This window comes from Rhodoferax sp. GT1R46 (assembly GCF_056521285.1).
Genome location: NZ_JBWMBC010000006.1, coordinates 1 through 55626, shown reverse-complemented (window position 1 = coordinate 55626; position 55626 = coordinate 1). Strand labels below are relative to the sequence as shown.

The window sequence follows — 55626 nt, the reverse complement described above, 5'->3', positions numbered from 1 at the left end:
GGCGGCCGCTGGGTGCGTGTCACCCTGTACTACCAGGAGCTGGATGCGCTGCAGACCTTTGTGGAGCTGCATGCCTTTCAGGTCCGCCAGCTCGGCCGCGCCGAGTTCCTTGCCGCGATCGACGCGGCCCAAAAAGACACCATTGCCAAGGGCCACACGGCCACTCTGGCGCACGATCTGGAAAGGATGGCGGCATGAGCACCACCGCACCCGTACCCTGCGATTGCCTCAATGCTTGCGGCGACGATCCGTGGCTACAGGATGGCCGTAGCCTGCCGTGCGCTGAACTTTTGGAACGGCAGGCCGAGGCGCGGGAGTTGGCCAGGCAAAGCGCCGAACTCTTTGAGCTGCGCAAAACCTATGGCGCTGCAACCTTTTACGAGATGGCCGTCAAGATGCATGCAGAGCTGAAGCAGCTACGCGCTGGAGCCCGACCATGAGCACCGTCACGATCAACGTCAAGGTGGTCGAGCGCACCGATCTAGCCTTGCTGGTGTCCGATGGCCATAAAGAGGCCTGGGTGCCGCTCAGCCAGATCGAGGACACCGTCGAGGAGGAGGATGGCATGTTCGGCGTCAACATCACCGCCATCGTTATCCCCGAGTGGCTGGCCACCGACAAGGGCCTGCAGCAGCTCAACCAGGACGAAGACACCATGGATCTATTCGGAGGTGAATCATGATCGGCACACAACCCGAAGGCACCATCAGCGGTGTCGTGATTAGCGCGGTGTCGCATGAGGGCCTCAGCGTCACCGTGAACGGCAAGCCCGCCAGGCTGGCCATCCTCACCGATGACGGGCAGATCATCGCGGCCGGTGACAACGTGGCCAAGGAAGCCGAAGCGGTGGCGTTGAACTGCTACCGAAACTTCCTCAAGGGCCAGGGCTATCTGCGCGTGAACAGCGAGCCCATCCCCACCAGGTAGACCGCAGCCACCAATGAAAAAGCCCGCATCACGCGGGCTTTTTTACGCCTATGCGGGCGATTTATATTAACTATGCTTCGCGCAACCCAAACTGACAAAACCGACCTTGGGGATAGGGGTATTGGGGGAAATTACATCGCTCATGGGTCGATTGTCCCAGCTTTTCCACCCGGGCCCACAAACCGCCTAGCGTTTGAGGCCAAAGGTGCCCAGGAGTTGCTCGGTTTGTTTCTGCATTTGTTCCTGCATCTGCTGAAACAGGTTATTGCCCATAGCCCCCTGAACCAAAGGTGCCTGCATGTCCATCAGGGCTTGCATGTTCTTTTCAAGATAGCCACCCATCATTCCTTGCATGGTGTGCCCATAGAAGCGAATGATGTTGGCAAGCACGGGGGCAGTGAACATGGGTGTTCCGTTGGCCTCTTCCTCCAAAATAATCTGGAGGAGGATGCTGCGCGTCAAATCCTCACCCGTCTTGGCGTCCATCACCATGCATGGCTCGCTCTCCATCACCAGCTGTTTGATTTCAGACAACGTGATGTAGCTTGACGTATCCGTGTCGTACAAGCGACGATTGGGATACTTTTTGATAATCCGCTGGTGGGCCTTGCGGTCTTTGGGTGATTTGTTTTGCATAGCGGACGGATCGGCTTCCATTGAGGAAAGTGTATTGCAGTGCAACACATTCTAGGCAGTGCCCCGCCAACAGTGGCCTAGGATTACCCTAAGCGTCGGTACCAACTAAAAAGCCCTGCCCTCCACAACGGAGAACAGGGCTGTCTATTTGGTAGGCGCGATTGGACTCGAACCAACGACCCCCACCATGTCAAGGTGGTGCTCTAACCAGCTGAGCTACGCGCCTACAGTATTCAAGCCTCAAATTATAGCAGCAATAAATGCCCGTGGGTTTATATCCGCACGCGCTGAGCGCCTGAGTCATAATTGACGTTAACGTAAACGTCAATCAATCCCCTTTTATCAACAGGAGTTATTCATGGAAATTGCAGGCAAGGTATTTATCGTGACCGGTGGCGCTTCAGGTTTGGGCGAAGGCACTGCACGCATGTTGACGGCCAAAGGCGGGAAAGTCGTCATTGCAGACATGCAGGTTGAAAAAGGCGAGGCGATTGCCAAGGAGCTCGGCGGCGCTTTTGTAAAGTGCGATGTCAGCCAGGAAGCCGATGGACAAGCCGTGGTTGCCAAAGCGGTGTCCATGGGCAAGCTGATGGGTCTGGTCAACTGCGCAGGCATTGCGCCCGCCGAAAAGACCATTGGCAAAAATGGTGCGCACAGCTTGGCCGTATTCACCAAGACCATCACGGTCAATCTGGTTGGCAGCTTCAACATGATTCGACTGGCGGCTGAGGCTATGGCCAAGAACGAACCCGAATCCACGGGTGAACGCGGCGCAATTGTCTCGACCGCATCGGTGGCAGCGTATGACGGCCAGATGGGCCAGGCGGCTTACAGCGCGTCCAAGGGTGGTGTGGTCGGGATGACCTTGCCGATCGCGCGTGACCTGGCTCGCAACGGCATTCGCAACATGACCATTGCACCAGGCATCTTTGGCACTCCCATGATGTTTGGCATGCCCCAGGAAGTACAGGACTCCCTGGCTGCAGCGGTGCCTTTTCCCTCCCGTCTGGGAACGCCGCAGGACTATGCCAAGCTGGCCCTGCACATTTTCGAGAATGACATGCTCAACGGTGAAGTGATTCGCCTGGATGGCGCCATTCGCCTGGCACCTCGCTAAATGGGCATTCCACCGCTGAACCCTGACCGGGCTTCAGCGGTGCGCGCGGACCGACGCCAGTATGCCCAGCAAGAAAAGCGCGCTGGCCATCAACTGCGTCGACTGGGGCCATTGCCCCGTCCAGAGGAATACATAGGCCAGAGCAAACAGGGTTTCGCTCACGATCAGTTGGCCACAGAGGCTGGCACTCAGACGACGGCTGGCAATGTTCCAGAGAACCGTGGCCAGCCATGCCGAACCCACTCCAGCCGCTATACAAAGCATAGCTGCTTGCGCAATATCCGCGCGGGCTAGCAGCACATTTGCGTCCGATCCCAGGACCAGCCAGACCGCAAGCGCTGCCAGACCGGCGCCCACCCCCAACCAGTTAGCCCAGTCGGTCGTATCAATGTCGCTGTGCTTTTGAAGCCAGGCAGAATTGAGTACCGCAAACGCCGTCCAACTAGCCATCGCAAGCAGGGCAAACGCCAGACCGCGCCAATAGATCCAGCCCGAAGCGGTTCGTATGGGCTCGCCCGCCACCGATACGTGCGCGCTTTCTGCATTCATCATCAGCAACACGCCTGCTACCGTGAGCACCAAGCCGGGCAGCAGGCTTCGCCACAGCAAACCCTGCGGCTTGCCCAGCAACATGACCCACAGAGGAATGGTTCCGATGACCAGTGTTGGAACCTCTGCACCGATATCGTGAATCGCAAGAACCAGCAGCAGGTAATAGCCGGAAAAACCCACCACGCTCAATCCCAAGGCGACCCATGCCTGGCGGGCCGTTGGCAAAGGCCGCGAACCGCGTCGCTGTGCAATCACGATCAACGCGACCGCTCCGAAGCTGACAAAACGGCCCGCTGCAAGATCCACTGCTGAAAGACCGGGGGCCATAGCAGGCAATACAAACACCAGCCCCCAAAGGGCGCCGGCGGCTAACCCCGCCAGCACGCCGCCTAGCACTTAAACGCCGAAACCATCGTCCGCTGCAATGATCGCTCCGTTGATGAAGTGGCTTTGGTCAGAACACAAGGTCACCAGCAAGGCATCCAGATCCTTGGGTTGGCCCACACGTTTGCGGGGCAACATTTGCACCAGCTTCTGACCGGCTTCCGTTTGCCAGTGGTGGTGGTTGATCTCGGTGTCGATATAGCCAGGACAAATGGCATTCACATTGATGCCAAATTTGCCCCACTCCAGCGCCATCGCCTTGGTCATCTGGATCACGGCCGATTTGCTCATGCAATACACGCCGATTTGCGGCAGCACGCGCAGCCCGGCCATCGAAGCGATGTTGATGATGCGACCACCCGTGTAGTTGCCGGGCGCGGACCCTTTGGCGCGCGCCAGCATGCGTTTGCCTATCTCCTGCGCGACAAAGAACGCACCCTTGACATTGGTATCAAACATGAAATCGTAGTCATCGGGCGACACATCCTGAATACGCTGGGTGGTGCTCACACCCGAGTTGTTGACCAGGATATCGATGGAGCCCACTTCGGTTTCAGCATGGGCTACGGCCGATTTAATGGAATCGTGGTCGGTAACATCCATCTCGATCACATGGGCATCACCCCCCTCGCCCACTATGGTGGAGCGCAAATCCTTGAGCTTGTCCACTCGGCGACTGGCCAGAATAACCGCCGCTCCAGCCGATGCAAGCGTCCGTGCGAACTGCGCACCCAAACCGCTGGATGCGCCGGTGATGAAGGCCACGCGGCCTGAAAGATCAATGGTATATGCCACTTAGAGAGTCTCCCCGAATAAAAAAGAACGACCGTGCTATTTGAAATAGTTCCGCGCATAAAATCTATCTCGAATCCGGCCAGCACAGTATGGTTGTTGGCAGAATCCACTAGGTTCCCATTATCAAGCGAGACACTTCATGACAAACCAGGAAATACTGGCGCAATTCGGCCCACGTGAATCAATGGAATACGACGTAGTGGTCGTTGGCGGTGGCCCTGGTGGTCTGGCAACAGCCATTCGCCTCAAGCAACTTGCCGCGGAAAAAGGCACCGAGGTGTCGGTGGTTGTGCTGGAAAAAGGCTCCGAGCCGGGCGCGCACATTCTGTCGGGTGCCATCATGGACCCCAAGGCCCTGACCGAACTCATCCCCAACTGGAAAGAACTGGGCGCCCCACTGAATCAGCCCGTCACCGACGACGCTTATATTTTCCTGGGTGAGAAATCGGGTGTTCGGGTGCCCAACGCATTGCTGCCGCCGTTTGCGCACAACCATGGCAACTACATTGTCAGTCTGGGTGCCGTTACCAAATGGCTCGCCGAGCAGGCCGAAGGCTTGGGCGTTGAGATCTTCCCCGGTTTTGCCGCAGCGGAAGTGCTTTACAACGAAGATGGCTCTGTCAAAGGCGTGGCCACCGGCAACCTGGGCGTGGGCAAGGATGGTGAACCGACTGATAACTTCCAGCTGGGCATGGAATTGCTGGGCAAGTACACGGTATTTGCCGAAGGTGCACGAGGCCACTTGGGCAAGCAGCTGATTGCCAAATACAAACTGGATGAAGGCCGCGATCCCCAAAGCTTTGGCATCGGCATCAAGGAGCTGTGGGAGATTGACCCGGCCCGCCACCAGCCCGGCTTTGTCATGCACACCGCTGGCTGGCCCATGGATGAAAAAACCTACGGCGGCGCCTTCCTGTACCACATGGAAGGCAACAAAGTCGCCCTGGGCTTTGTGACGGGACTGGGGTACACCAACCCTTACCTGAGCCCGTTTGAAGAATTTCAGCGCTGGAAGCTGCACCCCAACGTGCGCTACTACCTGGAAAACGCCAAGGGCGAAGTGACGGGCAAGCGCCTGTCTTATGGTGCGCGAGCGATTAACGCCAGCGGTCTGTCGGCCCTGCCCAAGACGGTATTCCCCGGTGGTGCACTGGTAGGCTGCAATGCGGGTTATCTCAACGTAGGTCGCATCAAGGGCAGTCATGCCGCCATCAAGACCGGCATGCAGGCCGCAGAAGCCGCCTACGACGCAGTCGTGGCGGGTCGTCAGCACGACGAACTCTCGGCCTACCCGGAGGCATTCAACGCCAGCTGGTTGCACACCGAACTCAATAAGGACCGCAATTTCAAGAACTGGTTCAAGTACGGCCTGACCGTCGCCACGCTCATGAACGGATTTGAGCAGTTCGTTTTACGCGGCCATATCCCCTGGACCCTGCGCCGCGACAAACCTGACCACCTGTATTTGAAGCCTGCGGCCGAGTGCGAGCCCATCGTCTACCCCAAGCCCGATGGCAAGTTGACGTTTGACCGACTCTCCAGCGTCTTCATCAGCAATACCAACCATGAAGAGCAGCAACCCTCGCACCTGACGCTCAAAGACGCGTCCATACCGGTGAGCATCAACCTGGCAAAGTACGCCGGTCCTGAGGCGCGCTACTGCCCGGCCGGCGTATATGAGTTTGTGAAGAACGCCGACAACACCGACCGCCTGCAGATCAATGCGCAGAACTGTGTGCATTGCAAGACCTGTGACATCAAGGACCCGACCCAGAACATTGTGTGGGTGACCCCTGAGGGCGGCGGTGGGCCGAATTACGCGGGTATGTAAGCGTAGATTCAGTTGATATAAAAACGAGGCCAACTGGCCTCGTTTTTAATTGAAATGCAGGTTTCCCGATCCAAAGAGTCCCAGCAATCCAATGACAATCAGATAGATTGCCACGATGTAATTGAGCATCCGCGGTACCGTCAAAATCAGGATCCCCGCGATCAACGCGATCAATGGACCGATCGATAAATTGATGTTCATTGTGTTTTCCTAAAGCGGTAGTGGTTTGACGGGGGACCAATGCAGACATTGCCATCTGGAACGCAGTATCGCCATCGTCGTGCGCCGTGTCTGTGCGGTAGCCCCCATAAGCCTAGTTTAGAATTCAACCCGTCAGGAGAGAGTTTCCCCGAGCGGAAACCGCCGAAGGCGCAGGATTGCTGATTGCAGCAGTCTGAACGCTCAGGCAAAAGGACTGACAAACGTGTTGTAGCAGTAATGCCGCAAGACGATCCCCACTGGAGAGAGGTTGCATACGATGCAGCCCACCGAAGGAGCAACCCGCAGTCTTGGCACCCATAAGTGTGCAGGCCCGGCGAATCTCTCAGGTAAAGCGGACAGCGGGGGCAGCCCATGGCGTGAGCGTTTGACGTTCAGGCCGTGGAACTTGACTTGCCCCCACCGGAGTTCGCCCTTGTCCGCATCCACCCCTAGCGCAGCAGCGCTTTTGTCCACACCTCTCAACGCCCTGCACATTGAACTCGGTGCCCGCATGGTGCCCTTTGCTGGCTATTCCATGCCCGTGCAGTACCCGAGTGGCCTGATGGCTGAGCACCACCACACCCGCACGGCAGCTGGCTTGTTTGATGTATCGCACATGGGCCAGTTGCGTCTGGTGGGGCCAGACGCTGCTGCTGCGTTTGAAACCCTGATTCCCGTTGACGTGATCGACCTGCCGGTGGGCAAGCAGCGCTACGGCCTGCTGCTCAACGACGAGGGCGGCATCATTGACGATTTGATGTTCTTCAACAAGGGCAACAACCAGCTTTTTGTGATTGTGAACGGCGCGTGCAAGGTGGGTGACATGGCCCACATCCAAGCCAAAATCGGGCAACGCTGCCAGGTGATCACGATGCCAGAAATGGCGTTGCTGGCATTGCAAGGCCCGCAGGCAGTTACCGCCCTGGCCCGCCTGGCGCCCGGCGTCGAAAAATTGGTGTTCATGACAGGTGGCACCTTCACCGTTCAAACTGGCACACAGGCGATTGAGGTGTTCCTGACCCGCAGCGGCTACACCGGCGAAGACGGTTTTGAGATCTCGGTCCACCAGACCCAAGCTGAAGCGCTCGCCCGCGCCCTGCTCGCCCAACCCGAAGTCAAACCCATTGGCCTGGGCGCACGCAACTCGCTGCGTCTGGAAGCCGGCCTGTGCCTGTACGACAACGACATCGACACCACCACCAACCCGGTAGAAGCCAACCTGCTGTGGGCCATGCAAAAGGTGCGCCGCGCTGGTGGTGCACGCGAAGGCGGCTTTCCAGGTGCTACAAAAATACTAGCAGCTCTTGCAGCATCCACGGGGGCTACAGCCGCAAATGGCACTCAAACTGGCACCCGCAAGCGCGTTGGCTTGATCGCTTTGGAGCGCATTCCTGTGCGTGACCACACGGTGCTGCAAGACGGCCATGGCAATGCGATTGGCGAAGTCACCAGCGGCCTGCTCGGCCCCACCATCGACAAGCCCGTAGCCATGGGCTATGTGGACGCCGCGTTCAGCGCCCTGGGCACCCGCATAGTGGCCATCGTGCGCGGCAAGCCCGTGCCGATGGAGGTGAGTGCCATGCCATTCGTGCCCACCCGCTATTTCCGCGGCTGATTGCCGGGGCCACGCTACCCGGTGACCGGCGCAGCTACAGTTGCGGCTGGCGGTTTCATCTCAAATTTTCAATTTTTATTTCAGGAGTTTTTCATGACGATTCAATACACACCCGACCACGAATGGCTCAACGTGGAAGGCGACATTGCCACCGTTGGCATCACCCACCACGCGCAAGACGCGCTGGGCGATGTGGTGTTTGTAGACCTGCCCGAAGTCGGCAAAACCTTCGCCGCCAAAGAGGTGGCTGGCGTGGTCGAGTCGGTCAAGGCTGCAGCCGATGTCTACATGCCGGTCACCGGCGAAATCACCGAAGTGAATGAAGCCCTGCGCGCCGACCCCGCACTGGCCAACAGCGACCCCATGGGCGCGGGCTGGTTCTTCAAGGTCAAGCTCTCCAACCCAGCCGAACTGGCCGCCTTGATGGACGAAACCAGCTACACCGCCTTCGCGGCCTGAACCCAGAAAGTTCCCACGCCCATGACCACCGCCAGCACCCTCGCCCAGCTCGAAAACCCCAGCGAGTTCATCGCCCGCCACATTGGCATCAGCGCAGCCGATGAAGCACGCATGCTCCAGACTATCGGCTCCAACTCCCGCGCCGAACTGATTGCAGGCATCGTGCCCCCGTCCATCGCCCGCAAAACGGCCATGGACATTCCGGCGGCGATTACCGAGGCGGCGGCGCTGGCAGAACTCAAGGCATTGGCGTCACAAAACCAGGTGCTCACCAGCTACATCGGCCAGGGCTATTACGGCACCCACACACCCGGTGTGATTCTGCGCAACATTCTGGAAAACCCCGCCTGGTACACCGCCTACACGCCCTACCAGGCCGAAATTTCTCAGGGCCGCATGGAGGCGCTGGTCAACTTCCAGACCATGGTCTGCGACCTGACCGGCATGCCCATGGCCAATGCGTCCATGCTGGACGAAGCCACTGCAGCGGCCGAGGCCATGACGCTGGCCAAGCGCATGGGCAAGTCCAAATCCAACGTGTTTTATGTGGACGAGGAAGTGCTGCCGCAAACGCTGGAAGTGATCCAGACCCGCGCCCGCCCACTCGGCATTGAAGTGCTGCCCTGCCACGGACCGCAAGCGCTGGAAAACGACAGCTTTGCCGTGCTGCTGCAATACCCCGGCACCAGCGGCGTGGTGCGTGACGACCGCGCCTGGATTGCGGCCTACAAAGCCCAAGGTGGCGTGGTCATCATGGCCGCCGACCTGCTGGCGCTGACCCTGCTGACGCCCCCGGGCGAGCTGGGTGCCGACATCACCGTGGGCACCACGCAGCGCTTTGGCATGCCCCTGTGCAACGGCGGCCCGCACGCCGCCTATATGGCTTGCCGCGATGAATTCAAACGCTCCATGCCCGGCCGCCTGGTGGGCGTGAGTGTGGACGTGCACGGCAACCCGGCCTACCGGTTGGCGCTGCAAACCCGCGAGCAACATATTCGCCGCGAAAAAGCCACGTCCAACATCTGCACCGCGCAGGTGTTGCCCGCCGTCATTGCCAGCATGTACGCCGTGTACCACGGCCCGGCTGGCCTCAAACGCATTGCCCAGCGCGTGGCCACGCTCACCGCCATTTTGGCGCGTGGTTTGCAGGCCATGGGCTATGCGCTGGTCAACGACAGCGCGTTTGACACGCTCACCGTGCAAACCGGCGACGCTACACATTTGATAGCTGCGCGCGCAGTGTCTGCGGGGGCTAACCTGCGATTTGTCTCTGAAGAATGTCTGGGCATCTCGCTGGACGAAACCACCACGCGCGCCGACGTAGAGGCGCTGTGGGGCTTTTTTGCCAACGCCACCCCAACCACGCGAGCCCTGCCAACCATTGCCGCGCTGGAAGGCGATGTGGCCCTGCTGATCCCCGCGGCCCTGCTGCGCACCAGCGCCTTTTTAACCCACCCGGTCTTCAACACCCACCACAGCGAGACCGGCATGCTGCGCTACATCCGCATGCTCTCGGACAAAGACCTCGCGCTGGACCGCAGCATGATCCCGCTGGGCAGTTGCACCATGAAGCTCAACGCCACCAGCGAGATGATTCCCATCACCTGGCCTGAGTTTGCCAACATCCACCCCTTCTGCCCCGCTGGCCAACGTGCGGGCTACGACCTGCTGGACGCGCAATTGCGCGCCTGGTTGTGCGCCGCCACGGGTTACGCGGGCATCAGCCTGCAGCCCAACGCCGGCAGCCAGGGCGAATACGCAGGGCTGCTGGTTATCAAGGCTTTCCATGAAAGCAAAGGCCAGGGCCACCGCAATATCTGCCTGATTCCCTCCAGCGCCCACGGCACCAACCCCGCCAGCGCGATGATGGTTGGCCTGACGGTGGTGGTCACCCAATGCGACTCCAACGGCAACGTCGACATGGCCGACCTGCAGGCCAAGTGCGAGCAGCACAGCGCCAATCTGGCCGCCGTAATGATTACTTACCCTAGCACGCACGGCGTGTTTGAAACGTCGGTGAAAGAACTGTGCGCCCTGGTGCACCAGCACGGCGGGCGCGTGTATGTGGACGGTGCCAATATGAACGCGCTGGTAGGCACAGCCGCCCCCGGTGAGTTTGGCGGGGACGTGAGCCACCTGAACCTGCACAAAACCTTTTGCATTCCCCACGGCGGTGGCGGACCTGGTGTGGGCCCGGTTTGCGTCGTAGCGGATTTGGTGCCCTTCCTGCCCGGCCATGCCACCGGCGGCATCGCCAGCCAAGGCGTGGGCGCTGTCAGCGCAGCACCTTTGGGCAACGCAGCCGTGCTGCCGATCAGCTGGATGTACTGCCGCATGATGGGCCCGGACGGCCTGCAGCACGCCACCGAGGCGGCCATTCTGGCGGCGAACTACATCAGCGCGCGCTTGGCTGACCACTACCCCACGCTGTACGCCAGCGCCAACGGCCACGTCGCCCATGAGTGCATTCTGGATCTGCGCGGCTTGAAGGAAACCAGCGGCGTCATGGCCGAAGACGTGGCCAAGCGCCTGATGGACTATGGCTTTCACGCGCCCACGCTGTCCTTCCCGGTGGTCAACACCCTGATGGTGGAACCCACCGAGAGTGAAACCCTGGGCGAGCTGGACCGCTTTATCCACGCCATGATCGCCATCCGCGCGGAAGTGGCCAAGGTAGAGAGTGGCGAGTGGCCGCAGGACAACAACCCCCTCAAGCACGCGCCGCACACCGCTGCCAGCCTGATGGGTGCGGATTGGGATCGCCCCTATTCGCGCGAAGTGGCCGCCTTCCCGGTGGCATCGCTGAAGGCCGTGAAGTACTGGCCCACCGTGGGCCGGGTCGACAATGTCTATGGCGACCGCAACCTGTTTTGCAGCTGCGTTCCCATCGCCGAATACGCGTAAGCACACGGAACGACGACTGCGACAAACATTGACCAATGACAAGGAACGAGGGATGACCAAGCGCCAGAATTGCCTCTAGTCCATACGACTGGGGCGGCGATGGACAACGGATTCATAGCGCCGCCTCATTGCTGCAATAAGCTGAAAGGCGATTGAAATGGCCAAGTTTTCGGTTCTGAATTGGGGCTGGCCTGTTGGTCGAATCGACGGGCTCAGTCGTAGCCTGTTGTGGGCTTGCGGGTTCGTGTCGATGCTAGTCTTGTCCGCTTGTACGACGGATGTGGCCGTTGAAGTGCAGAACCGGCAAGCCTCTCAGGAACTCGCGCGCCAATCCCAACCGCCCGGCTCGGTCTACACAGGCTGGCGAACCTTCCAGAACAAATGTGCGGCCTGCCATGGGCCGGCTGCGACCGGGGGGGCAGGCGGCCCCAATCTGCTGCCCAGAGTCAATGACATGGGGCCACGCCAGTTTGTGAGCCTTGTTCTGAAACGCTACGACTGGAACAATTCAATCGACAAGGCAAAGCGTGAAAGTGCCACGCGGGAAGCACTGATTGAAGATATTTTGCAGCGCAAGGAAGCCGCACTCGTCATGCCCGCATGGGAAGGGGAGCCGTCCGTCACGACCCACATCGCCGATCTCTATGCCTACCTCTCAGCACGCGCGCAAGGTACGCAGGGCCCCAATCGCCCGGAGCCCTGATGCCTTTGGGCGCGTAGCGATATAGCCCGGATAATTTGGTGGCCCGGCCTCGTGCTTCAAGGCCACTGATTCACCAAGCAAAGTGGCTGTGCTTTTTGTGATCTCGTCACAAGGCGGGTCAACCGCATTGCGTCAGTTCAAGTGAACAGCGCCTTCACGTCGATGGTTGAGTGCTTGCCTGCGCCCTGCCCATGGGTTACCAGCCATTGCGTGGCACGCTCGTGCCCCTGTGCGCGCAACAATTCCAGAAATGGTGCGTAGGCAATCAGCTTGGTTTCTGAACGCTGCAGGCTTTCAACCTGATCAGAGTCAATCATGTGAAAGCGCATGGCGCGCAGGCGCCGCTCCAGCCGCCCCCCGCGCAGAAATCCGGGGTGGGCAAAGTCAGTGGCTTGCGCAAACATGCGCATCTCACGCATGAAGTTGGCGCTGAATGACAACTCTCCGATCCGCGAGTCGATTTCATCCTTGCTCTGCGGGGTGCGTTCATGCCTGAGGGGATCCAGCAGCACCAGCAATATGTCGCGTGATGTGCAGTCATAAAACAGCGGAAACACGGCAGGATTGGCCGAGTAGCCACCGTCCCAGTAAGGCTCGCCATCAATTTCAACCGAGTGGTGAATTCTGGGAAGGCAGGCCGAGGCCAACAGTACGTCCACTGTCAGCTCGGATTCTCGAAATACCCGTAACTTGCCGGTGTTGGCCTGTGTGGTTCCAATGAACAACTTGAACGGGCTGCGCCGACGCAATCCCTCAAAATCAACCTGCCGGTCAAGCAGGTCCCTGAGCGGATTCAAACCCATCGGGTTCAGTTGCGATGGAGAGAAATAGCTGGCCCAATTGACGAGCAATTTGCTTGCGGAGGAAAGACTGATGGAGTGACCATCACCCTGGGTCATCAGGCCCCACGGCACTTGATTGGCTACTTCAGCCCAAAAGTGGGCCAAGGCCTGACGCGCACCTTCAGGTCCGCCCTTCATCCACCCGTCGGCCATGACCACCGCATTCATGGCCCCCGCACTGCTGCCGCTAACCCCCTCAAAGGCAAGACCAGGACTATCCAGCAGGGCATCGAGCACCCCCCAGGTGAACGCGCCATGGGCACCGCCGCCTTGCAGCGCCAGATTGAGACGAACCACGGAGGGACGCGTCCATCGCCTGAGCAAGCCCGAGACTGACGCTTTTAGGTGAGCTGAGTGTTCGGCTACTGTTGCACTGTCGGTCATCTGAACTCCTTTTGGGCGCCACAAGGCGCCATGCGGGTCCAGATAAGTATAGGGTTTACCCTAGAAAAATCGCTACCAGAGCTATTTCCATCAGCACAGGTACGGTCTACCGATTCACGTTGGCCATGTGGTCCACTTTCTTGTCCAGCAGGACCTCTGGGTCTTGCGCTTCATCCCAGGTTTCGTGATTCAAGCCGGCTTGCATGCGCTTGACGTCGAGGTCGCCCGTCCATTTGGCCACCACGAGTGTCGCCACGCCGTTGCCAACCAGATTGGTCAACGCACGGGCTTCGGACATGAAACGGTCGATGCCCAGGATCAGGGCCAGCCCCGCGACGGGCACGGTACCCACTGCCGACAGGGTTGCAGCCAGCACAATAAACCCGCTGCCAGTAATACCTGCAGCGCCTTTGGAGGTGAGCAACAGCACAGCCAGCAAGGTCACCTCCTGGGTCAGCGTCATCGGCGTGTTGGTTGCCTGGGCTATGAAGACTGCTGCCATCGTCAGGTAGATGGAGGTGCCGTCCAGGTTGAAGGAATAGCCGGTCGGAATGACCAAGCCCACCACCGATTTGCGCGCACCGAGGTTTTCCATCTTTTCCATCATCCGCGGCAACACGGACTCGGAAGACGACGTTCCCAAAACAATCAGCAGTTCTTCTTTGATGTACTTGATAAATTTCCAGATACTGAAGCCGTGCATCCGGGCAATTGTGCCCAGCACCCCAAAGATGAAGATCAGGCAAGTCAGATAAAACGTACCCATCAGCAAGCCCAGTGAAAGCAGTGAGCCAACACCATATTTGCCAATGGTGAAAGCCATCGCGCCAAAGGCACCGATGGGAGCCACCTTCATGATGATGCCTACGATGTCAAAGAGCACGTGGGACAACTTCTCTATCAAGTCAAACACCATCGTGCCGCGCCCGCCAAACTTGTGCAACACGAAGCCGAACAACACGGAGAACAACAGGACCTGAAGAATTTCACCTTTGGCAAAAGCATCGACGACTGAAGTCGGGATGATGGCAAGCAGGAACTCGGTCGTGCTTTGCATTTTCCCTGGGCCGGTATAGGCTGCGATGCCTTTGGTGTCGAGCGAGGCCGCGTCCACATTCATGCCCGCACCTGGCTGGACCAGGTTGACGATGATCAGGCCAACAATCAGCGCCAATGTGCTGACCACTTCAAAATAGAGCAATGCCAGCCCGCCGGTTTTGCCGACTTTTTTCATGTCTTCCATGCCAGCAATGCCAACGACCACGGAGCAGAAAATGATGGGTGCAATGATCATCTTGATCAGTTTGATAAAGCCATCCCCCAGTGGCTTCATGTCTGCGCCCGTCTGGGGATAAAAGTGCCCCAGGAGCACGCCGATCACGACGGCGAACAGCACTTGCAGATAGAGAGAGCGGTAGAAAGGACGTTTTTTGCAGACGCAGTCATAGGGGGTACTCTTTCGTTACTGCAGTGAGCAGTAGTCATTTTTTGAAGAGCACATTGTGCGCGGCGGCGAGTGCGGCGGAAATTGTGGATTCCCACATCGTCCAACCCTGGCAGGACAAGCGCGAGCAGCTATTAAAATAATAGCGCCAACCCCCATGAATCAGCACGTATGACCTACAGCGTCAAAGCGATCTTCTACACATTGCAAGGTGAAGGGGCCAATGCCGGCAGGCCAGCGGTGCTTTGCCGGTTTGCCGGCTGCATCCTGTGGAGCGGGCGCGCTGACAGACAGCATCGAGCGCCATTGGCCCAGTTCCGACCAGGCGCACCGTTTTGTGGTTATCACCAGCGGTGAGCCACTTTTGCAATTAAACGCCGAACTGATCCAGGCGCTCCACGCACGCGGCTTCAAAATTGCCGTGGAGACCAATGGCACCATCGCGCCACCCGAAGGCATTGACTGGTTGTGCGTCGGCCCCAAGCTGGGCTCCCAGCTGGTCGTGCATGCGGGGCAGGAGCTCAAACTGGTCTACCCGCAGCCGATGGCTACCCCCAGCAATTCGCTCACATGGCGTTTGAGAACTTCCATCTGCAACCCATGGACGGGCCACAGCAGGCCGCCAACACCCAGGCAGCCATTGCGTATCGTTGCTCTTCGAGGCAGCGCGCCAGATTGATGAAGCGCCCGCGCACCACCGATTGCGGCACCTGCACGGCCACAGTTTTTTGGCCACCGTGCGCTGCGCCCAACGCCGGACTTTGCGGGAAGCGCCCGTGCCTGGCGGCGCTACGCTTTTCAGTCAGCGCACCAGCTGCTCAACATGCCGGCGAGTTGCGTCGCCGTGTATGACGGCACGCACTACCAGATCTGGAAAGACGTGACCATGGACAGCGCGCTGCGCCTCAAAGCCGCGCCGGTGGGCAGCAAGCGCAGCAAGCTGAATGGCCACACCTACACCCTGCGCCTGCACCTGTCGGCACCGCTGGATCAGGTGATGGGCTGGACGGTCGATTTTGGTGATGTGAAAGAAATCTTCAACCCCGAGTTCAAAATGCTGGACCACAAGCCGCTGCAAGAAATCAGCGATCTGGACGACTGCGACGTCGCCACCATTGCGAGCTGGATTTTGAACAAGGCCCGCGCACAGCTGCCCCAGCTGTGCGGCGTTGAACTGTTTGAAACCCAAGGCTGCGGCGTCAGCGTCAGCGTCAGCGTCAGCGTCAGCGCAGCGTGAATGTATCCATGGCCAACATGCCGTACATTACCTCGCGGCTGAGGTAGGTGGGCCGTGCGGCTTCACCGGCCGCACCCAGCGCAAAGAACAGTGGCAGAAAGTGGTCTTCTGTTGGATGCGCACGGTGCGCATGGGGAGCCAGGCTGCGGTAGTCCAGTAACGCGGGAATGTCGCCCCGTACGATCGCGGCCTCAATCCAGCGACTGAACTCGGTCACGTAGGGCGATACCACTTGCCCGCCCCCAAAAAACTCGCCCAGGTTGTGCGTCATGGACCCGGAACCCATCACCAGCACGCCGCTCGCCCGCAGGCTTTGCAGTGCTGCACCCATCGCGTAGACCTCCTTGGGGCCCCAACCCATGGGCAAGGCCACCTGCACGATCGGCACATCCGCTTTGGGGAACATGTGCATCAGCGGCACCCAGGTGCCGTGGTCAAACGGGCGTTTGTCGTCCGGCTGCGCGGCGATGCCAGCAGCTTGCAGCAAACCTAAAACCTCGTGCGCCAAAGCTGGGCTGCCGGGCGCCGGATATTGCAATTCATACAGTGCAGCCGGAAAGCCGCCAAAGTCATGCCAGGTTTGGGGCTGGGCCGTTGTCATGACCGAGGGGGTGCGCGCCATCCAGTGCGGCGACATGATCACCACGCCACGCAGCGCCTCCTTGGGGAGCGTTTGCGCCCAAGCCAATAGCGCGGGCCCGGTTTCTCCGGCTTCCAGAGCGAACATCGGTGAGCCGTGGGAAACAAACATCGAAGGCAATACCGCGGTAACGTGAGACATGATGAACATCCTTTATGAATCAGGTTTTACTGTATCTGTCATCATCCCAAAGATAAACAGGCAACAGTTTGATTCAATGTCTCTAAAATATTGACAATAAACCGATCAATCGATACTTCACCATGAAACCCCCATCTGCCCTTCCCCTTTGGTCGTTTGCCGCACCTTTGATCGGGTGGCTGCTGCTGGTCGCGACCTTTCTAACCGGTCCCAGCAGCCTGCTGGTCGCCTTATTGATTGCGGCATTGATTGGCAGCGTACTGGCGGCAGTGCACCATGCCGAAGTGGTCGCCCACCGTGTGGGCGAGCCCTACGGAACCTTGGTGCTGGCGCTGGCCATCACAATCATTGAGGTTGCGTTGATCGTGTCCTTGATGCTGTCGGGCGGCCCCCAAAGCACCGCGCTGGCAAGGGACACCGTGTTCGCCGCAGTGATGCTCATCCTCAACGGCATTGTGGGTTTGTGTCTGCTGGTGGGTGGCAGTCGCTTCAAGGAGCAGTCCTTTGGTCTTTATGGAGTGAGCGCAACCCTGGCAACACTGGCGGCTATTGCCGTGCTGACGCTGGTGCTACCCAACTACACGACCAGCGTGGCCGGTCCGGTGTACAGCCCCAGCCAGCTGGGCTTTGTAGCCGTGGTGTCATTGGTGCTTTACGGAACTTTCGTGCTGATGCAAACCGTGCGACACCGAGACTATTTCTTACCCCCTGATGCCAATCACAACGAGGAAGCGCACGCCCTTCCCCCCAGCAACAAACTGGTGGCTGCGAGCGGCGGGTTGCTACTCATCAGCCTGGGCGCTGTGGTGCTATTGGCCAAAGCCCTGGCCCCAACCATCGAAGCAGCTGTAGCCAGCGCAGGGGCACCCAAAGCGGTGGTCGGAATCATCATTGCGGCGGTCGTGCTGTTGCCCGAAGGGCTGGCGGCTGTCCGTGCTGCACGTGCCAACCGGCTGCAGACCAGCCTGAACCTGGCGCTGGGTTCGGCCCTGGCGAGCATTGGTCTGACCATTCCTGCCGTAGCCATGGTCTCGCTGATCACTGGATGGACGCTGACACTGGGGCTGGACATCAAATCCACCGTCCTCTTGCTACTCTCCCTGTTTGTCACGACGCTGTCTCTCGGCACGGGACGCACTACCGTATTGCAGGGCGTCGTGCATCTGGTACTGCTGGCCACCTACCTGTTTACGACCATCGTGCCTTGATACAACAGGCCGCGCACCATGGATCAATTTCGTCAAATGCAGGCCTTCACAACCGTGGTGCAGGCCGGCAGTTTCGTCAAAGCGGCGCAGCGGCTGGACACGTCCAAAGCCGTAGTCTCGCGGCTGGTGCTGGAGCTGGAGGCGCTGCTGGGCACCCGGCTGCTCAACCGCACCACCCGGAGCCTATCGCTCACCGACGCAGGCTCTGACTATTTCGAGCGCAGCCGCCAGATCCTCGACGATCTGGCTGAGGCCAATGCGGCGGCCAGCCAGGGTGCGCTTCACACGGCGGGGCACCTGAAAATCAACGCCCCGCTGACCTTTGGCAACCTGCATCTGGCTCCATTGTGGGGAGAGTTCCTGAAGCTGCATCCGCAGGTCGAACTGGACATTACTTTAACGGACCGCGTGGTGGATCTGGTGGAGGAAGGCTTCGACATGGCGGTGCGTATCACGGCACAAGCCAGCTCCACCCTGGTGTCGCGCCAGCTTGCCAGCGACCGCGTGGTGATGTGTGCGTCGCCCGGCTACCTGCGCCAGGCGCCGCCCATACTGCAGCTAGCCGATATTGAAGACCACAGCGTGATGGCGTATTCATGGTGGTCCGGCGGAGATATGTGGGCCTTCGAAGCCGCCGATGGCAAACCCGCCAGCGTGACCACCCATCCGCGCCTGCGGGCCAATAGCGGCGACACTTGCCGAGCCGCAGCCTTGGCCGACCAGGGCCTGATTTACCAGCCTGCTTTTCTGGTGGGCGAAGACCTGCGCACAGGACGGCTGGTGCGAGTGCTACCTGCCTATCGGGGCCCCCGCATTGGCATTCACGCGGTATACCCCAGCCGACAGCACTTGCCTGGCAAAGTCAGGGCCATGGTGGACTTTTTGGCGGCTGCGTTTCAGACGCCTGCCTGGGGCCAGGCCGGGGATGCTTATTAGGCTGTCAGGCGAGGCACACTTTTGGCAGCAGGGCGGCGATTTGAAGTGTGTGCTGTGGCCGTGTTGCCCTCTTCCAGCTTGAAAATACTCACCACTTCCACCATGCGTCCGGCTTGCTGATTCAGGCTGTCAGCCGCCGCCGCGGCTTCTTCAACCAATGCCGCATTCTGCTGGGTCACGTTGTCCAGTTGAACAATGGCCTGGTTGATCTGCTCAATCCCGCTGGTTTGCTCCTGGGCCGAAGAACTGATATCGCCGATCAGGTCCGCAACCCGTTTGACCTGGCTGACAATGTCATTCATCGATTCGCCCGCAGCGCCTACCAAGCGACTTCCGGCTTCAATTTTTTCCACGCTGGCGCCAATCAAAGTCTTGATCTCCCGTGCCGCCTCGGCAGACCGGCCAGCCAAGCTACGCACCTCACTGGCAACGACCGCAAAACCACGACCCTGCTCGCCAGCGCGTGCGGCCTCAACCGCCGCGTTGAGCGCCAGAATATTGGTTTGAAATGCAATGCCATCAATCACGCCAATAATGTCCGCAATTTTCCGGGACGCAGCCGAAATGTCCTCCATGGTGGCAACCACCTGGCCCACGACCACACCACCATTCGAGGCTGCTGCGCTGGCGGACCCGGCCATCTGGTTCGCTTGGCGGGCAGTCTCCGCGTTACTCTTGACGGCCGCACTCAGTTGCTCCATAGACGCTGCCGTCTGCTGCAAGTTGCTAGCCTGGGTTTCTGTCCGCTGTGACAAGTCGGTGTTGCCCGCCGCAATTTCGTTGGCACCTGTCGAAATATTTTCGGCACCTGAACGAACCTGGCTCACCATGCTGGCAAGCCCATTTCGCATTTCCAGCAATCCGCCCAACAATTCTGCGGCCTCATCCCGACCACTCACTTCAATATTGCTGACAAGGTCGCCACCTGCCACTTTGGCGGTAGCCTGCATGGCGGTACTCAATGGCTTGGTAATACTGACCGTTAACCGCCACGCCACGAAGGCTGCCGCAACGAGAACGATGACACCTGCCACGCCAATCAATCCAATCGTAGAGCGATTAGATGCATTGGTCTGCTCTGTGACGTCCCGCGTGCGCTGCTTCTGCAACGCGATAAAAGACACTAATTCCGCAGAGGCTTTGGTAGACAGGGGATCGATTTTTTCAGTAATTACCGCACCGGCCTGCTCCGTGTTGAACTGTGCAGCCAGATCAACAGCCTCTTTGAAATAGGCGTCCACCTTGCCGTCGATCTCAGCAAGTCGGGCAAACAGTTCGCGCTCCTGCGGGTTCAAACCCAGCGCTTCGAGTTTTCCCTTGGCGGCCTGGTACGCCGCGCGATGGCGCTTCGCATCCGCCTCGTCTTTTTGCACGGCCTCAATTTTTGACTGCAATCCCATGTTGCGCACAGAAATTGCGCTGCTCAACATGGAATCGCGCATTTCTACTGCGAGGTCTTGCTGGGCACCGGCACGTTGCAGAGTTTCCAGTAGCGCTGCCCGGCTGGAGCTGACGCTGATCAATGCCCCGAGCAACATGCCAGCGGCCGCCAACAATATCACTCCAAAACCCAAACCCAGTCGGAGCCCGATTCTCAAATCACGTAAATTCATCACAACTCCAACACAGGTTTGGCAAACACGTCAACGAAAGCAACCCCGAAAGCGGGAAGCGGGTTGTTAATTCTTGTAAATTCCGCAACCAACCAAGGTGTCGCCCACGCGCTCAAGGTACATGGCTTTACCTTCGATTTTTTGCGAAACCGGATTCAGGAACTTGTAGCCCTCAACCCAGCCTTTGCCCTTGGTTTTTGCCAGATCAATGAACATCTGGATCAGTGGTTTGCCATCCGGATCCTTCAGACCAATCAGGTCTTTGCCGACCAGCTTGGGGTTCGCGCCTTGGGCGAGGTTTTTGCCATTCAAGTCATAAACAATGACGTACAGATCACGATCCTTGAAAGATTTTCCATTTGTGAATTCGTCATAAGCCTTCTCTGGGCCATTGGTTTTGATGTAGGCGACGGCCTTTTTCACCATAGCCTCAGCCTCAGCGGCCGAGCCCTGGTCTGCGGCGTGTACCGCACCAGACATCATCAGACTCAATAGGGATGTACCGAGCAACATTTTCAACAAAGCAAATATTTTCATGGGGGATATTTCCAACATTGGTTTCAGGAACTTTCAGCGTACATTGACTCGAGTCAAGAAGCCTCTTGGGTCAGTGCCGGATTAGTGTAGCGCAAGCGGGCGACCACACTAGTCGGAGCCGCGACAGGATTGTTTTCTCGCCACATGCATCGCAGTCTTCACTGCTTCTGGCTGGCAGGAGCATTGACCCTCCCCATGTCCTTCCCTTTTTTGAAGAGGGCCATTAAGTACCCGAAATCGGTCAGAAAATTAAGATTCACTTAAAATGAATCTTACTTACCAATTCACGCAAAAAGCCACGGTGATCACAGCCCACCGGCCACGCGAGCCCGGTGACATCGTCACCGACTTCAGCGTCGTCGCATCTACACAGAATGAAGCGATCAATCGATGCACAAACCGACGCCCACCAAAGTCATCCCCATTCACGTACAAGCAGAGCCGTCAGGCGGCGGAGACCTGTTTGCGGCCTACGAGAAACAGACCCGTATCTACCCGCGATCTGTCCGCGGCTGGTTCGCTAACTGGCGATGGTTGATGGTCTGGGTTACGCAGGTGGTGTTTTATGGCTTGCCCTGGCTGCAGTGGAACGACCGGCAAGCCATGCTGTTCGACATGTCCGAGCGGCGCTTCTTCGTCTTTGGACTGGTGCTGCACCCACAAGACTTCATCTACCTTGCGGCTCTGTTGGTTATTTCTGCCCTTGCGCTCTTTTTTGTCACGGCCATTGCGGGTCGAATCTGGTGTGGATACGCCTGCCCGCAAACCGTCTACACAGAGATTTTTCTCTGGGTCGAGCGCCATACCGAAGGTGACCGCATTGCCCGCATGCGACTGGACGCTGCGCGCTGGAATGCCGAGAAGTTCGCGCGCAAGGGGGCCAAGCAGGCGATTTGGCTCACCATCGGGCTGGTGACGGGGTTCACGTTCGTTGGCTATTTCACGCCAATTAGAACCCTCGCAGCAGAAGCCGCTGCGCTATCGTTTTCGCCCTGGGAGTGGTTCTGGGTTCTGTTCTATGGCTTTGCGACTTATGGCAACGCCGGCTACTTGCGGGAACAAGTGTGCAAATACATGTGTCCCTATGCCCGCTTCCAGAGTGCATTGATCGACATGGACTCCATGGTCATTGCCTATGACACAAGCCGTGGCGAAGCGCGCGGCTCCCGTCCCCGATCGGCCGACCCCAAGTCACTCGGCTTGGGCGACTGTATCGATTGCACTTTGTGTGTGCAGGTGTGCCCCACTGGCATCGATATCCGTGATGGTCTTCAAAACGAATGCATCGCCTGTGCGGCCTGCATTGACGTTTGTGACGATGTGATGGGGAAGATGGGGTATGAACCTGGGCTCATCCGGTACTCATCAGGCAACGGAATTGCCCAGTCCTTAAAGCCCAAGGAAATGGTTAACCGTGTCTGGCGCCCGCGGGTGGTCATTTACGGCATCCTGCTGCTGGTAATCGGCGGGATCTTTGTTACGAGCCTGTCGATGCGAAAAGGATTCGCGGTTGACGTCATCAAAGACCGTGGTGCGCTAGCCCGTGTGGTTGACAACGGGGAGATCGAGAACGTCTACCGCCTTCAGATCATGAACGGAACTGAGCAAACCCGGCAGTACAGCGTTCGTGTCTCAGGGCTGGAAGGGCTGCGTATCGTGACGCCGGCACAACTGAGTGTTGTGGCTACAGGCATCGGCTCCCTGCCCGTGCGACTGACCCTGTCACCTGAACTGGCAGAAGCCTACCGTGGCCGGGCAAACCCCATCGTTTTCGAGATTGAAACAACAGAATCAGGTGACACCCGGACTGCGAGTGAAAAATCGGTCTTCTTTGTGCCACCCTGATTGCATCAATTGCTGTCTGACAGGGAACTAACCACAGGCACAACCTGAGCTGCCGCCTTCTTGTACCTTCGTCAGCGTCTCGACTTGCGGAAACAGCACGTTGTTTTCCAGGTGAATGTGGTTGATCAGGTCGTCGTTGAACTGGGCAATGCCGGCATAGAGCGCGCGCCATGTGTTGCAGGCTCCTTGTGGCGGCGTAGCGTCCTGGGTTAAGGCCAGCACTTTGGCAAGCAAGGCACCATGCTCGGTATGCTCAACACGCAACACGTTGATCGGACCAGTAACCACAACATAATTACCCGCTTTCAGAGCGGGAAACAAAATGGTTTCTTCTTTTTCCATGTGTGACAAAAGTTCCTGCTCCATACCTTCCAGCAGTTCAGCCAAGCCAGTCGGCACCATCGGAGCATCCCGGTGTACCGCTTCAACCCGGCGCGCCATCCGGATCAATTCAGGCAGTTGCGCACGGTGAACTTCATGGTAGCGAGTGAGGATGTGGTCGATTAAAGCTGCGGGCTCGGTCAGGCCCGGCAAAGCGTCTGTTCGCTGCAGGGCAGCCAACTCGGCCAGCACCGCTTGCGCATCCAGACCCTTGTCTGCTGCGGCCTGCTTCAAACTGATTTGTCCACCACAACAAAAATCGAGTTTAAGACGCCTGAAAACGGCAGTTGCCCCTGGCAATTGAACCGCGATCTGGCCTATTGCCTGATCCACACTCAAGGCTGAGGCGGCAGGTTGGGTGATTTCAAGACGTGCATTCATGGTCAAGCTCCTTAAAGGTTCATACAAAATGAATGTTATTTTAACCAATAAAATACATGTCTAATGAATCTTTTATGCACACCGGAAAAATCCTATGCGACTGACCCAATGGACTGACTACACACTGCGGGTGCTCATGTACTGCGCAGCCAGTCAAGCTCGAGAACAGCCGGTGACCATCACCGAAATCGCAGAGAGCTACGATATCTCGCGCAGCCACCTGACCAAAATTGTTCAGGAGCTTTCAGCCGGTGGGTGGCTTGAGACCACACGGGGCCGCGGTGGTGGTATGCGGCTGATAAAGCCTGCAAAAGACATCAACTTGGGCGCTGTCGTTCGTGCGACCGAGACCGATTTCACCATGGTGGAATGTTTTGACCCGGCGCTAAACCAGTGCCGTCTGAGCCAGCACTGCGGCCTGAAAGGTGTTCTGCACCAAGCCATGCAAAGCTATTTTTCTGTACTTGACCGTGTGACCCTGTCTGATCTGGTAGCCCCCCGGACGGAGGCGGCCGCCCTGCCCAAATCACTTCGGGCGCAACTCGTACCAGGCCTTCCGCAGAAGCGGCCCCTGAAAATCCGCTAGACAGGGCTTTTGATCACCATCGTCACAAGTGCAGAGGTGTCTGAAAGCGCCAGGAGTGAATGCGGCACTTCCGCCAGCAGATGAATCAGATCGCCAGGCCCCAGCACATGCCGCAGATCAGGGCTGCGGAGTTCCAATCGACCCTCGATACATAGAACGGTAACCTCCCCGGGCGCCTTGTGCTCTCGCATAGCCTTTCCGGAGAGCAGCACGAGGCGAATGACTTCCAGTTGGCCCGCCTTGAGGACTGCCGTGGTCCTGGCGTCGCTCAACTGACCATTCAGAGGCCGTACGTTCACAATTTGACCGGATTGCGCGTGTTGCAGAGCCATTTTGGCACCTCCATCGCGAGTGTTCATTCGCTCGCCCATACTGCCACCAATGGCGGGACGCGTCCAGTGCTCATTGGGGAATACCCTCCCCCGTCGCATAGTCTTCTCAACAGGCACGAACTGAAGTTTCTGAATTTTCGGAAAATACTGAAAATTCAGAAATTACCAGATGAACCTACCTCCTCTGACCCAGCGCTTTGTTCTTCACTTTGGCGAAATGGGGAGCCGCTGGGGCATCAACCGCACGGTCGGGCAGATCTACGCTTTGCTTTACGTGTCTGCCAAGCCGCTCAATGCGGACGAAGTGGGAGAGGCATTGGCCTTTTCGCGCTCGAACGTGAGCATGGGCCTCAAGGAACTGCAATCCTGGAGCTTGGTACGCCTGATTCACCAGCCCAACGACAGGCGCGAATACTTCCAGGCCCCGGAAGATGTCTGGGTAATTTTTCGAACGCTGGCAAAGGAACGACGCAAGCGAGAGATCGACCCGACGCTGTCGATGCTACGTGATGCGCTGATGGAGCAACCGAGTGCGCCAGAAGACTTCCATGCACAAGAGCGCATGCGTCAGATGCACGCGTTCATCGAGCTGATGACCGACTGGCTTGATGACGTGGAAAAAATGGACTCTGCCACGCTGGCAAGTCTCATGAAGATGGGCTCCACCGTGCAAAAGCTCATCCAGGCAAAAGACCGCGTGAAGCAGGCTTTCAGCCTGTCACCCCATGCGGAACCTGCACAAGTAAGTCACATTGAGGCAAATCAAGATGGAAACGTTTGACCCTGTCGTACTGGCCCGCATGCAGTTTGCGGCCAACATGACCTTTCACATTCTGTTCCCCACCATCAGTATTTCGATGGGATGGGCGCTGCTGTTCTTCAAGTCCCGTTTTGTCGCGACGGGGCAACGCCACTGGATGGATGCTTACCAATTCTGGGTCAAGATCTTCGCCCTGACTTTCGCCTTGGGTGTGGTGAGTGGTATCACCATGAGCTTTCAGTTTGGAACCAATTGGCCAGGTTTCATGAACACCGTGGGAAATGTGGCCGGACCGCTACTGGCCTACGAAGTTCTTACGGCCTTTTTTCTGGAAGCCACGATGCTGGGCATCATGCTTTTTGGTCGCGGACGCGTGAGCGAAAGGGTGCACACCGGAGCTACGTTTCTGGTAGCAGCGGGAACTACCCTGTCAGCGTTCTGGATTCTGGCGCTGAACTCCTGGATGCACACACCAGCAGGCTTTGAAATGATCAACGGTCAGGCCCACGTGACAAGCTGGATGGAGGTTATTTTCAATCCCTCGTTCCCCTACCGCCTGGCCCACATGCTGATCGCATCAGGACTCACCGTGGGTTTCTTGCTGGCAGGAGTCAGCGCTTATCGGTGGCTCAAAAACGACCGTGGCCCAGATGTGCTGGCAACCCTGCGAACCGGAATTTTTGCCGCTGCGTTTTTGATCCCTATACAGATCGTAGTGGGCGATATGCATGGCGTGAATACATTACAGCACCAACCCGCCAAGATTGCGGCGATGGAAGGCATCTGGAAGACCGAAAAAGGCGCCGCTGCGGTGCTGTTCGCCCTACCGGATGCCGCCACACAGACTAACAAGTTCGAGATTGCGATACCCAAGCTCGCGTCGCTCTACCTCACACACGACTGGAACGGCGAGGTCAAAGGCATAGACGCGTTCGGAGACAAACACCCGCCCGTGGCACCCGTGTTTTTTGCTTTTCGGGTTATGGTGGGCATGGGCATGTTGATGCTGGCTGTGAGCTGGCTCGGTGCGTGGCAATTAAGCCGGCGCAAGACCATTCAACCCTGGCTGGCGCGCGTGCTGGTGGCGATGACCTTTGCAGGCTGGATCGCACTGTTGGCGGGCTGGTATGTCACCGAGATTGGTCGACAGCCCTGGCTGGTGCAAGGGGTGTTGACTGCGGCGCAGGCCGCCTCAACCGTGCCGGCTGCCAACATTGCATTTACGCTGGTGACGTACCTCACGCTTTATATTGCGCTCTTGGCGGCCTACGTGTCCGTCGTGTTTCACCTGGCCAAGAAAGCGACCGCCCATGAGACCTCACGGTCGGTGATCGACAACTCTGCGCAGCCCGGCGCGATGCGAGTACAACATGTTTGATTCGATGCCCGACCTGAGCCAGCCTGCTGGCTGGCTGCCACTGGTGTTTGCACTGGTCATGGCCTTGGCCATGCTGGCCTACGTGATCCTGGATGGTTACGACTTGGGCGTTGGCATACTGCTTCGCAGAGCTGACAACGAGACCCAGAAAGACAACATGATTGCCAGCATTGGCCCATTTTGGGACGCCAATGAGACCTGGCTGGTGCTTGGCGTGGGCGTATTGCTGGTCGCCTTTCCGATGGCGCATGGTGTCATTTTGGGCGCACTGTACCTGCCAGTGGCATTGATGCTGGTGTCACTCACACTGCGCGGAGTGGCGTTTGATTTTCGGGTCAAGGCCCGCGCCGAGCACAAGCCGCTCTGGGACCGTGCGTTTTATACAGGCTCACTCTTGGCCGGCTGGTCCCAGGGTTTCATGCTCGGCAGCCTGATCACCGGCTTCAAGGGCAACTTATGGAGCACCATCTTCAGCAGCCTGATCGGCCTGTGCCTGGTGGCTGCTTATTGTCTGCTGGGCGCCGGCTGGCTCATCATGAAATCCGAAGGCACACTGCAACTCAAAGCCGTTGCCTGGGCACGGGGCAGTCTGTGGTTTACCGCGGCGGGCGTACTGGCAATCTCGCTGGCAACGCCGCTGGTGAGTACGCGTATTTTTGAGAAATGGTTCAGCTTCCCCAACGTCATACTGCTGTTGCCGATACCGGCTGTCACGTTGACGCTTTTCATCGTGATCGCCCGCAGCTTGAAGCGGCTGCCCACCCGCTTGGCACAAAGCAACCAATACGGCGCAGCGGTTCCCTTCGCCAGCACGGTTGGCATATTCTTGCTGGCGTTTTATGGACTCGCTTACAGCCTGTTCCCGTGGCTTGTAGTCGACCGGGTCACTATCTGGCAGGCGGCCAGTTCGACTGAGGCACTGCGAGTTATCTTTTACGGCGTGGTTGTCGTATTGCCAATGATCATTGGCTACACGGTTTTTGCCTACCGGATTTTTTGGGGCAAATCGACTGCTCTGCAATATTGAGGTCAGTGCGAAGCCTAAAGTGCTTGGATTGTGCGCCGCGGCTCTATTGCATGCCAGCCAAACCGGCAATTGCCAGCGCATACCCATTGACCCCGAACCCTGCCATCACCGCCTTGGCGGCCGGTGAAATATAGGAGTGGTGTCGGAACGCCTCGCGGGCGTGCACATTGCTGATATGCAGTTCAATCAGCGTGATGCCAGTGCCCTTGATGGCATCGTGCAGAGCGACACTGGTATGGGTGTAGGCACCCGCATTCAAGATCACGCCGGCCAGCGTGCCGGCCGCCTGCAAGCGCCCTGCTTCGTGCAGCCAGTCCACCAGCATGCCTTCGTGATTGGTCTGGCGAAAATCCAGCGCGAAGCCGTTGGCAGCGCAGGCGCGCTCGCACAGCGATTCGACATCGGCCAGTGTTTGCGACCCATAGACCTGCGGCTCACGGGTGCCGAGCAGATTGAGGTTGGGACCGTTGAGAATGAGCGCTGTTTTCATGGACTCTCCGAAGGGTGGATAAGCTTGGTTTACGCCTGGCCTGCGATGGGGGGCAAGGTGGTGTGCACGTCCGCGCACTGGGCGCGGTAGCGCAAGGCGTGCTCCATCACCACCAGCGCCAGCATGGCTTCAGCGATGGGTGTCGCACGGATGCCGACGCAGGGGTCGTGGCGACCCTTGGTAATCACTTGTGTGGGGTTGCCCGCCACGTCAATCGAATCGCGCGGCGTGATGATGGAACTGGTGGGCTTTATGGCAATGCTCACTTCCAGGTCCTGGCCGGTAGAAATGCCGCCCAGAACACCACCGGCGTTGTTGCCCATGAAGCCTTGCGGCGACAGTGAGTCACCATGCGTAGTGCCGCGCTGTGCGACGCTGGCAAAGCCCGCGCCAATTTCCACACCCTTGACCGCATTGATGCCCATCATCGCGTAGGCAATATCGGCATCCATCTTGTCAAACAGGGGCTCACCCAACCCCACCGGTACGCGCGATGCGCTCACGCGGATGCGCGCGCCGCACGAGTCCCCTGCCTTACGCAGGGCGTCCATATAGTCCTCCAGCGCCTGCACATCGGCCACTGGCGCGAAGAACGGGTTGTTAGGCACATGGTCCCAGGATTCGAATGGAATCACGGTATCGCCGATCTGTGTCATGCAGCCACGGAACTCGGTGCCGTATTTTTCTTTGAGCCACTTCTTGGCTACCGCACCGGCGGCCACCATCGGCGCGGTCAGACGGGCGCTGGAGCGACCACCGCCCCGCGGATCGCGAATGCCGTACTTTTGAAAATAAGTGTAGTCGGCATGACCGGGCCGAAACGATTCAAGGATATTGCCGTAGTCCTTGCTGCGCTGATCGGTGTTCTGAATGAGCAGCGCGATGGGTGTGCCAGTGGTCTTGCCTTGGTAGACGCCGCTCAATATTTGCACCGCATCGGGTTCATTGCGCTGAGTGACGTGGCGACTGGTGCCTGGGCGGCGACGGTCCAGGTCAGCCTGGATGTCGGCCTCGCACAGGTCCATTCCGGGAGGACAGCCGTCAATCACGCAGCCAATGGCTGGGCCGTGGGATTCACCAAAATTGGTGACTGCGAAGAGATTTCCAAAAGTATTGCCGCTCATAGTTGCAGATTATCCCCGACGGCTCTGCCAAAACACGGGATTTTCGCTATATTGCGTCCAGTTCACATCTGGAGTTAAACGTGCAATTGACCATCAACGGCAAATCGCTGCAAACCGAAGCCGACCCCAATATGCCCTTGCTATGGGTTCTGCGAGACGTCCTGAACATGACAGGTACCAAGTTCGGATGTGGCGTTGCCGCGTGCGGCGCGTGCACTGTGCACATCGACGGGCAGGCCGTTCGTTCCTGTGTGATGCCCCTGTCTGCTGTAGCCGGCAAGCGCATAGACACCATCGAAAGCTTGGGTACTTCCGAAAAACCCCACGCCCTGCAAAAGGCCTGGATTGCCGAGCAAGTACCCCAGTGCGGCTACTGCCAGAGCGGCATGCTGATGGCAGCAGCGTCTTTACTGGCCCGCACCCCAAAACCGTCCGATGCGGATATTGATGCCGCGATGACCAACATTTGCCGCTGTGGAACGTATCCACGCGTGCGCGCCGCCATTCACCGCGCTGCAGCCGAATTGGCCGGCGCACCGGCCGTCGCCAGTGCCTCGACCCTGGAGAAGCAAGCATGAAAAGACGCACATGGTTGTTGAGCGCTGCGGGCGCTGCGGGAGCGCTGGTAGTTGGGTGGGGGGTTATGCCGGCACGCTCGCGCATGGGCAGCGGAGATTTGATGGCGCTGCAATCCGGCGAGGTGGCCTTCAACGGCTGGATCAAGATCACCAGCAGCGGCCAGGTCGTGATGGCCATGCCCCGCAGCGAAATGGGCCAGGGCGTGCACACCGCACTGCCCATGTTGGTCGCAGAAGAGTTGGACCTGCCGCTGAGCGCCGTGCGCCTGGAGCAAGCGAGCGCTGACAAGATCTATGGCAATGTGGCCATGCTGGTAGGCAGCCTGCCCTTTCATCCATTGGATTCGGAAGGCGGCGAAAAACCGGCAAAAGTCCGGGTTGGCGAATGGATGGTAGGCAAGATTGCCCGTGAACTGGGCATTAACGCCACCGGTGGTTCGTCCAGCGTCGCTGACGCGTGGGACGTCGTGCGCATGGCTGCTGCGACCGTGCGGGCCAGCTTGCTGGAGGCGGCGTCGGCCCAATGGAAAGTTCCTTTGGCCGAGTTGCAGATTAAGGACGGTGCAGTAACCCATGCCAGCGGGAAGTCCGCACATTTCGGTGAACTGGCCCAGGCCGCAGCGGGCATTCGGCCAACCCACGTAGCGCTCAAAGAGCGAAAAGACTGGAAGCTGATTGGTCAATCGGCGCCACGTGCCGACATTCCGGCAAAAATCAATGGCACAGCCCAGTATGGTCTGGATGTGCGCCTGCCGGGCATGCTGTTTGCCGCTGTGCGCCACTGCCCCATGATTGGTGGCTCGGTCGGCACACTGGACGACAAGGCCGCTTTGGCAATGGGAGGGGTGCAGGGCCTGGTTCGGCTGGCTTCGTACGGGGAGTCAACCGAAGGCTTTGCCGTGGTGGCAACGACCTGGTGGCAGGCGCAGCAGGCAGCCCTGACAGCCGATGTGAAGTGGCTACCGCGTCCGGCAGGGAATCTGGATTCCGCCAAAATTCGCGACGCGCTGGAAGCTGCGGTCAAAAGCCCGGATGGCCATACATTTCATGAGAGGGGCGACATTGCGCAGGCCGAACAACAGGCAGCCCGCAAGATTGAGAGCCTGTACAGCGCGCCTTACCTTGCACACGCCACACTGGAACCGATGAACTGCACCGCCGTCGTGGCGGGTGGCAAGGTGGAAGTGTGGGCTCCGACCCAAGTGCCACAAATGGCCCGCGCGCTTGCGGCGAGGGTAGCAGGTGTGGATATTGAAAACGTCACACTGCATGTCACCTTGCTTGGAGGAGGGTTTGGCCGGCGACTGGAAGTGGACTCGGTGGGTCAGGCCGTGCGTGTGGCGATGGAAACCGGTGGCAAGCCCGTGCAACTGATCTGGTCCCGCGAAGAGGACACTACCCATGACTTCTATCGCCCCATGCATGTGGCGCAGCTCACGGGTAGCCTGGATGCCCAGGGAAACGTGACCGGCCTGCGCATTGCATCTGCCGGCGACGCCATCACCCCGCGCTGGATGGCGCGCGGTATTCCTGCGCTATCTGGCCCGTTCGACACACCCGACAAAACAACCGCGGAAGGTTTGTTTGATTTGCCCTATGGCTTTGCCAACCAGAAGATGGTGCATGCGGCCACCCGGATGGGCGTCCCCGTGGGCTTTTGGCGGTCGGTCGGCCATTCCCACAATGCGTTCTTTTCAGAAAGCTTTGTGGACGAACTGGCCGCTTCCACGCAACAAGACCCTTTGGCCTTGCGGCGCAAGCTGCTGGCGCAGGCGCCGCGCTATCTCGCCGTACTGAACCTGGCGGCAGACAAAGCGGGCTGGGGCAAAGCTCTGCCTGCAGGGCATGCCCACGGCATCGCGTTGCATGAGTCTTTTGGTTCCATCGTGGCAGAAGTAGCCGAAGTTTCCTTGCAAGACGGCAAAACTCCGCGCGTGCATCGGGTGGTCTGTGCCATTGACTGTGGCACCGTCGTCAACCCCGGCATCGTGGCCCAGCAAATGGAAGGGGCCGTCGTGTTCGGCCTGACCGCCGCACTGTATAGCCGGATCGACATTGTCGACGGCGCAGTGCAACAAAGCAGTTTCCCCAGTTACCCCATGGTCAAGCTGGCAGAATCACCGATTGTTGAAACCTGGATTGTGCCCAGCGAACGCCACCCCGGTGGCGTCGGTGAACCGGGTGTACCCCCTCTGGCGCCCGCGGTAGCCAACGCGTTGTTCACACTGACTGGCAAGCGCCAGCGGAGCCTGCCCTTGCTCAGCGTTTGACGTTTCAGCCCGACGCGGAATTATCTTCGTCGGGCCAGTCGCGAATGTAGGCCTTGAGCATCTTGTTCTCGAAGTTCTGGCTGTCCACCACGGTCTTGGCCACATCATAGAAGCTGATGACGCCCATCAGCATGCCCTTGTCCATCACCGGCATGTAGCGGGCATGGCGATCCAGCATCATGCGTCGCACTTCATCCATATCGGTTTCCAGGGTGCAGATGAGTGGCCCCGAATCCATCGCACGGTAAACCGTTGTGGCGTCGAACGAGCCCCCATTTTTCACTACCGCCTGAATGACCTCGCGAAAGGTGAGCATTCCCACGACCAGTCCGTGAGAAATAACGACCAGGGAGCCAATATCACGTTCCGCCATCAAAGTGGCAGCATCTGCCAGCGTATCTTCTGGTGTGATGGTGTAGAGCGTGGTGCCCTTGACGCGAAGGATGTCGCTGACTTTCATGATTCTTCCTCTTGACACATGATTGGATTTTGTGAACTCAATATAGCCCACAATCGCGCAGTTGCACCATCTTTTACACCCCGGAGAACCCTATGCCCGGCTACGCTGACCCCGGATTCGACACACTGGCCCTGCACGCAGGCGCCGTTCCCGACGCCACTGGCGCGCGGGCTGTGCCCATTCACCTCACCACCTCGTTTGTTTTTGAGTCCAGTGAGCATGCGCAATCGCTGTTCAACCTGGAACGTGCAGGACACGTCTACAGCCGCATCAGCAACCCCACCAACGCGGTGCTGGAGCAACGTGTGGCTGCACTGGAGGGCGGCATTGGCGCCATTGCCGTCGCCAGCGGGCAAGCCGCGTTGCACTTGAGCATTGCCACACTAATGGGCGCGGGCTCGCACATTGTGGCCAGCACTGCGCTGTATGGCGGCTCGCAGAACCTGCTGCACTACACCATGCGCCGCTTTGGCATCGAAACAACCTTTGTGAAGCCGGGCGATATTGAAGCATGGCGAGCGGCCATTCGCCCCAATACCAAACTGTTGTTTGGCGAGACCGTGGGCAACCCCGGGCTGGATGTGCTGGACATTCCCACCATCTCAGGCATTGCGCACGACGCGGGCCTGCCCCTGCTGGTGGACTCCACTCTCACCTCCCCCTGGCTCATGAAACCGCTGGCACTGGGGGCGGATCTGGTTTACCACTCGGCCACCAAATTTTTGTCGGGCCACGGCACCGTGATTGGTGGCATTGTGGTGGATGGCGGCAGTTTTGACTGGGCCAAAGCGTATGCCGCGAGCGGAAAATTTGCCGAGTTGGCGGCGCCCTACGATGGCTTTCACAACATGAATTTCAGCGAAGAAAGCACCGTGGGAGCCTTCTTGCTGCGTGCCCGCCGGGAAGGCCTTCGCGACTTTGGTGCCTGCATGAGTCCGCACACTGCCTGGCTGATTTTGCAGGGCATAGAGACCCTGTCGCTGCGCATGACGCGCCACATGAGCAATACCGAACGCGTGGTGCAGTTTCTGGCCGGCCAGCCCTTTGTGGGTCGCGTTGGCCACCCCATGCTGGAGAGCCACCCCAGCCACGCGCTGGCGCAAAAGCTGCTTCCAAAGGGCGCAGGCTCGGTTTTCAGCTTTGACCTCAAGGGCACTCGGGAACAAGGCAAAAAATTCGTCGAGACCCTGAAAGTATTCAGTCACCTTGCCAACGTGGGTGACTGCCGCAGTCTGGTGATTCACCCTGCCAGCACCACGCATTTCCGCATGAGTGACGAGGCGCTGGCCGGTGCAGGCATCACCCAGGGCACGATTCGCCTGTCCATCGGGCTGGAAGATTCGGACGATTTGATCGACGACTTGAAGCGCGCATTGAAAGCCGCAGAAAAGGCAGGTGCATGATGGAACTCACCGTCAATGGCGCTCCCAGCTATTGCTACACCGGCGGCAAGCCCTTTGATGCGGCCAAGCCCACTGTGGTGTTCATCCACGGAGTGGTCAATGACCACAGCGTCTGGATTTTGCAAAGCCGCTACCTGGCCAACCATGGTTGGAATGTGCTGGCAGTGGACCTGCCCGGGCACTGCCGAAGCGCCGGCGAAGCACCCTCCACCGTCGAAGAAGCCGCCACCTTCATAGGCGCCTTGCTGGACGCAGCTGGCGTGCAAAAAGCCGCGCTGGTCGGCCACAGCTGGGGCTCGCTCATCGCACTGGAGACCGCGTCCCGACTCAAAGACCGCATCACCCACCTGGTGCTGGTGGGCACCGCCTTCCCGATGAAGGTGTCCCCGGTGCTGATTGAGGCGTCACTGAACGAGCCCGAAAAAGCCCTGACCATGATCAACGTGTTCTCCCGCAGCACGCTGGCCGCGCCCCCTTCCGCGCTGGGCCCTGGCACATGGGTGTATGGCCTGGGAATGGCACTGGGGGGCCGCGTACTGGCCAGCAACGCAAAAGTCAACGTGTTCCACCGTGGATTCAAGGCGTGCGACAGCTATGTAAACGGTGAAGCCGCGATCGAGAAAATCACCTGCCCCGTACTGTTTTTGTTGGGTGCGCAAGACCAGATGACCTTGCCCAAGGCCGCTCAGACCCTGATTACAAAAGCACGCGCCTCTGGCAAGTCCGTGCAGATCACCCATCTACCGGTAGGCCACCACCAGATGACTGAGGCGCCGGAAGAAACGCTGTCTGCCATTCGGGATTTTCTGCAAACCTGAGTGCGCCGGTAAATTTTTTGACTGATCGCTTAGACTGCAAAAAAACAGGAGACAAACCATGAACACCAGCAGCACCGCCGGCCAGGGCATAGACCCACGCAGCTTCAGCACCTTTGATGCGTTTTACCCTTTCTACCTCAGCGAGCACAGCAACCGGATCTGCCGACGCCTGCATTTTGTCGGTTCCACGCTGACCCTGGTATGTCTGTCCATGCTGGCCATCACCGGTAAGCCGCAATACTTTTTATATGGGTTGCTGTGTGGCTACGGATGCGCTTGGGTCGGCCACTTCGGATTTGAGAAAAACAAACCCGCCTCCTTCAAACGACCCCTTTACAGTTTCATGGGCGACTGGGTGATGTACAAAGACATCTGGACGGGCAAGGTAAAGCTATAACTTTCATAGCGCGTCACGCAGGCTGCTTGTGGGCCAGCGGCCGTTTTTCCATAATTTTTCAGTCACCGGGCTGTGTGGCAGCAACAGGGTGCGAATCAGCGGCTCCAACGCGGTTTGCTGGGCATCCACCAGCAACACATAGCGCGCCTCGGCTTCCACAGCCCCACCTTCACTGAGCCGACCAATCCAGTCAATACCCATCACGGCCTCCAACACTGGCTCAAGCCGCAGCGCATCCGTCTGCAGTGCAGAACACAACTGGCTGGTGGTCTTTCCTTTTTCAGATTGATCTCTGGCCTGGTCCAGTTGCTTCAAGACCTCCAGCGCCAACTGAAACTGCCAACCGTGCCCGGTACGCCTGCGCGGAATGCCGGCAATCAGGCTCGGGACATAGGCCGTCAGCGCAGCGCCCAGCAGCACGATGACCCAGGCCACGTAGATCCAGACAAGCAGAATCGGCACCGTGGCAAACGCGCCGTACACCACCGAATAGGTAGGTACCTTGCTCAGGTACAAGGCAAGTATTTTTTTGGCCAACTCCATCCCGCTAGCAACGAACAATCCGCCCATCCAGGCGTGCCCCCAGCGCACATGGGTGTTGGGCACATAGTGAAACATGGCCGCCATGCCGCCGGCCACCAGAAAAAATTGCAGCGAATCCAGAATCAGCGTCACGCCGCCCGGCAGTCCGCCCACCACGCCTTTGGAGGCAGACACGACGTAGGAAGTAATGCTCAGACTCACACCCAGCAACAAAGGACCCAGGGTGATCGCAGACCAGTAAATGAGCACGCGCTGCCCAAACGGCCGGGGCGTGCGCACGCGCCAGATGCTGTTGAGCGTGCGGTCAATGGTGAATATCAGAGCCAGCGCCGTGCCCAGCAGCACGGCAAGCCCGGCCACACCCAGCTTATTGGCTTGGCCTGCGAACTGGTTGAGGTAGCCCAGCACCTGGCGCGCAATATTGTCTGGCACCAGGCTTTCTATCAGCCACTTTTGCAGCACATCCTGAAACTTGGCGAACATCGGAAACGCGGTGAATACCGCCAGCGCGACCGTAATAAAGGGCACCAGAGCAATGGTGGTGGTAAAAGTGAGGCTACTGGCAGTCAAGCCCAGACGGTCTTCCCTAAACCGCTCGCGCAGGGTGTAGACAGCCTCAAACCACGGGATATGGGCGGCGTCTTGAAGCCAACCCTGGAAACGCTGAAATGCTTGCATGCCGCTATGATGCCACCGACATGAACACACCCACCGATACCGCAAACACCGTAAAACTCATCCGATGGCTCGCGGTGGGAAGTCTTTTGGGCCTCATCGCGCTGGCGCTGAGCTGGGAGCTGGTGCTTGCGCCCCTGCGACCCGGTGGCTCCTGGCTGGCGCTCAAGGCGCTGCCCCTGTGCATTCCCCTGGCGGGCTTGCTCAAGAACCGCATGTATACCTACCGCTGGGTCAGTCTGCTGGTATGGCTCTACTTCATCGAAGGCGTCGTGCGCGCCTGGAGCGACAAAGCACCGGGCAACGCCCTGGCCATGGTCGAAATTGTTCTTTGCTTGACGCTTTTTGCCGCCTGCGTGCTGCATGTGCGCATGCGCCTGGGAAGCAGAAAAAGTTCCCGCCTGACTGAAACCTCCGACTCGACACCATGACCGAACACGCGACACTGCTGGATGCACTGCGCCAAATCGTTGGCCCAGCCAATGTATTGACCGAAGGCGATTTGAGCGCCTTTGAACAGGACTGGCGCAAACGCGAGCGCGGCAAGGCGCTGGCGGTGGTGCGCCCCGCGTCCACCCTCGAAGTGGCGGCGGTCATCAAAGCGTGCGCGACTGCAGGCGTCAGCGTCGTGCCCCAAGGCGGCAACACCGGCATGGTCGTGGGCTCCACACCCGATGCCAGTGGCACGCAAGTGGTACTGAGCCTGCTGCGCATGAACCAGGTGCGTGCACTCGATGGCGCCAACCTCACCATCACGGTCGACGCGGGCTGTGTGCTGCAGACCATTCAGGAAACCTGCGAGAAAGCAGGCTTCCTGTTTCCCTTGAGCCTGGCTTCCGAAGGCAGTTGCACGATTGGCGGCAATCTGGGCACCAACGCAGGTGGCACGCAAGTCGTGCGCTACGGCAACACCCGCGAGCTGTGCCTGGGCCTTGAAGTGGTGACGCCGCAGGGCGATATCTGGGATGGCCTCTCGGGTCTGCGCAAAGACAACACCGGGTATGACCTGCGCCACCTGATGATTGGCTCGGAAGGCACGCTGGGTGTCATTACGGCGGCCACCATGAAGCTGTATCCCCTGCCCCTGTCGCAACTCACCGCTTTTGCCGCGGTTCCGTCGCTGGACGCGGCAGTCGAACTGCTGGGCCTGGCGCATCGCCATCTGGGCTCGGGCCTGACAGGCTTTGAAGTCATGGGCCAGTTTGCCCTGCGTTTGGTGGTTAAACACTTCCCACAGCAAAAGGTGCCGCTTTTTGAAAGCGTTCCGTACTGCGTGGTGCTGGAGAACTCGGACCACGAGTCTGAAACCCATGCGCGCGCCTCGTTCGAGCACCTGCTGGAAGCCGCCATGGAGCAAGGCTGCGTCACCGACGCGGTGGTGGCCGAGAGCATCACCCAGGCGCGTCAGTTGTGGCACATCCGCGAGAGCATTCCATTGGCCCAGGCGCAGGAAGGCCTTAATATCAAACACGATATCTCGATTGCGGTGTCACGCATTCCCGAGTTTGTTCGTATCACAGACGAACTGCTGCAAAAAGCCTTCCCGGGCGTGCGGCTGGTGAACTACGGCCACTTGGGCGACGGCAACCTGCACTACAACGTGCAAGCACCCGAAGGTTGCGATGCGGAAGCCTTCCTGAAGGATCAGGAAAAAGGCGTCAATGCCGTGGTGTACGACATGGTCGATCAATTCAGCGGCTCCATCTCCGCCGAGCACGGCGTAGGCAGCCTTAAGCGTGACAAGCTGGAGCAGCACAAATCGCCGGTAGCACTGGGTATGATGCGCGCCATCAAACAGGCGCTGGATCCACAGAACCGGATGAACCCAGGGCGGGTGCTATCAATTAAGTAGCTGCCCACGCATATTTCGCGGGGGCTACAACCCTATTTCTTCGCCGGCTTGGCGGCTGGTTCAGATGCTTTGGCCGCGGCCGGTGGTGGCAAGCCGAGGTCTTTAGCTATCACCTGTTCCAGCGCACTGACTTTCGGCATGACCAGGCTCTGCGTTTGAGACACCAGCTTTTCACCCAGGGCCTTCTGGAATTCGCCACCCATTTGCATGTATCTGCGATTGAGCGGCGACTCAATGATGGCGATCAACTGCTTGAGTTCTTCTTCGGTGAATCGATCATCCAGCAGCGTGCCAATGGTCGATGGCGCCAGCTTCACGGCCTGTTGCCGGACCAGAGGGCTCACCTCATCCACATATTGCTTGAGATCCTGCTGGACCTGTTTTGCCACCGCCTCACGCTTTTCAGGCGCCACGCGGGTTTGCAATGCCACACCGGCTTGCTGCTGCAATTGCAGCGCGGGACGCTCGACAAGCATTTGCGCGGTCTGCTCGATCGCCGGTTGTTGCAGTACCAGGATACGGGCAACCAGGTCCTTTTTGGAAGTGGATGATTGCGCGTGGCTCGCTGTGGCCAGCAGCAGCAAGGCCAGAGTAACAATTTTTTTCATTTCAGTCACCTTGTATGCGTAGGATCAGGGCACTACTGTAACTCTGCCGGCAGCTTCCCACTAAAATTCCGCGTTAACCCGCAGCCCTGGCCCCACATGACACCATCCACACCCGATCGCCCCATCCGCTCGCAATACGAAGACTTCATGCGCCATGTGGAGACCCACGGCGTTTTCAAAGCCGACCGCACCGGCACCGGTACCCAAAGTGTGTTTGGCCACCAGATGCGCTTCGATCTGAATGAAGGTTTTCCGCTCATCACCACCAAGAAGGTCCACCTGCGCTCCATCATTCAGGAACTGCTGTGGTTTCTGACTGGCTCCAGTAGCAACAACTGGCTGAAAGAACGTGGCGTCAGCATCTGGGACGAGTGGGCGCGTGACGACGGCGACCTGGGTCCGGTCTATGGCGTGCAATGGCGCAGCTGGCCCACACCGGATGGGGGCCACATTGACCAGATTGCCCAAGTCATCAACACCCTCAAGTCCAACCCTGACTCGCGCCGCATCATTGTCAGCGCCTGGAACGTGGCCGACCTGGACAAGATGGCGCTCATGCCCTGCCACGCATTCTTTCAGTTCTACGTGGCCCCGGCCAACGAGCCGGGTGGCAAAGGCAAACTGAGTTGCCAGTTGTACCAGCGCAGCGCCGATATTTTTTTGGGCGTGCCCTTCAACATTGCCAGTTACGCACTGCTCACGCACATGGTGGCGCAGCAATGTGATCTGGACGTGGGTGACTTCATCTGGACCGGTGGCGACTGCCACATCTACAGCAATCACCATGAACAGGTGGAATTGCAACTGAGCCGCGCGCCCTTCGCCTATCCCACGCTGCAGATCAAGCGCAAGCCGGCGTCGATATTCGACTACGAATACGAGGACTTTGAAGTGCTGGGCTACGAATGCCACCCCGCCATCAAAGCGACAGTAGCGGTCTAGCGCGTCGCGCTGATTACATGAAACTACATCTGATTTTTGCGCGTGCGCGCAACGGAGTGATTGGCAATGCCAATACCCTGCCCTGGCACCTGCCCGAAGACATGGCCCATTTCAAACGGGTCACCCTGGGCTGCCCGGTCATCATGGGCCGCAAGACCTGGGATTCACTGCCCGCCCGTTTCAGGCCACTGCCGGGGCGCGTGAATGTGGTGGTAACGCGTCAGACAGATTGGCAGGAAAATGGCGCCCAGCCCGCACACAGCCTGCACGAGGCGCTACAGTTTTGTGAGCAAAATGCTGTCGTCTGGGTGATTGGTGGCGCCCAGCTGTATGCCTTGGCGCTTCCGCTGGCCGACTCTGCCGTGGTCACCGAGATTGACGCCGACTTTGAAGGCGACGCCTTCGCTCCCCCCTTCGGGCCGCAGTGGGTTGAAACCACCCGCGACAGCCACACCTCGGTCAACGGGCTGCCTTTCAGCTTCGTGACCTACCAACACAACAAAGGTACTTGATATGTCTTCAGATGGATTCCACGTACACGGCCCCCACGACCATGAAATCGAACACGCACAGCAGGGTGGCCACGGCAGCCATGGTGGGGGCGGCATGATCAACCAGATCGCCATGTTCACCGCCATCATTGCGACAGTGGGCGCCCTCTTCTCGTACATGGGAGGAGCCACCCAGGCCAACGCCGGGCTCTACAAAAACAACGCGGCGATCAAGAAGACGGAAGCCTCCAACCAGTGGAATTTCTTTCAGGCCAAAAGCACCAAACAGTCTCTGGCTGAACTGGCACGCGACCTCGCGCCAGCCGACAAAAAAGAGACCTACCAGGCCAAAGTAGACCGCTACGAAAAGGAAAAGGGCGAGATCAAGCTGGGCGCCGAGAAGATGGAAGCAGAAGCCACCACGTGGGATCACCAAAGCGAAGAGCAGATGCACCAGCACCACCGCTGGGCGCAGGCAACCACCGTGCTGCAGGTCTCCATTGCACTCGCAGCCATTGCCCTGCTGACCAAGAAAAAGTGGCTGGAATACGGCATGTTCGCCGGCGGCGCCATTGGCACGGTGGTCGGCATACTGGCCGCGCTACACATTTGATAGCTCCCCACGCATGCTCAGCGGGGGCTAGCGCTCTAAATACCTGTAAAAATAATGAAACTTGCCACTTGGAACATTAATTCCCTCACGGTCCGACTGCCACAGGTTCTGGACTGGCTCGCTGCGAACCCGGTTGATGTATTGGCACTGCAAGAGTTGAAGCTGACGGACGACAAGTTTCCAGCGGCCGCATTCCAGGCCGCGGGCTACCACGCACAGTGGTTTGGACAGAAAACGTACAACGGTGTGGCGCTGCTGTCGCGCACGCCCCCCAACGATGTGGTCAAAAACATCCCCGGATTTTCTGACGATATGTCCCGCGTGATCGCTGCCACCTATGCGCTGCCATCCGCATCAGATGCGACGCCACAAGACATTCGGGTCATCGGCGCCTATTTCCCCAATGGCCAGGCTCCGGGTAGCGACAAGTTTGAATACAAGATGGAGTGGCTCAAGGGCCTGCGCAATTGGGTGAAGGACGAGTTGTCCAGACATCCCAATCTGATTCTGATGGGCGACTACAACATCACGTTTGATGATGCAGATGTGTGGGACCCCATCGGGCTGAAAGACACCATCCATTGCACCGAAGAAGAACGCTACCACCTGCGTGCACTGATCGCGCTGGGTCTGCACGACAGCTATCGGCTGTTTGAACAGCCCGAGAAAAGCTACTCCTGGTGGGACTACCGGGATTTCGGCTTTCGCCGCAACCGCGGCATGCGCATTGACCACATTCTGGTCAGCGACCCGCTCAAAGGATTGGCGACGGGTTGCACCATCGACAAAACTCCGCGCAAGAACGAGCGCCCCAGCGACCACGCGCCGGTCGTGCTGGAAATTCAGGCCGCCTGACCCGCTTCAGGGGGTCGCATCGGCAGACGCAACGAAAACGTTGCGCCCTGACCTGGATGGCTGCTTACATCCACCTTGCCCCCCATTACCGAGGTGACAATGTTCAGCACGATGTGCAGACCCAAGCCTGAGCCCCCTTGGCCGAGACGGGTGGTAAAAAAGGGATCGAATACCCGTTTGATGTTCTCCGCATCGATGCCAGCCCCATCGTCGCTGACCAAGATTTCTACTTCCTGCGAATCCAGTGCACGAGCGGCTATTTGAAGGGTACCGGCGCTACCCTCCGCAAAACCATGGGTCATTGCATTGACGATGAGATTCGAAAAGACTTGCCCCAGCGGACCCGGATAGCTGTCCATTTCCAGAGCACGATCGATATTCACCCTGACAGCACAGCCTGACTTGCGGATCGCTGGATTCAGCGTCACAAGAATTTCAGATACCACCTCCAGTAATACAAAGCGCCGCCGCTGTGCGCTCGCCTGATCCACGGCCACCTGCTTGAAACTGCGAACCAGTTCACCGGCCCGGGTGAGATTACGTACCAGCACCTCAGCCCCAAGGCGCGCGTCGGCAACGAACTGATCCAGCGTTGATCGCCGCAGCCCCTGTTCCACGGCCTGCGCCAATTCAGCGACGCGGTGCTCGAATGTTGTCGCCACGGTCAAGCTATTGCCGATGGGCGTGTTGAGTTCATGGGCGACTCCCGCCACCAGAGAGCCCAGTGCTGCCATTTTTTCGGAACGAACCAGTTCGTCCTTGGCGCGCTCCAGCGTTCCCAGCGCATCCGCCAACTCGACATTGGCTTGCTCCAGACTGAGAGTTCTCTGGCGCACGCGAGCTTCCAGCTGTTGGTTGAGCTCGAGTATTTGCTGCTGTGCCGCGCGCTGAGCGCTCACGTCCTGCACGGCCAGCATCATGTATTTTTCGCCAGCGACATCGAAGACGCTGGCAGACACCTTGTTGTAGTAGGGATGCCCCTGTTTATGCAGGAAAGTGACATCCACATCACGCACCTCGCCGTCACGGCGAATGCTCTGGATAATACGGTCGCGCTGCTCCGGCACGACCCAAACCCCCAGTTCATTGGAGGTCCGACCGATCGCCTCCTCGTAGGTGAAACCCGTCATGGCTTCCCAATTGCGGTTAACTTCCACAAAGCGGCCGTCTGCAATGCGGGTGATCGTGAGCGTCTCCGGCACCAGATTGAACACTTTGGAAAAGATGGCATCGCGCAGCCCTTGCGATGCGTCGGAGTGGCCGTCCAACACCGCTTCAATGGGCAAGTCACCGATACTGGCGGCCCTGTTTCCAGCCCCCAGTCTCCACCCCGCCCAGAATAAAAATCCGGCGCCCGCTACTGCAGCAACCCAATCCCATGACACAGCCATGAATCATTCGCTCCGTACTTGCCTTCCACCCCTGTGCGGGATTATGACTTGCAAACGCGAAGCAAAAAACGGGGTGAATCTACTCCAGCCCCAGTTCCTGGATTTTGCGGGTAATCGTATTGCGGCCAATGCCCAGCTTGTGTGCAGCCTCAATGCGGCGCCCTTTTGTATTGGCAAGTGCCGCCAAGATCAGCCGCGATTCAAAGCGGCGCGTCAAGGCATCCCACACGTCAGATTGACCCGCACCCAGCAAGGACACGGCCTCCAGTTCCAGCTCAGCCTCCCACCCGGTTGCAGGTGTACTCTGGGCTGGTAATGGAATGGGCACATCGGCCACATCCGGCTCCGCAGTGAAAGATACGGCAACGATTGCTGGCGAGGACGGGGCGGACTTCACCGCCTGGGCTGCGGCCGTCGGTGCAACATCCGGACGTGATACACCCACTTCGGGCGGTAGATCCTTGGGTTCAATGACCTGTGCTGGCGCCATCACCGTCAGCCAGTGGCAAATGTTTTCCAACTGCCGCACGTTACCGGGAAAGCCAAAAACTTCCAGCCAAGCCAAAGAGGCCTCAGAAATACGCTTAGGCTCCACACCCAGTTGCTTCGCGCTTTGCTGCAGAAAGTGCCGCGTCAGCATGGAAATGTCTTCTTTGCGCTCCCGCAGGGCCGGCAGGCGCAAACGGATCACGTTCAGACGGTGAAACAGATCCTCACGGAACACGCCGTCCTTGACGCGTTGCTCCAGGTCCTGGTGGGTCGCAGCAATCACCCGCACATTGGTCTTCACCGCGCTGTGGCCGCCTACGCGGTAAAAATGCCCGTCGCTCAGCACCCGCAGCAAGCGGGTCTGCAATTCAAACGGCATGTCGCCAATTTCATCCAGAAACAGGGTTCCACCATCGGCTTGCTCAAACCGGCCGCGGCGCATGGTCTGCGCGCCAGTGAAGGCACCGCGTTCATGGCCGAACAGTTCGCTTTCCAGCAAGTCCTTCGGGATTGCTGCAGTATTGATAGCAACAAACGGCCCATTGGCGCGTGGTGAATGCTTGTGCAGTGCACGGGCCACCAGTTCTTTGCCCGAACCCGATTCGCCCGTGATCATGACTGTGACGTTGCTCTGGCTCAATCGACCGATGGCGCGAAACACATCCTGCATCGCGGGTGCCTGGCCCAGCATCTCCGGGGCCTCAGCCATGCGTTCTTCGGCCACTTCCTCGCGCTGGCTTTCCTCGACCGCACGGCGAATCAGCTCGACCGCTTTGGGCAAATCGAAAGGTTTGGGCAGGTACTCAAAGGCCCCCCCCTGAAAAGCACTCACTGCGCTGTCCAGGTCGGAAAACGCCGTCATGATAATCACGGGCAGGCCCGGATGCTTGGCTTTGACTTTTTCCAGCAAATCCAGACCCGAGCCACCCGGCATGCGAATGTCGCTGACCAGAATTTGCGGTCCGTCATCGTCTGATGCCGTGTTCAATGCGGCCAATACATCCCGTGAATTGGAGAAACTGCGCGTGGGCAGGTGCTCGCGCAGGAGTGCTTTCTCCAGTACGAAGCGGATGGACTGGTCATCATCTACGATCCAAATCGGCTTCATGTTCTTTGCGTCCCCAAGTTCTGGCTATTACGGAAGCGGAATCAATATTTTGAAATCCGTACGGCCTGGCACGCTATCGACTTCGATCAATCCATGGTGCTGCTGTACAAAGGTTTGCGCCAATGTCAGCCCCAGCCCGGAGCCGCCTTCCCTGCCCGACACCAGCGGATAGAAAATGCGGTCCTTGATCGAATCTGGCACACCAGGTCCGTTGTCAATGACATGCAATTCCAATGCCAACCGGTAGCGCTGTTTGCCGAAAGTTATCTGCCGCGTGACGCGGGTACGAAATGTCAGTAGCGCATCCCCTGCCGCAATGCGCTCAGACAGCGCCTGACAGGCGTTGTGAGCAATGTTCAATACCGTCTGAATCAACTGCTCACGATCACCCCGAAACTCCGGGATTGAGGTGTCGTAGTCCCGAACCACACGCAAACCCTTGGGAAACTCGGCCAATATGAGAGAACGAACCCGCTCGCACACCTCATGAATATTGACATCGCCCACCATGTGCGGGCGCCGATGAGGCGCCAGCAAACGATCGACCAGACTCTGTAGCCGATCGGCTTCGTGGATGATGACCTGGGTGTATTCGGTCAGCTCGGGTGACTCCATTTCCATTTCCAGCAACTGTGCAGCACCCCGAATGCCGCCAAGCGGATTCTTGATTTCATGTGCCAGGTTCCTGATGAGTTCCTTGTTGGTTTGCGCCTGCTCGGCCAGCCGCTCTTCACGGTCCTGTCGGGTTTGCTGCTCCAAGGGGATCATCTCAACAATGATCTCTTCTATTGGCTCGGTGCGGGTGATGATGACGTGCACCGGCATGGGTTCCTGCCCCAAGCGCTTGAGCCAGGCGTCGTAACGGAGGGCCGAAAATTCGTTTTCGCTCGCACCTTCGAGCGCACTTTGCAACTGCAGCGGTTCCGTGAACACTTCGGAAAAGGAGGACCCCACGATCATGCGCCGCGAGGTTCCCAGTGCGTCCTCAAGGGCTGAGTTGGAAAACACCACCGATGCGTCGGATCTCACCACCGCAACCAGTGTGGCTAACAGGTCAAATAGCGAAAACCGGGCTGGCGCGTCCACGCGGGTTATTTCGCTGCAGAAGCGCCTGAACCAGTGGTCACCCTGCCCAGCTCACGCCGTATGCCTGCGATATCGCTCTCGTTGCGGCTGATATTGGCCTTGAGCTCCGCAATTCGGTCCACATACTTCTGGTTATTACGGTGCTCGGGGCCCAGCTTTTCTGGTTCGCCGTTGTTGTATTCCTTGAGTAACTCGGCCTGGCGCGCTTCGGCCTTTTTCAACTCGGAATCCAGAATCATGCGGGCATCGGAATCTTTGGCGCGCTGATCGCCTGAGTCGATGCGCTGACCAGGCTGTGATGCGGCTGGAGCACGCGCAGCCGTTGCAGGGTTGGGGCGCTGGGATTGCACGACCGTCACGTTGCCGCCACTGATGGGCTTGCAGCCTTGTGCCCTTGGATCTTGCAGCGTGTTGGTATAGACGTTGTTGTCGCATTTGTAAATGCGCTCTTCTGCCCAGCTGGAAGTAGCAACCAGCGAAGCAACAACGGGGATCAGATATATCGTTTTCATTCGGTGTCCACGCATCAAAGTGCAAGGGCTGTCAGGCCAGTATGCGCCAAAATTGGCCAGATCATAAAGCGCCCAGCGGCTCAAGACTTTATTGGACTTCAATTGAGCAAATAGGTTGCAAAAAAAAGGACGGCTTTCGCCGTCCCTATTAACTCACCGTCTGGCTGCCAAATTGACAGCAAGTGTTACAGGGAGTAATACATGTCGAATTCGATGGGGTGCGTAGCCATGCGCAAACGCGTCACTTCACCCATCTTCAGTTCGATATAAGCGTCGATCATGCTGTCGCTGAACACGCCGCCCTTGGTCAGGAAACCACGGTCTGCGTTGAGGCAGTCCAGGGCCTGATCCAGGCTGTGACAAACGGTTGGGATCAACGCATCTTCTTCGGGTGGCAAATGGTACAGATCCTTCGTGGCTGCTTCGCCAGGGTGGATCTTGTTTTCCACACCGTCCAGACCCGCCATCATCAGGGCAGAGAAGCCCAGGTACGGGTTCATCAGTGGATCAGGGAAACGCGCTTCGATACGACGACCCTTGGGGTTTGCCACGAATGGAATGCGAATGGAAGCCGAGCGGTTTTTAGCCGAGTAAGCCAGCTTCACCGGTGCCTCGTAGCCTGGAACCAGGCGCTTGTAGCTGTTGGTGCCTGGGTTGGTGATGGCGTTCAATGCACGTGCGTGCTTGATGATGCCACCAACGTAGTACAGGGCGAAGTCAGACAGACCAGCATAGCCGTCGCCAGCAAACAGGTTCTTGCCGTCTTTCCAGATGGATTGGTGCACGTGCATGCCGGAACCGTTGTCGCCAACGATGGGCTTGGGCATGAACGTCGCGGTCTTGCCATAGGCGTGCGCGACGTTTTGAACCACGTACTTGAGCATCTGGGTCCAGTCCGCGCGCTGAACCAGCGTGCTGAACTTGGTGCCAATTTCATTTTGGCCAGCGCCTGCCACTTCGTGGTGGAACACTTCAACGGGAATGCCCAGTGATTCGAGAATCAGGGACATTTCAGCGCGCATATCCTGCGTGCTGTCGACTGGTGGCACAGGAAAGTAGCCGCCCTTGACGGTAGGACGGTGGCCCTTGTTGCCGCCTTCCATTTTCTTGCCCGAATTCCAGGGTGCTTCGCCTTCGTCGATTTTGAAGAAGGTGCCGGACATGTCGGTATTCCAGCGCACGTCATCAAAAATGAAGAACTCTGGCTCAGGACCGAAGAACGCCGTGTCACCAATGCCAGACGCCTTGAGGTAGGCTTCAGCGCGCTTGGCGATGGAGCGTGGATCACGGTCATACGCTTTGCCGTCCGCAGGCTCGACCACGTCGCAACTCATGAACATCGTGGTTTCTTCAAAGAATGGATCGATGTTGGCGGTATTTGCGTCAGGCATCAGCTGCATGTCGGAGGCTTCAATGCCCTTCCAGCCGGCGATGGATGAACCGTCGAAGGCGTGGCCCGATGTGAACTTGTCTTCGTCAAAATGGGAAACAGGCACAGTCACGTGCTGCTCTTTGCCGCGGGTATCGGTGAAGCGGAAGTCAACAAACTTGACTTCATTCTCTTTCACCATTTTCATCACGTCTGCGACGGTCTTGGCCATCAAATACTCCTGTTGCACGGTTGTAAAAAAATTGCCTTGTCCACAATGCAGCTTTTGTGCCAAAAACCGAATTGCAGCTTATTTTGATAAAGCGCTCTATTTTGCCCTGAGATTTATGGTTTTTTTGCTCCCTATGTCAAAGACATGCGACGGCTTCCCACTCAGCAAGCCCTTCACCAGAGCAAATGCACCATTATCGGACCCCCAATTGCCGCACTTAGTTGGTGCAAAATTATTCGCGCACCAATTCAGGGCCAAGGCGGGCATTCAATCTCAATAAGCCAGCCCGCATTGCTTCATAGGCTGCGCCAGCCGCCACAGGTTCTCCCTTGACGCCCAATTCGATGTGGCGCCCATATTCGGCGTGATCCACACTCGGCAAACTGAATACCTTCACCGCATGCGTGCCTTCAATTTCCTCCATCAGTGGGGTGAGCGCCGCTTCCATGGCACCAAACACGATCACGGACCGTTCAATCCAGGCGTTTTGGGTAAACAAATGCGGGTAATGCGTGTCCAGCACCCATTCAATCATGGGCCAGGCCATCACGGGGAAACCGGGTACGAAGTGAACGCGGCCATTCCCGGCGCCTGCACAGCTGAAGCCCGCGATTTTGTTGAATGGATTGGGAATGATCTGAGCGCCCACCGGAAACATGCCCATGTTGAGCCGGTGCGCGTTGTCGCTGCGATCGGGTTCACAGGGCACGCCTTGCTCCCGTGCCAGATCCTGCATACGCTCGCGGATCAGCGCTTCAGCTTGCGGATGCAAAGCCAGCTCCAGACCCAAGGCCCTTGCAGCGCACTGGCGCGTGTGGTCGTCCGGCGTGGCACCGATGCCACCGGTCGAAAAGAGCACGTCACCGGATTCAAACGCACGCTTCAATGTTTCGGTAATGCGGTCGGGATCGTCACCAACGTAGTGGGCGTAATCGAGTTGCAGTCCGCGCGCCTTCAGCAACGCGATGACTTTGGGCAGATGCTTGTCTGCTCGCTTGCCGGAAAGAATCTCGTCTCCAACAATGATCAGCCCAAAGCGGACTGCGGGTTCAGGGGATAGGGTTTGGTCCAGAGGCTTTGTCATCCGGCAATGCTAACGCGTCAGGTGGCGCAGCCGCAACATTTGCCCTAGCAGTCGACTCAGCCCGAAGGGATTGCAGTGCGTACAGGCTGAAGTGCGCGAACCAGAGCGACGAGAACGCAAACACCAGCGTGTAAATCCAGATCGCCACCGGCACCAGAATCACGAACATGGAGGCAAACAGTACGCCCGAAGCCCACACAATGCTGGGTGCGGCCCCCAAAAAACCGGTGATGACGCCAATACCCAACAGCCAACCACGGTGGCGACGAAAAATCTCGCGACGCTCATCTTTGCTGGCGTGATCTGCCAGCGCATCAAATGCCATCACACGGTAGGTGAGCCAGCCCCAGATGAGGGGGGGCAAAATCATGATCAAGGGGGGCACCAGCCAAAGAGGTGTCGACACGACCAAGGCAACCAAGGCCAGCAAGGTCGATCCCAGTGACCACACAATACTCAGCAATGTCGAGCCACCACGCTTGCGCTCAAGCTTCGGAAAACGGTTTCGCGCTACCAGGAAAACCAGCGCGGGCGTCATCATGACTGCCACAGCGAGCAACGAGACCACCACCAGCACCGGTGTTACTGCAAAGATAACAATCAGCGGCCCCGCTACGACCTTGACCTTGCCAGCGCCTATGCCCTCCAGCCAGCTCCACACATTGTTGAATACGGTTGAGGATTCCAGCAGGGAGCTCACCCAATCCAGTGCGGGATACCAATAAAAATACCCGAGACCCAGCGCCAGAACGGCCATTAAAACCAGTGGCAATAGCGAAAGGAGAATCACCCGTGGGTGCAGGCAGTACGCTACTGCGCGCCAGAAGGAGTCAAGAAAGAGATTCATGGGCCAAGCATAACGTTCTGGCACCGGGGCGGTTCTGCGTCAGGCCCGGCCTGCAAGGCGCTTGATGCCCTGCCACTGCTGGCTCCAGAAGCCGCGCCCATAGTCGCGCCCCTGCTCCGCCTGGTCCCGCACGCCGGTGGCCTCAAAGCGCTGCTCAAAATTCGCGGTGCCAAACAGCATGTCCCACCACGGCAGCAATACCCCGAAATTGTGTCCTCCCAAGGTTTGCTTGCCCGCCGACTCGTGCCCGATGCCAATCGCATGGTGCAGTCGATGAAAGCGCGGACTGACCCAGAGACGCTCACCGACGCGGCCAAACCAGAGGCGAAGGTTGGCATGCTGAAAACTTTCGCTGAGCTGGGTGAACGCAACGATGGCCACAAACTGCCCCGGCGCAATGCCAATCAGCTGCGCCAGAACGACCATCAACGTATCCCGCAGCACGTCATCCAGCAAGTGGTTGCGGTTGTCGCTCCACATCGTCATCTGGCGCTGGGCATGGTGCAAGGAGTGCAGGCTCCACCACCACTCGAACTGGTGTTGACTGCGGTGCAGCCAATAGTTGAAAAAATCCAGCGCAACCAGGTACATCAACAAACTAACAACCGGTTGGTCGGTCACACCCGGCCACATGGCATCCAGTTGGAAGGTCTCCCATCCCGCTACCCGCAAGGCGCCAAACCACTGGTCGAAGAGCGGACTGAGCGTGAAAAACAGCACCAGCCTGAACAGCCCCAGCCGGTGGATCACGGTGTAGAGCATGTCGGTGCGAATGGTGGCCGAGTCGACAACAGCCTCCACCGGTCGCCAGCGTTGCAGTGGCCCGATCACCGCAATCAACACGAGCAGTTGCAACAGGCCGACCAAAAGCCAGCCCGTGGCCGCATAGCCATCATCCAGCAGACTGGCCATGCCAAAGAAAAACATGAGCGGCTGCACCAGCACTTCAAAAAGCCACGCCTGCGCCGAAGAAAAGGCGTTGGCAAACGCATCGAGAAATGAATTCACAGCGGACCCGACATCATTGGGGACGCCGGCTATTGACCGTGCGCCGCAATCCAGCTTTTATAGGCTGGATGCTCACGCAAGGTCTGGAAACAGAAACCTTTGGCCTTGAGGCCGACAATCAAGGGCTCCAGTACGGCGGGTCCCCAAGGGTCTTTGCGCGACCAGATGCCAAGGTGCGCCATCAGGATGTCACCAGGGCGGATATCCCGCAACGCCTTGCCCAGCAAGGCGTCATTGCTGAATTTCTCGCTGGGCAGCTCATCCCCCAAAAAGCCGGCGGGAGCCCATCCCACATGCGCATAGCCGCAAGCCTTCGCTGCGGCCAGCAAGCGTGGCGAAGTCTTGCCGCCAGGCGCACGAAACAAGGGCAACGTCTTCTTGCCGGTAAAGTCCTGAAGGCGCTGCGCGGCATGGTCGATCTGACCGCAGTATGTAGCGGCATCCCAGGTGAATTCACGCCCTTCAAACGCACCCGACGTGGGGCGAATGCGAAACCGGGGCTCTACACCGGGTAGATCACCGCGCCAATACGCATGATCATAGGTATGGGAAGCAAATTCGTGCCCTTCAGCGGCCCGTGCTTTCCACCAGGGAGCCCAGTAGTTCCCGAGGCTGCCGTCGCCCTCCTTGGTGCGCTCATTGGCCGCAAAGAAGGTAACCTTGACATTCTGGCGGTTGAGCACCTCAGCCACCAGTGGTGCAATCTCCATATGCCCCGTGTCCAGCGTCAGATACAACGGCTTTTCACAAGACTTTTGCGCACTAGCCCCCGTGGATACTGCACAAGCAGCTATGAAAATAATAGCAAGCTGCAACGACTGGCGACAAGCCATCACCACACCCGTAGTCACGTTATTGCCGCGGCGCATGGTCCAGCGTCCAGACGCCATGGGGTGATTTTCCAACCTTGATCTGGCGTACGACCTGCCGCGTCCGGGTATCAATCACGGTGAGTTTGCCGGCCCAGCGTGACGCCACGTAAATGAACTGACCATCGGGAGACACATCCATGTCATCCGGCCCACTGGGTGCGTCAAAGGTATCAACCACCTTCATGGCCAGGTAATCGATTTTGCTGATGGTGTTGGCCACCCGGTTGCTCACGAACACATGGTGCTTGTCACCGGCGGCGCGAAACGAATGCGCGCCCTTGCCGGTTTTCAGCAGTTGCAGCAACTTCGGCTTGGCTCCGGTCACGTCATACACTTCCACGCCGTCGCCTCCGGTCAGGCCTACGAGTAACAATTTGTCGTCTGGTGTACCGAAAACATCGGCAGGCATGGGCCCGGTAGGACTGCGCCATTTGATGGTTTGGGTCGGCAAATCGATGGCCACCAGTTCATCGCTGTCCTGCATCGTGCTGTAAATGGTGGTGCTGCTGCTGTCAATCCAGAGGTGGCTTGGCGTCTTGCCCGTGGGCACGCGCTTGGCCAGGACCAACTCGGAACCGTCCCAGTGGTAAATGTCCACATGGTTCAGACGATTGGCAGCGGTCACAAACCATTTCATATCAGGAGAAAAACGCAGCTGGTAGGGATCAACAATGCCTCGGACCACTCGCTGAACTTCAGCGGTCTTGGGGTCAATAAACGTCAGTGAATCGCTCAATGCGTTGGCAACGATGATGGACTTCTGGTCCGGAGAGAGGTACAGGTGGTGCGGCTCCTTACCCGTAGCAATACGCCGTATCTCCTTCCAGCTCACGGGATCGATTACGCTCACGTTGGCGTCAAGGGAGTTGAGCACAAAAACCGGCTTCGCCTGTGCCCAAACCCCGGAAGGAGCGGCCAAGGTGGTGCCCGCGGCGGCCAGCAGGGCAATCCGGGCCAGCGAGCGGTTCAGGCAGCGCATCAAAGAAGCAGTTCGAGAAGCAATAGTCGTCACAGCAAGTCACTTTACGGGTAGGACACGAGTTTAGTCGCCAACCCCGTATTTTCCCCTAGTTGGAAGCGGAATGTATGACTTGGCTCAAGTCAGACACACACAAGCCACAGCCCGCCGCCTCGAAGGGTCAGACTGCTGCCTTGACCTGCAGTTTTTCCAGATCTTCTGCCCTCAGCCAGCGCCACTGCCCCGGCGCCAGGTCAGCGGGTAACTCCAGCGCACCCATTTTTGACCGGTGCAAGCCTTCTACGCGGTTGCCCACGGCCGCCAGCATACGCTTGACCTGGTGGTATTTGCCCTCGGTCAGGGTCAGGCGCAGGTGCAAGGAAGCACCGTCTGCATCAACGATCTCGCAGGCAGCGGCTCGCACGGGCTTGGGGTCGTCATCCAGCACGACACCTGCCAGCAGGCGCTCGACCTGCTTGTTGTCCAGAGGATGCTTGGCCGTGACTTCGTAAACCTTGGGGCTGTGCTTCTTGGGAGAGCTCATGCGGTGAATGAACTGGCCGTCATCACTCAGCAACAACAAGCCCGTGGTGTCCTGGTCAAGCCGCCCTACCGCCTGCACGCCCTGCACGGCGCTTTTTTGTGGGCGCAACCGCAGTGGCGACGGAAGCAGGGTGTAGATGCTGGGGTAGGTGGAGGGCTTTTGAGAGCATTCGGTGCCGGCGGGCTTGTGCAACATCACATAGGCCTTTTCGAAATACTCCCAGTCCACGCCCTGAACCCGAAAACGCAGACCTTCTGCTACAAATTCCGTAGCTGATTGCGCACAAAGCACGGGGGCTACGGCATCTTTTGACGAATAAACCTCAACAAAACCCTGTTGAATGAGACCGGCACACACCCTGCGTGTACCAAAACCCTGCGAATAAAGAATGTCCTGTAACTGCATGGACCGTAGTATCGCAGCCACAATCCTATAAACTGATTTCAAAGCACGTTTTCCACCTTGCCGGGGCCCCCCCGTTATGTCAGACGATCTGGTTTTTTGTGAAGAACAGTCCGAGCTGACTCCCGTCAGGCGACTCACTCCCTGGCAGGTGCTGGTAGTGGACGACGATCCCGCGGTCCATGAGGTGACGAAGCTGGTAATGGCCGGTTTCGAGATGGACGGCCGTCTCCTGCAGTTTTCGCATTGCTACAGCGCAGCCGAGGCGCGCGCGAAATTGGGTGCCCCCAACGATATCGCCCTGATCCTGCTGGACGTTGTCATGGAGACGGAGCACGCCGGGCTTGATCTGGCACGCCATATTCGCGAAGACATCGGAAATGTCAATGTGCGCATCATCTTGCGCACAGGACAGCCGGGTCAAGCGCCAGAAGAGCAGGTCATCCGAGATTACGACATCAACGATTACAAAGAGAAGACCGACCTCACACGGCGCAAGCTGATAACGGTCTTTTATGCAGGATTGCGTGCTTACCGGGATTTGATGCGCATTGAACATGCACGCCAGGGATTGCGCCGCTCAATTGAAGCCATCGGCCAGGTCTACGAGTCGCACACGTTGCGCAGCTTTGCTTCTGCCGTGCTGGAGCAGGTCAACTTTCTGCTGGACCTCAATGGCGAGGGTCTGTGCGCCAGCCACCTGGCAGCCTACACCGCGAGTACGAATGGCGGCCATATCAGGGTGCTCGCGGCAACCAAGGCCTATGCCCGCCTCATGATCGACGAAGAGGTTGCCAACCTGCCTGTCGAAGTGCAGATCGCCCTGAAGCGGACCTTGAACGAAAAAACCAGCCACCATGGCGACCAGTATTACGCTGGGTACTTTCGCACGCAGTCAGGCAGCGAGAGCACCATTTACATGTCGTTCCCTGAATCCATCAATGAAGCGGCTCGCGAACTGCTCGAGGTCTTTTCGAAAAACGTGGCGATCGCCTACGACGGACTGCTCTTGCGCGAAGATACCGAGTGCGCCCAGAACGACACCATTGCCATTTTGGGGTGGGCCATCGAGAAGCGCGGTGGCGAACCCACCCAGGATCGCCATTTGCACCGGGTGGGTCTGATTGCAGCCTTGCTGGCGGCCCAGAGCGGAGTCAACGAGCGAGACGCGGGGCTCATCCGGGTGGCTGCAACACTGCACGATACAGGTAAGGCCCGCATACCGCACGAGATATTGACCAAACCCGGCCCATTGACTGCCGAGGAGTGGGAGACCATGAAAACCCATGCTCGCGAGGGCCACACTCTCTTGTCCCACTCCAGATCGCAGCTGCACAAGCTGGGTGCTGTGATCGCGCTAGAGCACCATGAGCGGTGGGATGGTTCCGGTTATCCGCAGAACCTCCAGGGCGAGCAAATCAGCCAGGCAGGCCGGATTGCTGCGGTCGCTGACGTACTGGATTGCCTGATCAACAGCAGCTGCTACAAGAAAGCATGGTCACTTGCAGAGGCGTTTGCGTACATGAACTCTCAATCCGGCAAACATTTTGACCCCGAGTTGATTGCATTGCTCAATTCCAATCGGCAAGCAATAGAAAAAATATATGCAAACTGAGACTTTTTACCGAAACCAGCCCATTGCAGTCCTCCAACCACCACTTAACCGGTGTTAGACGGTTTTAGTGCAATTACTGGGTATACCGTTTATCGTGGCCGATGATTCCGGTATCGTGACCGGTCGTTCCGGGGATCGTGACCGACGGAATGAGCCAGTCAGACACAGCGCGCTTTGAATTGTAGGTAGTCTGG

Annotated in this window: 56 protein-coding genes, 1 tRNA gene, 2 pseudogenes and 2 riboswitches (1 of these 61 only partly in view); of the genes and pseudogenes, 31 read left to right on the top strand and 28 right to left on the bottom strand. The window is 58.4% G+C overall.

Features of this window, described 5'->3' with window-relative positions:
• The 4 genes in view from AC097W_RS13845 to AC097W_RS13830 are tightly spaced (each overlapping or abutting the next) and all read left to right on the top strand, a layout consistent with a single transcriptional unit that may run on beyond the window.
• Nucleotides 1-198, top strand: the 3' portion of a protein-coding gene (locus AC097W_RS13845; protein WP_479603204.1) for a hypothetical protein. It extends 312 nt beyond the left edge of the window; 198 of the gene's 510 nt are visible here — the last part of the coding sequence; its start codon lies beyond the left edge, outside the window; the stop codon is at nt 196-198.
• Complete coding sequence (locus tag AC097W_RS13840; protein WP_479603203.1) at nt 195-440, top strand: hypothetical protein; 246 nt, start codon at nt 195-197, stop codon at nt 438-440. Before AC097W_RS13845 ends, AC097W_RS13840 begins: the two co-directional genes overlap by 4 nt.
• Nucleotides 437-682 (top strand): hypothetical protein, encoded by a 246-nt coding sequence (locus AC097W_RS13835; protein WP_479603202.1) that lies wholly within the window; start codon nt 437-439, stop codon nt 680-682. The genes AC097W_RS13840 and AC097W_RS13835 overlap by 4 nt, the downstream gene beginning before the upstream one ends.
• Nucleotides 679-927: a hypothetical protein gene (locus AC097W_RS13830; protein ID WP_479603201.1), complete on the top strand. Its 249-nt coding sequence runs from the start codon at nt 679-681 to the stop codon at nt 925-927. Before AC097W_RS13835 ends, AC097W_RS13830 begins: the two co-directional genes overlap by 4 nt.
• A gap of 186 nt (nt 928-1113) precedes the next feature.
• Here AC097W_RS13830 and phaR read toward each other — a convergent pair whose 3' ends face one another.
• Both phaR and AC097W_RS13820 read right to left on the bottom strand, forming a co-directional pair.
• Nucleotides 1114-1563 (bottom strand): polyhydroxyalkanoate synthesis repressor PhaR, encoded by a 450-nt coding sequence (gene phaR, locus AC097W_RS13825; RefSeq protein ID WP_479603200.1) that lies wholly within the window; start codon nt 1561-1563, stop codon nt 1114-1116.
• 149 nt (nt 1564-1712) lie between these two features.
• A tRNA-Val gene (locus AC097W_RS13820) sits at nt 1713-1789 on the bottom strand.
• 132 nt (nt 1790-1921) lie between these two features.
• Here AC097W_RS13820 and AC097W_RS13815 point away from each other — a divergent pair.
• Nucleotides 1922-2680, top strand: a complete 759-nt coding sequence (locus tag AC097W_RS13815; RefSeq protein ID WP_479603199.1) for a 3-hydroxyacyl-CoA dehydrogenase — start codon at nt 1922-1924, stop codon at nt 2678-2680.
• Nucleotides 2681-2713: 33 nt separating this feature from the next.
• Here the strand turns inward: AC097W_RS13815 and AC097W_RS13810 are convergent, their stop codons facing one another.
• Together AC097W_RS13810 and AC097W_RS13805 are read right to left on the bottom strand one after the other, a co-directional pair.
• The gene (locus AC097W_RS13810) at nt 2714-3628 is read right to left on the bottom strand and encodes a DMT family transporter (protein WP_479603198.1); all 915 of its coding nucleotides are present in this window, start codon (nt 3626-3628) and stop codon (nt 2714-2716) included.
• Nucleotides 3629-4411 carry an SDR family oxidoreductase gene (locus AC097W_RS13805; RefSeq protein ID WP_479603197.1) on the bottom strand — a complete coding sequence of 261 codons (783 nt, stop codon included), beginning with the start codon at nt 4409-4411 and terminating at the stop codon, nt 3629-3631.
• 139 nt (nt 4412-4550) lie between these two features.
• Between AC097W_RS13805 and AC097W_RS13800 the strand changes: the two genes are divergently transcribed.
• A complete protein-coding gene (locus tag AC097W_RS13800; protein WP_479603196.1) occupies nt 4551-6242 on the top strand; it encodes an electron transfer flavoprotein-ubiquinone oxidoreductase in 1692 nt (563 codons plus the stop codon).
• A 45-nt stretch (nt 6243-6287) separates the two neighbouring features.
• Here the strand turns inward: AC097W_RS13800 and AC097W_RS13795 are convergent, their stop codons facing one another.
• Complete coding sequence (locus AC097W_RS13795; protein ID WP_479603195.1) at nt 6288-6443, bottom strand: DUF3096 domain-containing protein; 156 nt, start codon at nt 6441-6443, stop codon at nt 6288-6290.
• Between the two features lie 123 nt (nt 6444-6566).
• Nucleotides 6567-6670, top strand: a riboswitch (glycine riboswitch).
• A gap of 20 nt (nt 6671-6690) precedes the next feature.
• A riboswitch (glycine riboswitch) is annotated at nt 6691-6813 on the top strand.
• A gap of 63 nt (nt 6814-6876) precedes the next feature.
• On the opposite strand from AC097W_RS13795, the gene gcvT reads away from it, so the two are divergent.
• The 4 genes from gcvT to AC097W_RS13775 all read left to right on the top strand — a co-directional run bounded on the left by gcvT (nt 6877) and on the right by AC097W_RS13775 (nt 12124).
• Complete coding sequence (gene gcvT, locus AC097W_RS13790) at nt 6877-8058, top strand: glycine cleavage system aminomethyltransferase GcvT (protein ID WP_479603194.1); 1182 nt, start codon at nt 6877-6879, stop codon at nt 8056-8058.
• Nucleotides 8059-8151: 93 nt separating this feature from the next.
• Complete coding sequence (gene gcvH / locus AC097W_RS13785; RefSeq protein WP_479603193.1) at nt 8152-8517, top strand: glycine cleavage system protein GcvH; 366 nt, start codon at nt 8152-8154, stop codon at nt 8515-8517.
• 21 nt (nt 8518-8538) lie between these two features.
• A complete protein-coding gene (gcvP, locus tag AC097W_RS13780; RefSeq protein ID WP_479603192.1) occupies nt 8539-11421 on the top strand; it encodes an aminomethyl-transferring glycine dehydrogenase in 2883 nt (960 codons plus the stop codon).
• A gap of 157 nt (nt 11422-11578) precedes the next feature.
• Complete coding sequence (locus AC097W_RS13775) at nt 11579-12124, top strand: c-type cytochrome (protein WP_479603191.1); 546 nt, start codon at nt 11579-11581, stop codon at nt 12122-12124.
• Between the two features lie 137 nt (nt 12125-12261).
• Here AC097W_RS13775 and AC097W_RS13770 read toward each other — a convergent pair whose 3' ends face one another.
• Together AC097W_RS13770 and AC097W_RS13765 are read right to left on the bottom strand one after the other, a co-directional pair.
• Nucleotides 12262-13350 carry a patatin-like phospholipase family protein gene (locus AC097W_RS13770; RefSeq protein ID WP_479603190.1) on the bottom strand — a complete coding sequence of 363 codons (1089 nt, stop codon included), beginning with the start codon at nt 13348-13350 and terminating at the stop codon, nt 12262-12264.
• 106 nt (nt 13351-13456) lie between these two features.
• Nucleotides 13457-14779, bottom strand: a pseudogene (locus tag AC097W_RS13765) (dicarboxylate/amino acid:cation symporter); the annotation flags it as partial.
• 186 nt (nt 14780-14965) lie between these two features.
• Here AC097W_RS13765 and AC097W_RS13760 point away from each other — a divergent pair.
• Together AC097W_RS13760 and AC097W_RS13755 are read left to right on the top strand one after the other, a co-directional pair.
• Nucleotides 14966-15646 (top strand): annotated as a pseudogene (locus AC097W_RS13760) (radical SAM family protein).
• Nucleotides 15618-16031 (top strand): 6-pyruvoyl trahydropterin synthase family protein, encoded by a 414-nt coding sequence (locus AC097W_RS13755; RefSeq protein WP_479603189.1) that lies wholly within the window; start codon nt 15618-15620, stop codon nt 16029-16031. Before AC097W_RS13760 ends, AC097W_RS13755 begins: the two are co-directional and overlap by 29 nt.
• On the opposite strand, the gene AC097W_RS13750 is transcribed toward AC097W_RS13755, so the two are convergent.
• Nucleotides 16018-16812, bottom strand: coding sequence for a DODA-type extradiol aromatic ring-opening family dioxygenase (locus AC097W_RS13750; protein WP_479603188.1), 795 nt, complete (start codon nt 16810-16812; stop codon nt 16018-16020). The genes AC097W_RS13755 and AC097W_RS13750 overlap by 14 nt on opposite strands.
• Before the next feature lie 122 nt (nt 16813-16934).
• On the opposite strand from AC097W_RS13750, the gene AC097W_RS13745 reads away from it, so the two are divergent.
• Both AC097W_RS13745 and AC097W_RS13740 read left to right on the top strand, forming a co-directional pair.
• Nucleotides 16935-18020: a calcium:cation antiporter gene (locus tag AC097W_RS13745; RefSeq protein WP_479603187.1), complete on the top strand. Its 1086-nt coding sequence runs from the start codon at nt 16935-16937 to the stop codon at nt 18018-18020.
• Between the two features lie 18 nt (nt 18021-18038).
• On the top strand, nt 18039-18956 hold the full coding sequence (locus tag AC097W_RS13740) for a LysR family transcriptional regulator (protein ID WP_479603186.1): 918 nt from the start codon (nt 18039-18041) through the stop codon (nt 18954-18956).
• On the opposite strand, the gene AC097W_RS13735 is transcribed toward AC097W_RS13740, so the two are convergent.
• Together AC097W_RS13735 and AC097W_RS13730 are read right to left on the bottom strand one after the other, a co-directional pair.
• Nucleotides 18953-20569, bottom strand: coding sequence for a methyl-accepting chemotaxis protein (locus tag AC097W_RS13735; protein ID WP_479603184.1), 1617 nt, complete (start codon nt 20567-20569; stop codon nt 18953-18955). The two genes, AC097W_RS13740 and AC097W_RS13735, sit on opposite strands and share 4 nt — an antisense overlap.
• 66 nt (nt 20570-20635) lie before the next feature.
• On the bottom strand, nt 20636-21106 hold the full coding sequence (locus tag AC097W_RS13730) for a cache domain-containing protein (RefSeq protein ID WP_479603180.1): 471 nt from the start codon (nt 21104-21106) through the stop codon (nt 20636-20638).
• A 390-nt stretch (nt 21107-21496) separates the two neighbouring features.
• Between AC097W_RS13730 and ccoG the strand changes: the two genes are divergently transcribed.
• Nucleotides 21497-22951 (top strand): cytochrome c oxidase accessory protein CcoG, encoded by a 1455-nt coding sequence (ccoG, locus tag AC097W_RS13725; RefSeq protein WP_479603176.1) that lies wholly within the window; start codon nt 21497-21499, stop codon nt 22949-22951.
• Between the two features lie 27 nt (nt 22952-22978).
• Here the strand turns inward: ccoG and ytfE are convergent, their stop codons facing one another.
• On the bottom strand, nt 22979-23713 hold the full coding sequence (ytfE, locus tag AC097W_RS13720; RefSeq protein ID WP_479603174.1) for an iron-sulfur cluster repair protein YtfE: 735 nt from the start codon (nt 23711-23713) through the stop codon (nt 22979-22981).
• 94 nt (nt 23714-23807) lie between these two features.
• Between ytfE and AC097W_RS13715 the strand changes: the two genes are divergently transcribed.
• A complete protein-coding gene (locus AC097W_RS13715; RefSeq protein WP_479603171.1) occupies nt 23808-24299 on the top strand; it encodes an RrF2 family transcriptional regulator in 492 nt (163 codons plus the stop codon).
• Here AC097W_RS13715 and AC097W_RS13710 read toward each other — a convergent pair.
• Nucleotides 24296-24631 (bottom strand): cupin domain-containing protein, encoded by a 336-nt coding sequence (locus AC097W_RS13710; protein WP_479603167.1) that lies wholly within the window; start codon nt 24629-24631, stop codon nt 24296-24298. The genes AC097W_RS13715 and AC097W_RS13710 overlap by 4 nt on opposite strands.
• A gap of 169 nt (nt 24632-24800) precedes the next feature.
• Here AC097W_RS13710 and AC097W_RS13705 point away from each other — a divergent pair, with 169 nt between their 5' ends.
• The 3 genes from AC097W_RS13705 to AC097W_RS13695 are packed head-to-tail and all read left to right on the top strand — an operon-like array spanning nt 24801 to nt 27796.
• Entirely contained in the window at nt 24801-25412 is a 612-nt protein-coding gene (locus tag AC097W_RS13705; protein WP_479603164.1) for a GbsR/MarR family transcriptional regulator, read from the top strand.
• Complete coding sequence (locus AC097W_RS13700) at nt 25399-26769, top strand: cytochrome ubiquinol oxidase subunit I (protein WP_479603161.1); 1371 nt, start codon at nt 25399-25401, stop codon at nt 26767-26769. Before AC097W_RS13705 ends, AC097W_RS13700 begins: the two co-directional genes overlap by 14 nt.
• Nucleotides 26762-27796, top strand: coding sequence for a cytochrome d ubiquinol oxidase subunit II (locus AC097W_RS13695; RefSeq protein ID WP_479603158.1), 1035 nt, complete (start codon nt 26762-26764; stop codon nt 27794-27796). The genes AC097W_RS13700 and AC097W_RS13695 overlap by 8 nt, the downstream gene beginning before the upstream one ends.
• A 43-nt stretch (nt 27797-27839) precedes the next feature.
• On the opposite strand, the gene aroQ is transcribed toward AC097W_RS13695, so the two are convergent.
• Together aroQ and aroC are read right to left on the bottom strand one after the other, a co-directional pair.
• Nucleotides 27840-28286: a type II 3-dehydroquinate dehydratase gene (gene aroQ / locus AC097W_RS13690; protein WP_479603156.1), complete on the bottom strand. Its 447-nt coding sequence runs from the start codon at nt 28284-28286 to the stop codon at nt 27840-27842.
• A gap of 29 nt (nt 28287-28315) precedes the next feature.
• Entirely contained in the window at nt 28316-29410 is a 1095-nt protein-coding gene (gene aroC, locus AC097W_RS13685) for a chorismate synthase (RefSeq protein ID WP_479603153.1), read from the bottom strand.
• A gap of 80 nt (nt 29411-29490) precedes the next feature.
• On the opposite strand from aroC, the gene AC097W_RS13680 reads away from it, so the two are divergent.
• Together AC097W_RS13680 and AC097W_RS13675 are read left to right on the top strand one after the other, a co-directional pair.
• A complete protein-coding gene (locus tag AC097W_RS13680) occupies nt 29491-29988 on the top strand; it encodes a (2Fe-2S)-binding protein (protein WP_479603150.1) in 498 nt (165 codons plus the stop codon).
• Entirely contained in the window at nt 29985-32258 is a 2274-nt protein-coding gene (locus tag AC097W_RS13675) for a xanthine dehydrogenase family protein molybdopterin-binding subunit (protein WP_479603148.1), read from the top strand. The genes AC097W_RS13680 and AC097W_RS13675 overlap by 4 nt, the downstream gene beginning before the upstream one ends.
• 4 nt (nt 32259-32262) lie before the next feature.
• On the opposite strand, the gene AC097W_RS13670 is transcribed toward AC097W_RS13675, so the two are convergent.
• A complete protein-coding gene (locus AC097W_RS13670; protein ID WP_479603146.1) occupies nt 32263-32718 on the bottom strand; it encodes a CBS domain-containing protein in 456 nt (151 codons plus the stop codon).
• 92 nt (nt 32719-32810) lie between these two features.
• On the opposite strand from AC097W_RS13670, the gene AC097W_RS13665 reads away from it, so the two are divergent.
• The 3 genes from AC097W_RS13665 to AC097W_RS13655 are packed head-to-tail and all read left to right on the top strand — an operon-like array spanning nt 32811 to nt 35336.
• Nucleotides 32811-34121: an O-acetylhomoserine aminocarboxypropyltransferase gene (locus tag AC097W_RS13665; RefSeq protein ID WP_479603144.1), complete on the top strand. Its 1311-nt coding sequence runs from the start codon at nt 32811-32813 to the stop codon at nt 34119-34121.
• The gene (locus tag AC097W_RS13660; protein WP_479603411.1) at nt 34121-34939 is read left to right on the top strand and encodes an alpha/beta fold hydrolase; all 819 of its coding nucleotides are present in this window, start codon (nt 34121-34123) and stop codon (nt 34937-34939) included. Before AC097W_RS13665 ends, AC097W_RS13660 begins: the two co-directional genes overlap by 1 nt.
• A 58-nt stretch (nt 34940-34997) precedes the next feature.
• A complete protein-coding gene (locus AC097W_RS13655) occupies nt 34998-35336 on the top strand; it encodes an Mpo1-like protein (RefSeq protein WP_479603141.1) in 339 nt (112 codons plus the stop codon).
• Nucleotides 35337-35339: 3 nt separating this feature from the next.
• Here the strand turns inward: AC097W_RS13655 and AC097W_RS13650 are convergent, their stop codons facing one another.
• Nucleotides 35340-36557 carry a YihY family inner membrane protein gene (locus tag AC097W_RS13650; RefSeq protein WP_479603140.1) on the bottom strand — a complete coding sequence of 406 codons (1218 nt, stop codon included), beginning with the start codon at nt 36555-36557 and terminating at the stop codon, nt 35340-35342.
• Nucleotides 36558-36577: 20 nt separating this feature from the next.
• Between AC097W_RS13650 and AC097W_RS13645 the strand changes: the two genes are divergently transcribed.
• A complete protein-coding gene (locus tag AC097W_RS13645) occupies nt 36578-36985 on the top strand; it encodes a DUF2069 domain-containing protein (protein ID WP_479603138.1) in 408 nt (135 codons plus the stop codon).
• On the top strand, nt 36982-38406 hold the full coding sequence (locus AC097W_RS13640) for an FAD-binding oxidoreductase (RefSeq protein WP_479603136.1): 1425 nt from the start codon (nt 36982-36984) through the stop codon (nt 38404-38406). Before AC097W_RS13645 ends, AC097W_RS13640 begins: the two co-directional genes overlap by 4 nt.
• 32 nt (nt 38407-38438) lie before the next feature.
• Here AC097W_RS13640 and AC097W_RS13635 read toward each other — a convergent pair whose 3' ends face one another.
• Complete coding sequence (locus tag AC097W_RS13635; protein ID WP_479603134.1) at nt 38439-39014, bottom strand: DUF2059 domain-containing protein; 576 nt, start codon at nt 39012-39014, stop codon at nt 38439-38441.
• A 96-nt stretch (nt 39015-39110) separates the two neighbouring features.
• On the opposite strand from AC097W_RS13635, the gene AC097W_RS13630 reads away from it, so the two are divergent.
• The 4 genes from AC097W_RS13630 to xth are packed head-to-tail and all read left to right on the top strand — an operon-like array spanning nt 39111 to nt 41915.
• A complete protein-coding gene (locus tag AC097W_RS13630) occupies nt 39111-39956 on the top strand; it encodes a thymidylate synthase (protein ID WP_479603132.1) in 846 nt (281 codons plus the stop codon).
• A gap of 17 nt (nt 39957-39973) precedes the next feature.
• Nucleotides 39974-40468, top strand: coding sequence for a dihydrofolate reductase (locus AC097W_RS13625; RefSeq protein WP_479603131.1), 495 nt, complete (start codon nt 39974-39976; stop codon nt 40466-40468).
• Nucleotide 40469: 1 nt separating this feature from the next.
• Complete coding sequence (locus tag AC097W_RS13620) at nt 40470-41060, top strand: DUF4337 domain-containing protein (protein ID WP_479603130.1); 591 nt, start codon at nt 40470-40472, stop codon at nt 41058-41060.
• 54 nt (nt 41061-41114) lie between these two features.
• Nucleotides 41115-41915 carry an exodeoxyribonuclease III gene (gene xth / locus AC097W_RS13615; protein WP_479603128.1) on the top strand — a complete coding sequence of 267 codons (801 nt, stop codon included), beginning with the start codon at nt 41115-41117 and terminating at the stop codon, nt 41913-41915.
• Here the strand turns inward: xth and AC097W_RS13610 are convergent.
• The 11 genes from AC097W_RS13610 to AC097W_RS13560 all read right to left on the bottom strand — a co-directional run bounded on the left by AC097W_RS13610 (nt 41903) and on the right by AC097W_RS13560 (nt 53820).
• Nucleotides 41903-43306 (bottom strand): PAS domain-containing sensor histidine kinase, encoded by a 1404-nt coding sequence (locus tag AC097W_RS13610; protein WP_479603127.1) that lies wholly within the window; start codon nt 43304-43306, stop codon nt 41903-41905. The genes xth and AC097W_RS13610 overlap by 13 nt on opposite strands.
• Before the next feature lie 79 nt (nt 43307-43385).
• Nucleotides 43386-44903, bottom strand: a complete 1518-nt coding sequence (ntrC, locus tag AC097W_RS13605) for a nitrogen regulation protein NR(I) (RefSeq protein WP_479603125.1) — start codon at nt 44901-44903, stop codon at nt 43386-43388.
• A gap of 27 nt (nt 44904-44930) precedes the next feature.
• Nucleotides 44931-45989 (bottom strand): nitrogen regulation protein NR(II), encoded by a 1059-nt coding sequence (gene glnL / locus AC097W_RS13600; RefSeq protein WP_479603123.1) that lies wholly within the window; start codon nt 45987-45989, stop codon nt 44931-44933.
• 5 nt (nt 45990-45994) lie between these two features.
• Nucleotides 45995-46501 carry a hypothetical protein gene (locus AC097W_RS13595; protein ID WP_479603122.1) on the bottom strand — a complete coding sequence of 169 codons (507 nt, stop codon included), beginning with the start codon at nt 46499-46501 and terminating at the stop codon, nt 45995-45997.
• A gap of 185 nt (nt 46502-46686) precedes the next feature.
• On the bottom strand, nt 46687-48102 hold the full coding sequence (gene glnA / locus AC097W_RS13590) for a type I glutamate--ammonia ligase (RefSeq protein WP_479603121.1): 1416 nt from the start codon (nt 48100-48102) through the stop codon (nt 46687-46689).
• A 232-nt stretch (nt 48103-48334) separates the two neighbouring features.
• Nucleotides 48335-49186 carry a competence/damage-inducible protein A gene (locus tag AC097W_RS13585; protein ID WP_479603119.1) on the bottom strand — a complete coding sequence of 284 codons (852 nt, stop codon included), beginning with the start codon at nt 49184-49186 and terminating at the stop codon, nt 48335-48337.
• The gene (locus AC097W_RS13580) at nt 49152-50033 is read right to left on the bottom strand and encodes an EI24 domain-containing protein (RefSeq protein WP_479603117.1); all 882 of its coding nucleotides are present in this window, start codon (nt 50031-50033) and stop codon (nt 49152-49154) included. Before AC097W_RS13580 ends, AC097W_RS13585 begins: the two co-directional genes overlap by 35 nt.
• Nucleotides 50034-50072: 39 nt before the next feature.
• Complete coding sequence (locus AC097W_RS13575; RefSeq protein WP_479603115.1) at nt 50073-51041, bottom strand: sterol desaturase family protein; 969 nt, start codon at nt 51039-51041, stop codon at nt 50073-50075.
• A 29-nt stretch (nt 51042-51070) separates the two neighbouring features.
• A complete protein-coding gene (locus AC097W_RS13570) occupies nt 51071-51874 on the bottom strand; it encodes a polysaccharide deacetylase family protein (protein WP_479603410.1) in 804 nt (267 codons plus the stop codon).
• Nucleotides 51875-51893: 19 nt separating this feature from the next.
• Entirely contained in the window at nt 51894-52892 is a 999-nt protein-coding gene (locus AC097W_RS13565; RefSeq protein ID WP_479603113.1) for a YVTN family beta-propeller repeat protein, read from the bottom strand.
• Between the two features lie 160 nt (nt 52893-53052).
• A complete protein-coding gene (locus AC097W_RS13560; protein ID WP_479603111.1) occupies nt 53053-53820 on the bottom strand; it encodes a 16S rRNA pseudouridine(516) synthase in 768 nt (255 codons plus the stop codon).
• Between the two features lie 76 nt (nt 53821-53896).
• On the opposite strand from AC097W_RS13560, the gene AC097W_RS13555 reads away from it, so the two are divergent.
• A complete protein-coding gene (locus tag AC097W_RS13555; protein ID WP_479603109.1) occupies nt 53897-55432 on the top strand; it encodes a DUF3369 domain-containing protein in 1536 nt (511 codons plus the stop codon).
• The last annotated feature ends 194 nt before the right edge of the window (nt 55433-55626 follow it).

Coding starts and splice junctions, on each gene's coding strand:
- AC097W_RS13840 (WP_479603203.1), top strand. CDS start 195: ATGAGCACCACCGCACCCGTACCCTGCGATTGCCTCAATGCTTGCGGC.
- AC097W_RS13835 (WP_479603202.1), top strand. CDS start 437: ATGAGCACCGTCACGATCAACGTCAAGGTGGTCGAGCGCACCGATCTA.
- AC097W_RS13830 (WP_479603201.1), top strand. CDS start 679: ATGATCGGCACACAACCCGAAGGCACCATCAGCGGTGTCGTGATTAGC.
- phaR (WP_479603200.1), bottom strand. CDS start 1,563: ATGCAAAACAAATCACCCAAAGACCGCAAGGCCCACCAGCGGATTATC.
- AC097W_RS13815 (WP_479603199.1), top strand. CDS start 1,922: ATGGAAATTGCAGGCAAGGTATTTATCGTGACCGGTGGCGCTTCAGGT.
- AC097W_RS13800 (WP_479603196.1), top strand. CDS start 4,551: ATGACAAACCAGGAAATACTGGCGCAATTCGGCCCACGTGAATCAATG.
- AC097W_RS13795 (WP_479603195.1), bottom strand. CDS start 6,443: ATGAACATCAATTTATCGATCGGTCCATTGATCGCGTTGATCGCGGGG.
- gcvH (WP_479603193.1), top strand. CDS start 8,152: ATGACGATTCAATACACACCCGACCACGAATGGCTCAACGTGGAAGGC.
- gcvP (WP_479603192.1), top strand. CDS start 8,539: ATGACCACCGCCAGCACCCTCGCCCAGCTCGAAAACCCCAGCGAGTTC.
- AC097W_RS13775 (WP_479603191.1), top strand. CDS start 11,579: ATGGCCAAGTTTTCGGTTCTGAATTGGGGCTGGCCTGTTGGTCGAATC.
- AC097W_RS13770 (WP_479603190.1), bottom strand. CDS start 13,350: ATGACCGACAGTGCAACAGTAGCCGAACACTCAGCTCACCTAAAAGCG.
- AC097W_RS13755 (WP_479603189.1), top strand. CDS start 15,618: ATGCCGGCGAGTTGCGTCGCCGTGTATGACGGCACGCACTACCAGATC.
- AC097W_RS13750 (WP_479603188.1), bottom strand. CDS start 16,812: ATGTCTCACGTTACCGCGGTATTGCCTTCGATGTTTGTTTCCCACGGC.
- AC097W_RS13745 (WP_479603187.1), top strand. CDS start 16,935: ATGAAACCCCCATCTGCCCTTCCCCTTTGGTCGTTTGCCGCACCTTTG.
- AC097W_RS13740 (WP_479603186.1), top strand. CDS start 18,039: ATGGATCAATTTCGTCAAATGCAGGCCTTCACAACCGTGGTGCAGGCC.
- AC097W_RS13735 (WP_479603184.1), bottom strand. CDS start 20,569: ATGAATTTACGTGATTTGAGAATCGGGCTCCGACTGGGTTTGGGTTTT.
- AC097W_RS13730 (WP_479603180.1), bottom strand. CDS start 21,106: ATGAAAATATTTGCTTTGTTGAAAATGTTGCTCGGTACATCCCTATTG.
- ccoG (WP_479603176.1), top strand. CDS start 21,497: ATGCACAAACCGACGCCCACCAAAGTCATCCCCATTCACGTACAAGCA.
- ytfE (WP_479603174.1), bottom strand. CDS start 23,713: ATGAATGCACGTCTTGAAATCACCCAACCTGCCGCCTCAGCCTTGAGT.
- AC097W_RS13715 (WP_479603171.1), top strand. CDS start 23,808: ATGCGACTGACCCAATGGACTGACTACACACTGCGGGTGCTCATGTAC.
- AC097W_RS13710 (WP_479603167.1), bottom strand. CDS start 24,631: ATGGCTCTGCAACACGCGCAATCCGGTCAAATTGTGAACGTACGGCCT.
- AC097W_RS13705 (WP_479603164.1), top strand. CDS start 24,801: ATGAACCTACCTCCTCTGACCCAGCGCTTTGTTCTTCACTTTGGCGAA.
- AC097W_RS13700 (WP_479603161.1), top strand. CDS start 25,399: ATGGAAACGTTTGACCCTGTCGTACTGGCCCGCATGCAGTTTGCGGCC.
- AC097W_RS13695 (WP_479603158.1), top strand. CDS start 26,762: ATGTTTGATTCGATGCCCGACCTGAGCCAGCCTGCTGGCTGGCTGCCA.
- aroQ (WP_479603156.1), bottom strand. CDS start 28,286: ATGAAAACAGCGCTCATTCTCAACGGTCCCAACCTCAATCTGCTCGGC.
- aroC (WP_479603153.1), bottom strand. CDS start 29,410: ATGAGCGGCAATACTTTTGGAAATCTCTTCGCAGTCACCAATTTTGGT.
- AC097W_RS13675 (WP_479603148.1), top strand. CDS start 29,985: ATGAAAAGACGCACATGGTTGTTGAGCGCTGCGGGCGCTGCGGGAGCG.
- AC097W_RS13670 (WP_479603146.1), bottom strand. CDS start 32,718: ATGAAAGTCAGCGACATCCTTCGCGTCAAGGGCACCACGCTCTACACC.
- AC097W_RS13665 (WP_479603144.1), top strand. CDS start 32,811: ATGCCCGGCTACGCTGACCCCGGATTCGACACACTGGCCCTGCACGCA.
- AC097W_RS13660 (WP_479603411.1), top strand. CDS start 34,121: ATGGAACTCACCGTCAATGGCGCTCCCAGCTATTGCTACACCGGCGGC.
- AC097W_RS13655 (WP_479603141.1), top strand. CDS start 34,998: ATGAACACCAGCAGCACCGCCGGCCAGGGCATAGACCCACGCAGCTTC.
- AC097W_RS13650 (WP_479603140.1), bottom strand. CDS start 36,557: ATGCAAGCATTTCAGCGTTTCCAGGGTTGGCTTCAAGACGCCGCCCAT.
- AC097W_RS13645 (WP_479603138.1), top strand. CDS start 36,578: ATGAACACACCCACCGATACCGCAAACACCGTAAAACTCATCCGATGG.
- AC097W_RS13640 (WP_479603136.1), top strand. CDS start 36,982: ATGACCGAACACGCGACACTGCTGGATGCACTGCGCCAAATCGTTGGC.
- AC097W_RS13635 (WP_479603134.1), bottom strand. CDS start 39,014: ATGAAAAAAATTGTTACTCTGGCCTTGCTGCTGCTGGCCACAGCGAGC.
- AC097W_RS13630 (WP_479603132.1), top strand. CDS start 39,111: ATGACACCATCCACACCCGATCGCCCCATCCGCTCGCAATACGAAGAC.
- AC097W_RS13625 (WP_479603131.1), top strand. CDS start 39,974: ATGAAACTACATCTGATTTTTGCGCGTGCGCGCAACGGAGTGATTGGC.
- AC097W_RS13620 (WP_479603130.1), top strand. CDS start 40,470: ATGTCTTCAGATGGATTCCACGTACACGGCCCCCACGACCATGAAATC.
- xth (WP_479603128.1), top strand. CDS start 41,115: ATGAAACTTGCCACTTGGAACATTAATTCCCTCACGGTCCGACTGCCA.
- AC097W_RS13610 (WP_479603127.1), bottom strand. CDS start 43,306: ATGGCTGTGTCATGGGATTGGGTTGCTGCAGTAGCGGGCGCCGGATTT.
- ntrC (WP_479603125.1), bottom strand. CDS start 44,903: ATGAAGCCGATTTGGATCGTAGATGATGACCAGTCCATCCGCTTCGTA.
- AC097W_RS13595 (WP_479603122.1), bottom strand. CDS start 46,501: ATGAAAACGATATATCTGATCCCCGTTGTTGCTTCGCTGGTTGCTACT.
- glnA (WP_479603121.1), bottom strand. CDS start 48,102: ATGGCCAAGACCGTCGCAGACGTGATGAAAATGGTGAAAGAGAATGAA.
- AC097W_RS13585 (WP_479603119.1), bottom strand. CDS start 49,186: ATGACAAAGCCTCTGGACCAAACCCTATCCCCTGAACCCGCAGTCCGC.
- AC097W_RS13580 (WP_479603117.1), bottom strand. CDS start 50,033: ATGAATCTCTTTCTTGACTCCTTCTGGCGCGCAGTAGCGTACTGCCTG.
- AC097W_RS13570 (WP_479603410.1), bottom strand. CDS start 51,874: ATGGCTTGTCGCCAGTCGTTGCAGCTTGCTATTATTTTCATAGCTGCT.
- AC097W_RS13565 (WP_479603113.1), bottom strand. CDS start 52,892: ATGCGCTGCCTGAACCGCTCGCTGGCCCGGATTGCCCTGCTGGCCGCC.
- AC097W_RS13560 (WP_479603111.1), bottom strand. CDS start 53,820: ATGCAGTTACAGGACATTCTTTATTCGCAGGGTTTTGGTACACGCAGG.
- AC097W_RS13555 (WP_479603109.1), top strand. CDS start 53,897: ATGTCAGACGATCTGGTTTTTTGTGAAGAACAGTCCGAGCTGACTCCC.